At 41.6% G+C, this 57671-nt stretch carries 47 protein-coding genes, 1 tRNA gene and 2 pseudogenes; 30 read left to right on the plus strand and 20 right to left on the minus strand.

Translation table 11 applies throughout. The features are described from left to right. Positions 1–5 precede the first annotated feature (5 nt). Positions 6–980, plus strand: a complete 975-nt coding sequence (locus ACM0OX_RS03730) for a tetratricopeptide repeat protein (protein WP_414513324.1) — start codon at positions 6–8, stop codon at positions 978–980. Between the two features lie 194 nt (positions 981–1174). Here ACM0OX_RS03730 and ACM0OX_RS03735 read toward each other — a convergent pair whose 3' ends face one another. Together ACM0OX_RS03735 and ACM0OX_RS03740 are read right to left on the minus strand one after the other, a co-directional pair. Next, positions 1175–1843 carry a (2Fe-2S) ferredoxin domain-containing protein gene (locus ACM0OX_RS03735; protein ID WP_414513184.1) on the minus strand — a complete coding sequence of 223 codons (669 nt, stop codon included), beginning with the start codon at positions 1841–1843 and terminating at the stop codon, positions 1175–1177. 69 nt (positions 1844–1912) lie between these two features. Further along, complete coding sequence (locus ACM0OX_RS03740) at positions 1913–2164, minus strand: Asr1405/Asl0597 family protein (RefSeq protein WP_414513186.1); 252 nt, start codon at positions 2162–2164, stop codon at positions 1913–1915. 431 nt (positions 2165–2595) lie between these two features. Between ACM0OX_RS03740 and ACM0OX_RS03745 the strand changes: the two genes are divergently transcribed. The 7 genes from ACM0OX_RS03745 (at position 2596) to nblB (ending at position 11581) form a co-directional block, all read left to right on the plus strand. Beyond that, on the plus strand, positions 2596–3150 hold the full coding sequence (locus ACM0OX_RS03745) for a Dps family protein (RefSeq protein WP_322669776.1): 555 nt from the start codon (positions 2596–2598) through the stop codon (positions 3148–3150). A 568-nt stretch (positions 3151–3718) separates the two neighbouring features. Next, positions 3719–6985 carry a carbamoyl-phosphate synthase large subunit gene (gene carB, locus ACM0OX_RS03750; RefSeq protein ID WP_414513187.1) on the plus strand — a complete coding sequence of 1089 codons (3267 nt, stop codon included), beginning with the start codon at positions 3719–3721 and terminating at the stop codon, positions 6983–6985. Between the two features lie 562 nt (positions 6986–7547). Then, complete coding sequence (locus ACM0OX_RS03755) at positions 7548–8504, plus strand: RNA polymerase sigma factor, RpoD/SigA family (protein WP_094348517.1); 957 nt, start codon at positions 7548–7550, stop codon at positions 8502–8504. 222 nt (positions 8505–8726) lie between these two features. Then, a complete protein-coding gene (locus ACM0OX_RS03760; protein WP_099102117.1) occupies positions 8727–9071 on the plus strand; it encodes a DUF760 domain-containing protein in 345 nt (114 codons plus the stop codon). A gap of 659 nt (positions 9072–9730) precedes the next feature. After that, the gene (mutT, locus tag ACM0OX_RS03765) at positions 9731–10147 is read left to right on the plus strand and encodes an 8-oxo-dGTP diphosphatase MutT (RefSeq protein ID WP_414513189.1); all 417 of its coding nucleotides are present in this window, start codon (positions 9731–9733) and stop codon (positions 10145–10147) included. 198 nt (positions 10148–10345) lie between these two features. Continuing rightward, positions 10346–10810: a CBS domain-containing protein gene (locus ACM0OX_RS03770; protein ID WP_334898032.1), complete on the plus strand. Its 465-nt coding sequence runs from the start codon at positions 10346–10348 to the stop codon at positions 10808–10810. Between the two features lie 105 nt (positions 10811–10915). Next, positions 10916–11581: a phycobilisome degradation protein NblB gene (gene nblB, locus ACM0OX_RS03775; RefSeq protein ID WP_334836864.1), complete on the plus strand. Its 666-nt coding sequence runs from the start codon at positions 10916–10918 to the stop codon at positions 11579–11581. A 159-nt stretch (positions 11582–11740) separates the two neighbouring features. Here nblB and ACM0OX_RS03780 read toward each other — a convergent pair whose 3' ends face one another. Together ACM0OX_RS03780 and ACM0OX_RS03785 are read right to left on the minus strand one after the other, a co-directional pair. Beyond that, entirely contained in the window at positions 11741–12406 is a 666-nt protein-coding gene (locus tag ACM0OX_RS03780) for a PEP-CTERM sorting domain-containing protein (protein WP_414513191.1), read from the minus strand. 553 nt (positions 12407–12959) lie between these two features. Beyond that, positions 12960–13478, minus strand: coding sequence for a DUF456 domain-containing protein (locus ACM0OX_RS03785; RefSeq protein WP_414513193.1), 519 nt, complete (start codon positions 13476–13478; stop codon positions 12960–12962). 346 nt (positions 13479–13824) lie between these two features. Between ACM0OX_RS03785 and ACM0OX_RS03790 the strand changes: the two genes are divergently transcribed. Further along, entirely contained in the window at positions 13825–14739 is a 915-nt protein-coding gene (locus tag ACM0OX_RS03790; protein WP_414513195.1) for a M48 family metallopeptidase, read from the plus strand. 163 nt (positions 14740–14902) lie between these two features. Here ACM0OX_RS03790 and ACM0OX_RS03795 read toward each other — a convergent pair whose 3' ends face one another. Together ACM0OX_RS03795 and rpaB are read right to left on the minus strand one after the other, a co-directional pair. Further along, positions 14903–15541 carry a cofactor assembly of complex C subunit B gene (locus tag ACM0OX_RS03795; RefSeq protein WP_414513197.1) on the minus strand — a complete coding sequence of 213 codons (639 nt, stop codon included), beginning with the start codon at positions 15539–15541 and terminating at the stop codon, positions 14903–14905. A gap of 91 nt (positions 15542–15632) precedes the next feature. Next, the gene (gene rpaB / locus ACM0OX_RS03800) at positions 15633–16361 is read right to left on the minus strand and encodes a response regulator transcription factor RpaB (RefSeq protein WP_012412029.1); all 729 of its coding nucleotides are present in this window, start codon (positions 16359–16361) and stop codon (positions 15633–15635) included. 170 nt (positions 16362–16531) lie between these two features. Between rpaB and radA the strand changes: the two genes are divergently transcribed. The 4 genes and pseudogenes from radA to ACM0OX_RS03820 all read left to right on the plus strand — a co-directional run bounded on the left by radA (position 16532) and on the right by ACM0OX_RS03820 (position 20539). Beyond that, on the plus strand, positions 16532–18058 hold the full coding sequence (gene radA / locus ACM0OX_RS03805; RefSeq protein WP_179073453.1) for a DNA repair protein RadA: 1527 nt from the start codon (positions 16532–16534) through the stop codon (positions 18056–18058). A 77-nt stretch (positions 18059–18135) separates the two neighbouring features. After that, positions 18136–18861: a Uma2 family endonuclease gene (locus ACM0OX_RS03810; protein ID WP_414513199.1), complete on the plus strand. Its 726-nt coding sequence runs from the start codon at positions 18136–18138 to the stop codon at positions 18859–18861. Positions 18862–19186: 325 nt separating this feature from the next. Continuing rightward, complete coding sequence (locus ACM0OX_RS03815; protein WP_414513201.1) at positions 19187–19465, plus strand: hypothetical protein; 279 nt, start codon at positions 19187–19189, stop codon at positions 19463–19465. Positions 19466–19706: 241 nt separating this feature from the next. Continuing rightward, a pseudogene (locus ACM0OX_RS03820) lies at positions 19707–20539 on the plus strand (Uma2 family endonuclease). Here ACM0OX_RS03820 and ACM0OX_RS03825 read toward each other — a convergent pair. Next, the gene (locus ACM0OX_RS03825; RefSeq protein ID WP_414513330.1) at positions 20522–20764 is read right to left on the minus strand and encodes a hypothetical protein; all 243 of its coding nucleotides are present in this window, start codon (positions 20762–20764) and stop codon (positions 20522–20524) included. The pseudogene ACM0OX_RS03820 and the gene ACM0OX_RS03825 overlap by 18 nt on opposite strands. Positions 20765–21122: 358 nt before the next feature. Here ACM0OX_RS03825 and ACM0OX_RS03830 point away from each other — a divergent pair, with 358 nt between their 5' ends. Next, positions 21123–22373 carry a protein kinase domain-containing protein gene (locus ACM0OX_RS03830; RefSeq protein ID WP_414513326.1) on the plus strand — a complete coding sequence of 417 codons (1251 nt, stop codon included), beginning with the start codon at positions 21123–21125 and terminating at the stop codon, positions 22371–22373. A 212-nt stretch (positions 22374–22585) separates the two neighbouring features. On the opposite strand, the gene ACM0OX_RS03835 is transcribed toward ACM0OX_RS03830, so the two are convergent. Next, positions 22586–23506, minus strand: coding sequence for a DUF3365 domain-containing protein (locus ACM0OX_RS03835; RefSeq protein ID WP_334900662.1), 921 nt, complete (start codon positions 23504–23506; stop codon positions 22586–22588). A gap of 296 nt (positions 23507–23802) precedes the next feature. On the opposite strand from ACM0OX_RS03835, the gene ACM0OX_RS03840 reads away from it, so the two are divergent. Together ACM0OX_RS03840 and ACM0OX_RS03845 are read left to right on the plus strand one after the other, a co-directional pair. Next, positions 23803–25704, plus strand: a complete 1902-nt coding sequence (locus ACM0OX_RS03840) for a protein kinase domain-containing protein (RefSeq protein ID WP_414513203.1) — start codon at positions 23803–23805, stop codon at positions 25702–25704. 105 nt (positions 25705–25809) lie between these two features. Next, the gene (locus ACM0OX_RS03845; RefSeq protein ID WP_414513205.1) at positions 25810–26703 is read left to right on the plus strand and encodes an SDH family Clp fold serine proteinase; all 894 of its coding nucleotides are present in this window, start codon (positions 25810–25812) and stop codon (positions 26701–26703) included. 35 nt (positions 26704–26738) lie between these two features. Here the strand turns inward: ACM0OX_RS03845 and ACM0OX_RS03850 are convergent, their stop codons facing one another. After that, entirely contained in the window at positions 26739–27416 is a 678-nt protein-coding gene (locus ACM0OX_RS03850; protein WP_414513207.1) for a peptidoglycan-binding protein, read from the minus strand. 529 nt (positions 27417–27945) lie between these two features. On the opposite strand from ACM0OX_RS03850, the gene ACM0OX_RS03855 reads away from it, so the two are divergent. The 7 genes from ACM0OX_RS03855 to ACM0OX_RS03885 all read left to right on the plus strand — a co-directional run bounded on the left by ACM0OX_RS03855 (position 27946) and on the right by ACM0OX_RS03885 (position 36759). Further along, entirely contained in the window at positions 27946–29394 is a 1449-nt protein-coding gene (locus ACM0OX_RS03855) for a hypothetical protein (protein WP_414513209.1), read from the plus strand. 237 nt (positions 29395–29631) lie between these two features. Further along, positions 29632–30093, plus strand: a complete 462-nt coding sequence (rimP, locus tag ACM0OX_RS03860) for a ribosome maturation factor RimP (RefSeq protein WP_414513211.1) — start codon at positions 29632–29634, stop codon at positions 30091–30093. A 241-nt stretch (positions 30094–30334) separates the two neighbouring features. Then, complete coding sequence (nusA, locus tag ACM0OX_RS03865) at positions 30335–31621, plus strand: transcription termination factor NusA (RefSeq protein ID WP_414513213.1); 1287 nt, start codon at positions 30335–30337, stop codon at positions 31619–31621. 134 nt (positions 31622–31755) lie between these two features. Further along, positions 31756–32025 carry a YlxR family protein gene (locus ACM0OX_RS03870; protein WP_194042652.1) on the plus strand — a complete coding sequence of 90 codons (270 nt, stop codon included), beginning with the start codon at positions 31756–31758 and terminating at the stop codon, positions 32023–32025. Between the two features lie 479 nt (positions 32026–32504). Then, positions 32505–35666 carry a translation initiation factor IF-2 gene (infB, locus tag ACM0OX_RS03875; RefSeq protein WP_414513216.1) on the plus strand — a complete coding sequence of 1054 codons (3162 nt, stop codon included), beginning with the start codon at positions 32505–32507 and terminating at the stop codon, positions 35664–35666. Between the two features lie 105 nt (positions 35667–35771). After that, on the plus strand, positions 35772–36392 hold the full coding sequence (locus tag ACM0OX_RS03880) for a low-complexity tail membrane protein (RefSeq protein WP_414513217.1): 621 nt from the start codon (positions 35772–35774) through the stop codon (positions 36390–36392). 169 nt (positions 36393–36561) lie between these two features. Beyond that, a complete protein-coding gene (locus ACM0OX_RS03885) occupies positions 36562–36759 on the plus strand; it encodes a hypothetical protein (protein WP_012412012.1) in 198 nt (65 codons plus the stop codon). Here the strand turns inward: ACM0OX_RS03885 and ACM0OX_RS03890 are convergent. Next, entirely contained in the window at positions 36756–37292 is a 537-nt protein-coding gene (locus tag ACM0OX_RS03890) for an alpha/beta hydrolase (protein ID WP_414513219.1), read from the minus strand. The genes ACM0OX_RS03885 and ACM0OX_RS03890 overlap by 4 nt on opposite strands. Positions 37293–37674: 382 nt before the next feature. On the opposite strand from ACM0OX_RS03890, the gene ACM0OX_RS03895 reads away from it, so the two are divergent. Then, complete coding sequence (locus ACM0OX_RS03895; RefSeq protein WP_414513221.1) at positions 37675–39369, plus strand: DUF1565 domain-containing protein; 1695 nt, start codon at positions 37675–37677, stop codon at positions 39367–39369. 353 nt (positions 39370–39722) lie between these two features. On the opposite strand, the gene ACM0OX_RS03900 is transcribed toward ACM0OX_RS03895, so the two are convergent. Continuing rightward, positions 39723–40016 carry a DUF3493 domain-containing protein gene (locus tag ACM0OX_RS03900; RefSeq protein ID WP_414513223.1) on the minus strand — a complete coding sequence of 98 codons (294 nt, stop codon included), beginning with the start codon at positions 40014–40016 and terminating at the stop codon, positions 39723–39725. A gap of 33 nt (positions 40017–40049) precedes the next feature. Here ACM0OX_RS03900 and ACM0OX_RS03905 point away from each other — a divergent pair. Then, positions 40050–40121 (plus strand) — tRNA-Thr (locus ACM0OX_RS03905). Between the two features lie 232 nt (positions 40122–40353). Here ACM0OX_RS03905 and ACM0OX_RS03910 read toward each other — a convergent pair. Next, on the minus strand, positions 40354–41382 hold the full coding sequence (locus ACM0OX_RS03910; protein ID WP_414513224.1) for an SGNH/GDSL hydrolase family protein: 1029 nt from the start codon (positions 41380–41382) through the stop codon (positions 40354–40356). Between the two features lie 319 nt (positions 41383–41701). Then, entirely contained in the window at positions 41702–43096 is a 1395-nt protein-coding gene (locus ACM0OX_RS03915; protein ID WP_414513226.1) for an S-layer homology domain-containing protein, read from the minus strand. A 1551-nt stretch (positions 43097–44647) separates the two neighbouring features. Here ACM0OX_RS03915 and ACM0OX_RS03920 point away from each other — a divergent pair. Further along, the gene (locus ACM0OX_RS03920) at positions 44648–45853 is read left to right on the plus strand and encodes a histidine kinase (RefSeq protein ID WP_414513228.1); all 1206 of its coding nucleotides are present in this window, start codon (positions 44648–44650) and stop codon (positions 45851–45853) included. Positions 45854–45877: 24 nt separating this feature from the next. Here ACM0OX_RS03920 and ACM0OX_RS03925 read toward each other — a convergent pair whose 3' ends face one another. Beyond that, entirely contained in the window at positions 45878–46903 is a 1026-nt protein-coding gene (locus tag ACM0OX_RS03925; RefSeq protein WP_334836965.1) for a PleD family two-component system response regulator, read from the minus strand. After that, on the minus strand, positions 46891–47091 hold the full coding sequence (locus tag ACM0OX_RS03930; RefSeq protein ID WP_414513230.1) for a hypothetical protein: 201 nt from the start codon (positions 47089–47091) through the stop codon (positions 46891–46893). Before ACM0OX_RS03930 ends, ACM0OX_RS03925 begins: the two co-directional genes overlap by 13 nt. Positions 47092–47547: 456 nt before the next feature. Between ACM0OX_RS03930 and ACM0OX_RS03935 the strand changes: the two genes are divergently transcribed. Then, complete coding sequence (locus tag ACM0OX_RS03935) at positions 47548–47808, plus strand: chlororespiratory reduction protein 7 (protein WP_094348554.1); 261 nt, start codon at positions 47548–47550, stop codon at positions 47806–47808. A gap of 33 nt (positions 47809–47841) precedes the next feature. Here ACM0OX_RS03935 and ACM0OX_RS03940 read toward each other — a convergent pair whose 3' ends face one another. Then, on the minus strand, positions 47842–48411 hold the full coding sequence (locus ACM0OX_RS03940; RefSeq protein ID WP_414513232.1) for a DUF2854 domain-containing protein: 570 nt from the start codon (positions 48409–48411) through the stop codon (positions 47842–47844). 402 nt (positions 48412–48813) lie between these two features. Between ACM0OX_RS03940 and ACM0OX_RS03945 the strand changes: the two genes are divergently transcribed. Then, positions 48814–48987: a hypothetical protein gene (locus ACM0OX_RS03945; RefSeq protein WP_094348556.1), complete on the plus strand. Its 174-nt coding sequence runs from the start codon at positions 48814–48816 to the stop codon at positions 48985–48987. Between the two features lie 127 nt (positions 48988–49114). On the opposite strand, the gene ACM0OX_RS03950 is transcribed toward ACM0OX_RS03945, so the two are convergent. Both ACM0OX_RS03950 and ppk1 read right to left on the minus strand, forming a co-directional pair. Then, positions 49115–49531 (minus strand): response regulator transcription factor, encoded by a 417-nt coding sequence (locus ACM0OX_RS03950; protein WP_094348557.1) that lies wholly within the window; start codon positions 49529–49531, stop codon positions 49115–49117. A 162-nt stretch (positions 49532–49693) separates the two neighbouring features. Then, positions 49694–51903: pseudogene (gene ppk1, locus ACM0OX_RS03955) on the minus strand (polyphosphate kinase 1). 837 nt (positions 51904–52740) lie between these two features. Between ppk1 and ACM0OX_RS03960 the strand changes: the two are divergent. Further along, on the plus strand, positions 52741–53157 hold the full coding sequence (locus ACM0OX_RS03960) for a hypothetical protein (protein ID WP_094348559.1): 417 nt from the start codon (positions 52741–52743) through the stop codon (positions 53155–53157). A 56-nt stretch (positions 53158–53213) separates the two neighbouring features. Here ACM0OX_RS03960 and ACM0OX_RS03965 read toward each other — a convergent pair whose 3' ends face one another. After that, positions 53214–53390 carry a hypothetical protein gene (locus tag ACM0OX_RS03965; RefSeq protein ID WP_414513234.1) on the minus strand — a complete coding sequence of 59 codons (177 nt, stop codon included), beginning with the start codon at positions 53388–53390 and terminating at the stop codon, positions 53214–53216. 411 nt (positions 53391–53801) lie between these two features. Between ACM0OX_RS03965 and ACM0OX_RS03970 the strand changes: the two genes are divergently transcribed. Beyond that, positions 53802–54245, plus strand: a complete 444-nt coding sequence (locus ACM0OX_RS03970) for a hypothetical protein (protein WP_414513236.1) — start codon at positions 53802–53804, stop codon at positions 54243–54245. 241 nt (positions 54246–54486) lie between these two features. Here ACM0OX_RS03970 and ACM0OX_RS03975 read toward each other — a convergent pair whose 3' ends face one another. Further along, a complete protein-coding gene (locus ACM0OX_RS03975) occupies positions 54487–57426 on the minus strand; it encodes a hypothetical protein (RefSeq protein ID WP_414513238.1) in 2940 nt (979 codons plus the stop codon). Positions 57427–57671 lie beyond the last annotated feature (245 nt).

The raw sequence follows: 57671 nt of genomic DNA on the forward strand, positions 1-57671 counted from the left end.
GCGCCATTGAACTTAACCCCAAATATGATTGGGCGATCGCACATCGCGGTTTTACCTATAGTTTAATGGAGCGTTATCCAGAAGCCCTACAAGACTTTGACCGTGCTATTGAACTTAACCCCAAATATGACTGGGCGATCGCACATCGCGGTTTTACCTACCGCTTAATGGAGCGTTATCCAGAAGCCCTACAAGACTTTGACCGCGCCATTGAACTTAACCCCAAATATGATTGGGCGATCGCACATCGCGGTTTTACCTATAGTTTAATGGAGCGTTATCCAGAAGCCCTACAAGACTTTGACCGTGCTATTGAACTTAACCCCAAATATGACTGGGCGATCGCAAATCGCGGTTTTACTTACCGCTCAATGAAGCGTTACCCAGAAGCTTTACAAGACTTTGACCGCGCCATTGAACTTAACCCCAAATATCACTTGGCGATCGCAAGTCGCGGTGAAACTTATCGCTTAATGAAGCGTTACCCAGAAGCCCTACAAGACTTTGACCGTGCCATTGAACTTGACCCCAATTATCAATGGGCGATCGCACTTCGCGGTCAAACTTACCTGATGCTTAAGCTATATAATGAGGCTCTTGCAGATTTCAACCGCGCTATTAACTTAAATTCTGACAGTAATTGGTATTTATATAATCGCGCTTTAACCTCCCAAGCCCTTAACCAACCAGATAAAGCATGGGCTGACTTAGCACTTGCCATCAAGCTTGCTAAACAGGATTATGAAAAAGATCCTAAAGACTGGAATAATGCCTTTAACTTAGCCCTTTACTATTTAGCTGCTCAATATAATCAACCAGCAGAGCAGTTATATCGCTATGTTTTATCTCAAGGTGCTTCCTTAGAGCCTATCCATGCAGCTATCCAAGACCTAAATGACTTTTTAACCGTGTTCCCTGACCATGTGCAGGCTACATCCATACGACAGTTGTTGCAGTCTTCTCTAACTGAGATGATGTAATTTCCAGTAGAAATAGGAGCGATGCCTGCGAAGCGATGCCTGCGGTGGGCTACACCTCTTCATTCAAAAAACTGGCCTTAATTAAAGCCAGTTTTTTGATTTTATTGCAAACTTCTAGCGGACTTTACGGCCGAGTATTAACGGAACACACTTGAGAAGATATTATTAAGCTTTCTCATTCAAATGTCAAGATTTTATGAACTACTTCCCCAAAGTTTGCCATTAGATGTCGCTACTTCCCTTAAATTCTCAGGCTGTGCTGACAAATTTTTGTCGCCAAAATGCTGATTCATCAAGGCTGGAACCTGTGCTGCTTGAATTCGGCTATGGCGTGTTTTATCTGGCATTACTAAATTCGGCCCAGCTTTACAGTTCTTCATACAACCAGTGCCCTTGATTGTAACTTGGTCTTCTAAACCGCGATCGCTTAAAGCCGCCTCCAACGCCTGACAAACTGCTTTACCGCCACGTTTCATACAATCAGACTTTTGACATACCAAGATTGTGGCCTTAGCCTTAGCTGGTTTTACCTTGACATTATCAATAGATGGGGGTTCTTGTGGTGCTGCGATCGTTTGAATTGTTGCTGTTTCAGAACGCGCCGCCATCACACGTTCAGCTTTCAGTGTAACTTTGTCTTTTTTTATATCGTATTCTTTATAACCAACAACTTGTAGCCAAGTACCTGCTGGTAGCCGCAAATCAAAAGCAGCCCGTAAGTGTTTAGCAAGTTTAACGTAGCATTCACCATCATGAGTACTTAGCAGTAAACCTTTCAGCTTATAGCCGTCTTTAATCACAAAATCTATAAATCTGCCCTCAAGGCAAAATTCTGATACTTCCATATTGTGAGATGCACCCATTTTTTAACCTCCTTTTAACTAATACAAGCTGTCAAGCGAGATATTCTCAGCAGTAGCTAAAAATTAGAACTATTGATAGCGACTTTTCCAGCAACACTCAAGAGTCCAAATCTGGTCTTGACGAGAGGCTGTAAATCGCTGTACTACACTCCAAAGTTGAACAGCCGCAGTCGGATTGCTAATTTCAACTTTTAATGGCTGGTTAGCCGCACAACTACAGGGAATGTCTAACTCCTCTAAGCGTTGATAGACTTGCCAGCGGTCTACCCAATTCACCTCTACAAGGTGGTTTATTTCTATTTCTGAACTATACGATTTCAAGAGAATTGCCCTCAAAGTGCAACAAACTTGTAGTAACTACCGCCATTTAACTCCCTGCTTTTTGAAAATTTTAGTAGTCTAGCCTCTTAAAACCAGCATACCTTAAGTGCAAACAATTCTCATTAATTTTGCAAAAAAAATAAAATTCTTGCGATCGTCCCATGAGAGAGATCCGGGGGATGACAAGGAGGCATTATCTCCCCTCACTCTCTTCAAGAGGTATACACACTTAACTGTTCATGTCAATCGTAATGAGAAAGATACACAACTTGATGAGTGTGCCATAATTCACCAGACAATAAACTTAAGAATTTTAGTAAACAAAAATACAAAATATTGTGATGGCAAATTGGCTTGCTCTTATTGTGAAAATGTTAATATGTAAGGAATAAGCAGTTAAAATCTATAATTGCCAAATAGCGAGGAGAACAATGTCTGAAACGCAAACTTTGTTACGGAATTTTGGTCATGTATATGACAATCCTGTGTTGTTGGATCGCAGTGTAACTGCTCCAGTTACAGAAGGATTTAACGTTGTATTAGCTAGTTTCCAGGCACTGTACTTGCAGTACCAAAAGCATCATTTTGTAGTTGAAGGCTCAGAATTTTACTCTCTGCATGAGTTTTTTAATGAAAGCTACAACCAAGTACAAGACCACGTTCATGAAATTGGAGAACGTTTGGATGGACTGGGTGGTGTACCAGTAGCTACCTTCAGCAAATTAGCAGAATTAACCTGTTTTGAGCAAGAATCTGAAGGCGTATATTCTTCTCGCCAAATGGTGGAAAATGACCTAGCTGCCGAACAAGCAATCATTGGCGTAATTCGTCGTCAAGCCGCTCAGGCAGAGAGTTTAGGCGATCGGGGCACACGCTATCTGTACGAAAAGATTTTGTTGAAAACTGAGGAACGTGCGTATCATTTATCTCACTTCCTCGCCAAAGACAGCTTAACTTTAGGGTTTGTCCAAGCTGCTCAAAGTTAAAATTCTCATAATCTAGATTTGTCTAATTAGACTGAAAGGAAAAGTTGGCAGTACCAACTATTAAAATATTATAAAAAATGGCAGAGAATGATATCCTATTTCTCTGCCATTTTTAATCCAAGTAAACATATTTATATAATATTTAACCTTGAGAATATTTAGCAATTAGCTAGTTAAAATAAATTTTTATCTAAGTAATCTATTTATACATAAATAGGCAGACAGATAAATACCAAAATAAATCATCATTGATCGCAAGAGTTATCAGATTAAATAATAAAGATTCGCAAAAACTTTAGAAATTTGAGTTTCATAATTAAATAAAATTAAAAATACAAAATAATCATTAGGCATCAAGCATAGAGAAAGAGCAAGGTAGACAAGGAAGAGAGGGGAGGCAAGGGAGAGACTTAGTTCAATATTCCCCCTTCTCCCCTTGTCCCTGCTACCCGTTCCCCACTCCCCTTCTGTCATCAAACTTAGAAAACTTAATAATAAAAAGCACCAGAGGGGGTAAAGACCCTTAAAATGATCAGGATTTCTATTCTCGTATTCCAAGGCAACGACTATGCCCCGCCGTGACGACCTCCAGAAGATTCTACTGTTAGGTTCTGGTCCAATTGTGATCGGACAAGCCTGTGAGTTTGACTACTCTGGCACTCAAGCCTGCAAAGCGCTCCGAGAAGAAGGCTATGAAGTGGTTTTGGTCAACTCTAACCCTGCAACGATTATGACCGACCCGGAAACGGCCGATCGCACTTACATTGAGCCGCTAACGCCGGAATTGGTCGAAAAAGTCATCGAAAAAGAACGCCCCGATGCTCTACTACCAACGATGGGAGGACAAACCGCCCTCAATCTCGCCGTTGCTTTAGCCAAAAATGGAGTGTTGGAAAAGTATGGCGTTGAGTTAATCGGCGCTAAACTCCCAGCGATCGAAAAAGCTGAAGATCGAAAGCTGTTTGGTGAAGCAATGGCAAGGATTGGGGTAGCTGTTTGTCCTAGCGACACAGCCGAAACTTTGGAAGAAGCCAAAGCTGTTGCCCGCCAAATTGGTACTTATCCCCTAATTATTCGTCCAGCTTTCACAATGGGTGGAAGTGGCGGTGGTATTGCCTACAACCAAGAAGAATTTGAAGAAATGGCACAGGTGGGTATAGATGCCAGCCCCGTTTCGCAAATTCTCATTGACCAGTCTTTACTCGGCTGGAAAGAATATGAACTCGAAGTGATGCGTGACTTGGCAGATAACGTGGTGATTATCTGTTCCATCGAAAACCTTGACCCTATGGGCATCCACACCGGGGACTCTATTACCGTCGCTCCCGCGCAAACCCTCACTGATAAAGAATATCAAAGGCTGCGGGATATGGCAATTAAAATCATCCGCGAGATCGGGGTAGAAACTGGCGGTTCTAATATCCAATTTGCCGTCAATCCGCTGAATGGTGATGTGGTTGTAATTGAGATGAACCCCCGCGTTTCCCGTAGTTCGGCTTTATCTTCCAAAGCCACGGGTTTCCCCATCGCCAAAATGGCCGCAAAGCTGGCTGTGGGCTACACCTTGGATGAAATTAAAAATGACATCACTAAGAAAACTCCCGCGTCTTTTGAGCCGACAATTGACTATGTGGTGACAAAAATCCCCCGCTTCGCCTTTGAGAAATTCCCCGGTTCTGACCCAGTGCTGACAACCCAAATGAAATCAGTCGGGGAAGCAATGGCAATTGGGCGGACGTTCAACGAATCCTTTCAAAAGGCGCTGCGATCGCTCGAAACCGGACGCGCTGGTTGGGGTTGCGATCGAGCCGAAAAATTACCCAGTGGCGAACAAATTCGCGCCCAACTGCGGACACCTAACCCCGATCGCATTTTCTCCGTGCGCCATGCCTTGCAACTAGGAATTAGTGCTGAGGAAATCTACGAACTGACTGGTATTGACCCCTGGTTCCTAGATAAATTTCAGCAACTCTTAGATGTCGAGAAATTCCTCAAGCGGACACCTTTGCAGCAATTGACAAAAGAGCAACTTTATGAAGTGAAGCGGGACGGATATAGCGATCGCCAAATTGCCTATGCCACCAAAACCACCGAAGATGAAGTTCGCGCCTACCGCAAGTCACTAGGAATCATCCCAGTTTACAAAACCGTAGATACCTGCGCCGCTGAGTTTGAAGCCTTTACTCCCTACTACTATTCTACCTACGAAGAAGAAACAGAGGTAATGCCTGCAACCAAGCCCAAAGTGTTGATTTTGGGTGGTGGCCCCAACCGCATTGGACAGGGAATTGAGTTTGATTATTGTTGTTGTCACGCCGCTTATGCTTTGAAAAAAGCAGGGTATGAGACGATCATGGTCAACTCTAACCCAGAGACAGTTTCGACAGACTACGATACTAGCGATCGCCTTTACTTTGAGCCTTTAACAAAAGAAGATGTTCTCAACATCATCGAAACTGAAAATCCAGTTGGGGTAATTATCCAGTTTGGCGGGCAAACACCGCTGAAGTTGGCTATTCCTTTACAAGAGTTTCTTAACAATGACACATCAGGACTGCTGACTAAAATTTGGGGTACATCACCCGATTCCATCGATATGGCAGAAAACCGGGAACGGTTTGAAAAGATTTTGCAACAGTTGAATATTTCCCAACCGCCCAATGGTATTGCCCGGAGTTACGAAGATGCGCTGATTGTTGCTAAACGCATTGGCTATCCAGTGGTGGTACGTCCCAGCTATGTGTTGGGGGGACGGGCGATGGAAATCGTTTATTCCGATGCTGAGTTGGAACGCTACATGACCTTTGCGGTACTAGTGGAACCAGAACATCCGATTTTGATTGATAAGTTTTTGGAAAACGCCATTGAAGTCGATGTCGATGCGATCGCCGATCGTACCGGACGGGTGGTAATTGGTGGCATCATGGAACACATCGAGCAAGCAGGGATTCACTCAGGAGATTCCGCTTGTTCCTTACCTTCCATTTCCTTATCACCAGCAGTTCTCAATCAAATTCGCACTTGGACGGTACAGCTAGCGCAAGCGCTGTCAGTTGTGGGATTGATGAATATTCAATTTGCTGTTGTGGGCGCAAGCAGCTATTCTCCCCAAGTTTACATTCTAGAAGCTAACCCCCGCGCTTCCCGCACAGTGCCTTTTGTATCTAAAGCAACAGGCGTACAGTTAGCGAAACTAGCATCCTTAATTATGTCGGGGAAAACCTTAGAGGAGCTACATTTCACCGAAGAAGTCATCCCAACTCACATTGCTGTAAAAGAAGCTGTATTGCCCTTTAATAAATTCCCAGGAACTGATACAATATTGGGCCCAGAAATGAGATCCACTGGTGAGGTGATGGGGATTGACAGCGACTTTGGCCGTGCTTTTGCCAAAGCGGAAATGGGTGCTGGGGAGCGTTTACCGTTAACGGGAACTGTATTTGTATCAATGAGCGATCGCGATAAAGCTGCTGCAAGTGGTGTGGTGAAGGAATTTATCGATTTGGGCTTTACAGTGATGGCTACCCTTGGTACACGCCGAGTTCTTCTGGAACAGGGGCTAAAGATTGAATTAGTCTTAAAACTCCATGAAGGTCGTCCCCACGTCCTAGATGCGATCAAAAACCAGAAAATCCAACTTATTATCAACACACCTTCAGGGGAAGAAGCCCAGACTGATGCTAGGTTAATCCGCCGCACAGCCTTAGCTTACAAAATTCCCATCATTACTACCATCGCCGGTGCAAAAGCTACCGTCGCCGCCATCCGTTCCTTACAAAATACGACTTTGGATGTAAAAACTATCCAAGAGTACTGCCCGATTGCGAGGGTGTAAGGGGGCAGGGGGGCAGGGGAGCAGGGGAGCAGGGGAGAATAATTAATAACTAATGCCCAATGCCCCACGGCCCATGTCCCATGCCCAATTCCCAGGAAAATTAAACAATTGTTAGAAGAGAATGAATATAGTTCTCATTGAGATACTTTAAGAAATATGAGGAAAATTATTTGAACCAGATAATTTCTTAAATTGACTTTTAGTCAGCCTTAAGATAGAGGGCAACGTTGCATTAACTGGAAAAACCAGGAAATTCCATATTGCCATCTAGCCAAAATCTTCTCATAAATGTTACAATTGTTAATAGGACTTCCATAAAAAATGTTTAAAAAGCAACCTTTTATCTAACTGTAGATACTTGTGAAAAGTAGGAAATAACTGTAGTTTTAGCAGTTAAGAAGCCTAAATTTGATGATTATGAGCAGCCGAGTTTCTCAGGCGCGTAAGTTGCAAACCATAGCATGGGTTCCCAGTCTGACTGTGTAGCACCCAAATAAATAAAGAAAGCATCTATCCCTTAATGACCCTACCGCCAACCCCATCATTACCAAAGAGTAGCGCCATGAAGACCGCTCAGACAGCCACAGACCTCGTGCGGACTTACCTGCGTGAGATTGGCCGTGTGCCACTCTTAACACACGAGGAAGAGATTTTCTATGGTAAACAGGTGCAACGTTCCTGTGCTTTGCACGAATCAAGGGAATCTCTTGCCACCCAGCTAGATCGTCAACCGACTCTAGAAGAGTGGGCCACAGCAACAAACCTAGAACCAGCAGAGTTGAACGAAGCGATCGCAGATGGTGAAATTGCCAAGCGCAAGATGGTAGAAGCCAATTTGCGGCTGGTAGTGTCCGTTGCCAAAAAATACATCAAGCGCAATGTCGATTTACTGGACTTGATCCAAGAAGGTAGCATTGGTATGCAACGGGGCGTAGAAAAGTTTGACCCCACCAAAGGGTACAGATTTTCTACTTATGCCTATTGGTGGATTCGGCAAGCGATTACTCGTGCTATAGCCGAAAAAGCTCGCACCATTCGGTTGCCTATTCATATCACCGAAAAATTAAATAAGATAAAAAAGGCACAGCGCCAACTGTCTCAAAAATTGGGACGCGCTCCTACGGCTGGGGAGCTAGCTGAAGAATTAGAATTGACCCCCAAACAAGTACGAGAGTATTTAGAAAAGGCGCGTTTGCCTCTTTCCTTGGATTTGCGGCTGGGTGATAACTACGACACCGAACTCGGAGAAATGCTGGAAGATCCAGGAGCTTCTCCCGAAGAGTTTGTTATGCAATCTTCCCTATCTTATGACTTAGATCGTCTGATGGGCGATCTCACGCCACAACAGAGGGAAGTAATCACACTGCGCTTTGGCTTAACTGATGGGCAAGCTCTGACTCTGGCTAGAATTGGTGAAATATTGAACATCAGTCGAGAACGAGTCCGCCAAATTGAACGGGAAGCCTTAAGCAAACTTCGCAAGTCTAAAGCCAACATGGATGAATATTTGGCAAGTTAGAAGTTAGGAGTGATGAGTTTGTAATTAACTCCCCACTCCTCACCTATTTATTGGGGTGAGAAAATACGCTGACTTTGGTACGGTTACACCTACTTCCACTCTTACGCTAGGCTGTTACATTAGTTGACAGGAAGACAAAATAACTAAGTCAAATCCAAAACAGACATTTAATATTCAAATCACAAGCACCGCAGCCAATAGTGGTAGTTAAGGAGCTAAAAAATGAGTAACCCATCCAATCGTGTCTCAGAATTTTTTAATAGCGAATCAGAAACTAACGATTTACTCTGGCAGTACGTTAAATCCTTGAGTCCAGAGACAGTTACCCAGCTATCCAAACCCACATCTGCCGAAGTGTTTCAGGTGATGGAAAGAAATATTACAGGACTATTAGGTAATCTACCTTCAGAACACTTTGGTGTTACTGTAACCACAAATCGCGAAAATCTAGGTAGGCTTCTTGCTTCTGCGATGATTAGTGGTTATTTCTTACGTAACGCTGAACAGAGAATGAATTTTGAAATGGCCCTACAAGGATCTGAAACCGACAACAGCGAAATTGACTAGAAATGTAAAATTTGGGAAATTCAATCAATATTGTTGGGCTGAGAGCTAATTATAGTTACAGCGATACGAATTGAAAATAAGTCTCTGCAAAATTTTTGCTGCTAATTCCCGATTATACATCAGCTAAGTTTTTTAAAATATCCAAAATAGTGACGAATTCAGGTTGAAATTTCAATGCAGACGAACGCGGAGTCTTTGATTTCGCTTCTCTGCAAACTCTTGTGATTTTGTGATTAATTCAATCAATTAGATGATGTCAGGCTAGTTAGTTATAACTCCCAAACCTATGCAGAAAGCATAAAAATTCCTCTCCTGTAAGGAACTTCCAAGAAATAAATTATCCAATCTTGTGGGGTGGGCATCTTGCCCGCCTTTGACTATGGGCGGGCGAGACGCCCACCTCACAATAAATAGTTGTATATTTTTTTATTTGGGAGTCCCTAAGCCTTTTTACGGTCTGAATAATAAGTCTTTAACCGAATATGATATTAGAGGCTTATTCATAAATAAATGATGAATGCACATTTGTGGATAAACGAACAGTGCTAAATGACCTTTGCAATAAATCAAAACTCGGCAGAGTTACAACTAATCTGCCGAGTTTTATTATTAGTCAAGAATCAAAATTCAAAAATTATTTCCCTACTCCCTATTAAACCATGAGTGAAACCAGTTCTTTCCCACCCCATAAAATCATTGGTGTTGCAGTAATTTGGAATGACCAAAAGCAAATTTTAATTGACCGCCGTCGTCCAGAAGGAGCAATGGGTGGTTTGTGGGAATTTCCTGGTGGTAAAATTGAGCCTGGTGAAACCATCCAAGAATGTATTCAACGGGAAATTTCCGAAGAACTGGGAATAGTGATTGAAGTGGGAGAGCATCTGATTACTATTGACCACAGCTATACAAACTTGCGCGTTACCCTTACAGTACATCACTGCCGCCATCTTACAGGTGTCCCCCAACCTTTGGAATCCGATGAAATTCGCTGGGTAACTTTGGAAGAACTGGAGCATTTTACTTTTCCGAAAGCAAATACTCAAATTATTGCTGCATTAAAAGTGACTGAGGACTAGTAAAGAAGCAGAGCGAGCAGGGGAGCAGGGAGCAGGGAGCAGGGGAGCAGGGGAGCAGAGGAGCAGAGGAAAATAATTAATAACCAATGCTCAATGACAAATGACTAATCCCGTAACAATCTATTAATTGCATCAGGTTGAGTCCCGCAATTTTCTACAATAGGCGCAGGGACTTTGATTTAAGGTGTCAGCAAATAAATGCCTAAAACCGTTGCCGATGTGATGAGCCGCGATCCTATTGTTGTCCGGGAGGAAACTCCACTCAAGGAAGCTATCCAAATTCTCGCAGAACGCCATATCAGCGGACTACCTGTTGTGGACGATCTCGGTAAATTGGTGGGCATTATCTCGGAAACCGATTTGATGTGGCAAGAAACTGGTGTTACTCCACCTGCGTACATTATGTTTCTTGATAGTGTTATCTATTTAAAAAATCCTGCTACGTATGACCGTGATTTACACAAAGCTTTAGGGCAAACTGTCGGGGAGGTGATGAGTAAAAACCCGATCGCTATTTCCCCTGATAAAACTTTAAAAGAAGCAGCTACAATCATGCACGATCGCAGCGTTCACCGCTTGCCAGTACTTGATAGTGCAGGTCAAGTAATTGGTATCCTGACTCGTGGTGATATTATTCGGGCTATGGCTGCTAGTCAAGATTAGTCAAAAATCGAGACGCGATTAATCGCGTCTGTACAAAAGCCAAAAGTAGAGACGCGATCGATCGCGTCTGTCTTTTTTATACATTTGAAAATCAAGGATAACTAAATGAGTATTACTCCGGAGTCTGTTAAGCAATTGCTCAGTTCTGAGGATTTAGGCGATCGCTTACGTGCAGTAAATCAAATCCGCGAATTGGAACCTGCGATTGGCTTTGAATTAATTCAAAGTGCTATTGGCGATCGCAATTCCCGTGTCCGTTACTCAGCAGTTAGTCAAATGGATACACTTGGAACCCAAGATTTACAGTTATCCTTGGATATTTTGCGCGATCGCTTACTTCATGACTCCGAAGTAGATGTACAAGCAGCAGCAGCAGACTGCTTGGGCGCTCTAAAGTTACGTGAAGCTTTTGAAGATTTACAGCAGCTTTATCATACAACTGGGGAATGGCTAATACAATTCAGTATTATTGCTACATTAGGAGAGTTGGGCGATCCACGAGCCTTTGAACTACTCAAAGAGGCACTTTCATCAGAAAATGAATTAGTCCAAACTGCTGCTATTAGTTCTTTGGGTGACTTGGGAGATGTACAAGCAGTTCCTCTGTTGGCTCCCTATGCTACCAACCCAGATTGGCAAATTCGTTACAGACTTGTACAAGCGTTGGCTCGTTTGGGTAATCCAGAAGCCAAATCTATATTAGAAATTTTGGCTAATGATGAAGTAGATGCGATCGCAAGCGAAGCCAAAAATTCTTTGCAGTCAGTTTAAGTCTATCTAAGGTTAAGAAAATTCACCTTTAATATAGATTTTTCTGACGGGATAAAAAAATCGACCTGGTTGGTAAATTTTGCATTCCAGCCAGATCGAATAGAGAAATTAGAGTTACTTTTAGTTGCTAAAAGTAACTTGTTTGTATTTAGGATAGGACTACTGAAGGATACTTTTGCGACGGCGAGACATAACCATACCAGCACCAACTAAACCTAAGCCTAGCATTGTGGTTGGCTCAGGAACGCTAACTGCTTCGAGAGTTAAGTGGTACTCGCTTGTTTTTCCATTAAGAGAAGCACCCAAATTGCCAATCCCAATAGTTTTTCCATTAAAATTAAATTTCCCTGTAATCCCATCCAATATTACGTCATTAATATTGGTAGCTGATTTCCGAGTTCTGGTAACTACAGAATCATCTAGATCAAAGGTGAGAAGCGCAGTAGTACTACCCAAGGTTTGCGATCCGAAATTAATGAACGGAGTGTAAACGCCTGTAGAATATGTAGCTGTTGTGCTTGATATATTAGCTATCTTGGTTAAATTTAGAGTGTTAATGGTAATACCTGCACCTGATAAGCTTGGTGAGAAGGCTGCAAAATCACCATCAGTATCAATACCATCAACATCAACAAATTTAATACTGGTAGTAGCTGGATTGATTCCATCACTAGGAACAATAGATGTACCAGTAAGACCAATACTTCCGTTCAAGGTTACAGCTTGAGCCGAACCAGCAGAGGTAAACATCCCAGCAGTAGCCAAGGGGATTGCAAAAGTAGCAGCCAGAGTCGCGTTTACTAATTTAGATTTAAAATTAATCATGAGCCTTTGAGAGTCCTAATAATAAACTGGAACAGAGAAATTGATTGCTTGACTTTTACTATCAGTAATCTATTTAAAATACTGTCAGTGAAAGCGAAACTTGCATGATGTATTTCTTATCTCCATAAAATCACATAGACTTAGAACCTGCAATATTTACTGAGTGGTCTTCATCACATCTTCAACTAACAAATAGTCTTCATAAAATTTTAATTTCTTACATATCTGCGCTTCGTATATCTATTACTCTCTAGGGTTTAAATTATTGGCAATAGCTCTGACTTTAATAAAAACTATTTACGTATTAGCAAGTAAGAGTATTTTTTTATACTAAATATTGCTCAACCATATTTTTATATCAATGGAGTATGCAGTGTACCTAATCTTTCTAGTTGCCAATATTTAGTAAAACGGTTCCTCCCATTTCTTCTATGAGAGGAACCACTGTATTTGTTTACTATGGATAGTCTTTGCGATCAAATTGAATGTTTGTAACAAATAGCTAATTGCTAGCTATTAACGCTGTCCTCAAATCTGTAAGATTTTTCAAATGCTAAGAGCCAAATACCTGTGGCCAGGTTGTTACAACAAAAACTACAACTGCGGCGATCGCTAACAACCCTTGAATCAAATTTCCAACCAAAGATCCGACTACAATTCCTATACCTGCTTTAACTGCTAACCCAAATTCACGTCGGTACAGGTACTCACCAATAATTGCTCCCAAAAGCGGGCCTAGTAAAATTCCTAACAGTGGGCCCCCAAAAGGTAAAGTTGGCAATAATCCCAAAAATCCTACTACCAAACCAACAATTGCGCCAATTTGCCCCCACTTACTAGCTCCAGCTTGTTTTGCTCCCACATAGCTAGCTAAAAAATCTACTCCGACACTGAGCAGTAAAACTATAACTGTCACAATTAGTGGAATCTTGATAGCTGTAAAGGAACTACTAACTATTCCCCAGATAATAATTGCAATTAAAATTAAGCTGCTACCGGGAATAGCTGGAACTACAGCACCGATAATACCCACAACCATTACGGCAATTAATAGCCAATAAATAATTTGCATAGATTAATTGTAAATTTCCAAATTTTCTCATAGGGCGGACAGCTGTCATTGGTGTCAACTTAAGTCGAAAACTATATCGGACAGGCGTTTTGTAAATCCCTCACGCCCTCATCCCCTAACCCCTTCTGCCAAAGGAGAAGGGGAATTGAATGTCTAGCTCCCCTCTCACGGATGGGAGTGAGGGCAAAACGTTGTCACCAAGCGGGTTTAGCGTTAAGTTGACACGTATGCACATCTGCGCGCTCCTACTGTTTATTCTATCTGGGTAAGATAGCGAGAAATGCTTAGTACACTGTGGTGCAAGTTTGCTAATGCTTCTAAACTGCTATTTAAAAGCTCAAAACCCATGACGAGAAAAATATTAACTGGACTAAGTTCGGAAGCATACGAACACCCCTTCGATCGCAAAGCCTTGGCTTCCTTGCAAAATATGCCCGGTGTCTCCTTGCTACTCAAAAAAGTTAACGAATACGGCATCGATCGCTTACTCAGACTGCAAAGCCTTGGTAGTGAAATCAGAATTTCGCCCCGTAATTTCCCCCAATTACATCAAGCATTTGTAGAAACCTGCCAAATTCTTGATGTTGCTCCACTTCCTGAATTGTATCTATTTCGAGGCACAGGTCACATTGAAACTTACATTGTTGGCGTCGAAAAACCCCTTGTCAGTATCAATTTAGATGCAATGGAGTGGCTTGGCGCAGATGAGTTGCTTTATGTTTTCGGACACGAAATCGCTCGTATCAAAAGTCAGCACATGGTTTATCACCAAATGGCAATTGTTATGCCAACGTTGAAAAATTTATTGAGTAGTACCACACTGGGAGTCGGTGGCTTGGTAGCTGGTGGAATGGAACTAGGTTTGTATAATTGGCGGATGATGGCTAGGTTTACTGCCGATCGGGCTGCTTTACTGGCTTGTCAGGATATTGACGTAGCAACTACTACACTAATGAAACTCGCAGGTTTACCAGATGAGTACTTGACTACTGCTGTAATTGAAGATTTTCTCATCCAAGCCCGTGAGTTTGCATCCAATAACTTTGATAGTGTGGATAAAGTCACCAAAATATTAAGCTATACAGAATCTGGGCTTTCTTGGGTAGTTATGCGGGCTGGCGAGTTATTGAAATGGGTTGATTCAGGAGCTTATGATAATTTAATTCAACAGACAAATTTAAAGATCCCAGAAGAACTAGAAGAAAAAGAAGAAAAGACACCGCAAGAAAAGGAAGGTTGGAATTTTTTGACTTCTTGGTGATTGAATTTTAAGTTTTAGATTTTAGATTTAATTTTTAAATTTAAAATACGCTTGTGACACTAAATGACTTGCTAATACCGATTAGCTGCGAGCTTGCTCCCAAACAAGGGGCTTAAGCCCCTTGTCTCACTAAAATTGGCTGGCTTTTAAACTAGCTGACAATCTAAGTACTAAGAGTAACGGCTAATTTATCAGCAATTCCCGCAATCCAGTTTTCATCTTGTTTGGTGTAACTGCGAGGAGCATTTGCTCCCAAAATTAATGCACCTTGGTTGCCAATAGGTTGACAAATTACACCTTGAGTATTTTCTGGTAAATAATCAAATTCAAGCCTACCTGGATATATTTTGAGAGCAACTAGATAAATCGGTTTTTGTTTTTCGAGTACCTGTTTTAAGATTACTCCTGGTACAACCTCAGATTTAGTACCCAGAATCCCGCGACGCAACAAAACTTTACCTTGATAAAAAACCACAAGCGATCGCGTTACTGTATTAGTCAACAATAAATGAGATGCCCAGGCTAGCTCTGTTTTCACGGCTTCGGGTAAATCTGCTGCAAGTACAAAACCTTCTTCTCCAATTAGTTCTACAGTATCAGGCGATCGCGGCTGAACTTGCTGCCAAATTAAACCCGTCAAAATTAACACCGCACTCAAAATCACACCCACTACATCACCACGCGATTGAGACTGAGTTAATTCCGGTGTCAATAAACGGTTAATCAATAAAAGTACAGCGCCTAGCCCACCCACGACAATGGGTAGACGCCGCAAAATTCGATTAGGATCGGGTTTAGTCATCCTTAGGAAAAGTTATGAGTTATGAGTTATGAGTTATGAGTTGAAGAAAGTTTTTAACTCCTCACTTCTAACTCCTCACTGTTAACTATTTTCACTCCTCCCCTGGTTCAATAATCCGCTGGAAAAGATAACCAGTACCCCGCGCGGTGAGAATTAATTCTGGGTTGCTAGGATCGTCTTCTAATTTTGCCCGCAAACGTGATATATGCACATCTACTACGCGGGTATCTACATGACGTTCTGGTGTATAACCCCATACTTCCTGCAAAATTTCCGAACGAGAAAAAGCTTCTCCAGAGCGACTGACTAACAACTCTAACAAGCTGAACTCCATACCTGTCAATCGAATGCGCTCATCACCTTTGTAGACTTGTCGCTTATTCGTATCGATTTTAATATTAGCGACATGGATTACCCCAGAACTTGGAATTCCAGAAGCACCGTTTTTATCTACCCGCCGTAGCACCGAGCGAATCCGGGCTTCTAACTCCTTGGGGGAAAATGGTTTAACTACATAATCATCAGCACCCAATTCTAATCCGGTGATGCGATCGGCGACATCACCCAAGGCTGTTAGCATAATAATGGGGACATCTGATTCTTTTCGTAATTCTTGACATACACCATAGCCGTCTAGCTTTGGCATCATTACATCTAAAACTACCAGGTCAGGCTCGGTTTTGCGAAAAGTTTCCAAAGCTTCTTCCCCGTCGCCAGCCGTCACTACATCGTAGCCAATCATGGAAAGGCGTGTTTCCAAAATCCGGCGAATGCTGGCTTCGTCGTCTACCACCAAGATTTTTTCTTTATGGCTTTCCAAGTTTCTCTAGGCTCCTTGACTAAAAATTTACATGATTAATTTTTAATACCATAATATTAAGATATCATTCCATGAATTGATTTGGAAAAAGCTCTAAATACCACTATTATTAGTTTCTAGTTTTTTTCAAGAATTAAGTAAATATTAAGATTATTTAATAAGATTTAAGAATGGCAAAGCCAAAAACATTTTTCACTTGTAACGAATGTGGAGCAGAATCGCCCCAGTGGTTTGGTAAGTGTCCAGCTTGCGGTACTTACAACTCTCTAGAAGAACAAATTTCTATTCAATCCTCAGTAGATGTACCCAGTCGAGGGGGGGTGAGTAGTTGGCAATCCGCTCAAGGCAATGGCAAATCTCACAATAAACCAGCCAAAGCGCGAGCCTCTTTAACATTCGATCAAATTACCGATCGCCAAATTGCTCGCTGGGAGTCTGGTTATGGAGAACTAGATCGAGTGCTTGGAGGTGGGGTTGTCCCTGGCTCTATGGTGCTGATTGGTGGCGATCCAGGTATTGGTAAATCGACTTTATTGTTGCAAGTATCTAATCAATTAGCACAGAAATACCGCATCCTTTACGTAACTGGTGAAGAATCGGGACAGCAGGTAAAATTACGAGCTTCCCGCTTGGGAGTATCAAAACCCCTAAGTGTGGTTAATGAGGAGAAGGTTGAAGTAGTAGTAGATCCTACATTACCCATAGATCCTGACAGTATTGGTGCAGATTTATATGTACTGCCAGAAACAGATTTAGAAGAAATTTTACGGGAAATAGATTCTCTCAAACCAAATGTGGCAGTGATTGATAGTATCCAAACGGTGTTTTTTCCAGCGTTGACTTCTGCACCCGGTTCAGTAGCTCAGGTACGGGAGTGTACAGCAGCATTGATGAAGGTGGCAAAGCACGAAGATGTCACCATGCTGATTGTGGGACACGTCACCAAAGAAGGAGCGATCGCGGGGCCAAAAGTTTTAGAACATTTAGTCGATACAGTGTTGTATTTTGAAGGCGATCGCTTTGCCTCCCATCGATTATTACGGACAGTCAAAAATCGCTTCGGCGCAACCCACGAAATCGGCATCTTTGAAATGGTAGCCGAGGGACTGCGAGAAGTCTCCAATCCCTCAGAGCTATTTTTGGGCAACCGTGACGATCCCGCACCAGGTACGGCTATTGTGGTTGCTTGCGAAGGCACTCGCCCCATTGTTGTAGAATTGCAAGCTTTGGTGAGTCCCACCAGCTACCCTTCACCTCGGCGTGCGGGAACTGGCGTAGACTACAACCGCCTAGTACAAATTCTCGCCGTCTTAGAAAAACGAGTGGGAATTCCCATGTCCAAGTTAGATTCTTACGTTGCTTCTGCGGGTGGGTTGAATGTGGAAGAACCGGCAGTAGATTTAGGAATAGCGATCGCGATCGTTGCCAGTTTCCGCGATCGCATCGTCGATCCCGGTACAGTATTAATCGGTGAAGTTGGCCTAGGTGGACAAGTGCGATCGGTTTCCCAAATGGAACTGCGGTTAAAAGAAGCAGCTAAGTTGGGATTTAAAAGAGCGATCGTGCCAAAAGGAACAAAATTTCCCGACTTAAATATTGAGATATTGCCAGTATCCAAAGTCATAGATGCGATTATCGCCGCCATCCCCCATCAAGAATTGACAGCCGACGATTTAGAACCTGATGAAGATGAGTAACTACTGGGTACTGGGTACTGGGTATTAAGAAAACAGTCCCCAATCACCAATCCCTTTTACACACCAAAGGAAAACCCATGACAGCCCTCACCCAAGACTACCAAATCACTTGGGAAAAATTACCCGATGATTACAAACTCCCCGACGATCCAGTGGACAACATCAACCAACCAGCCTTAGCCGCTGCACTCACAGAAAGCCTACAATTAGCCGGAAAAATTTCAGCTAACGCCCTAACAACAACTAATTACGGCATTTGTGCCACTCTAAACAACAAAATGGTCATTAAAGCTCCTGATTGGGCTTTCATTGCCAAAATTAATGTTAGTAGAGAAGAAGTAATACGCAGTTACACACCTCAATTACAAGGTGACATTCCCGTAATTGTGATGGAATTTGTTTCCGATACACAGGAAACAGAATATTCTATTAAAGCGACATATCCCCCAGGAAAATGGTTTTTCTACGAGCGCATCTTAAAAGTACCAAACTACATCATTTTTGAGCCAGACAGTGGTAGTTTCGAGATGTATCGCTTACAAAACGAACAGTATATTTTGCAAGAGCCTGATGAAAATCAACGTTACTGGATAGCGGAAATGAATCTTTACCTTGGGGTGTGGCAAGGTACTCGTGAAAATCGTGTAGGAAAGTGGTTACGGTGGTGGGATGAACAAGGAAACCTTCTACCTTGGGGTTCTGAGTTAGCCGAACAGGAACGCGATCGCGCTGAACAAGAACGACAACGTGCTGAACGACTAGCAGCACAATTGCGGGGGGCGGGCATTGAGCCAGAAGATTAGACTTCCTGTAAATAATTTAGGTTTGCTAGATTAGCGAAAAATTTGCTAAATCTAGCATTTTTTTTAGAAAGATGAAGTTTTAAATAATACCAATTACAGCCAAAAGTTGAGAGTGTTTTTGTTAATTAGTATTGTTAATATTACCAAAGCTAAGGCTAATTTATACCCGTTAAAACTTGAAAATTATGATTAATAATTTTCAAGTTTGTAGTTAACAAGTATAATTTTATACCTTAACACAAAGACATGATAAAGGCGATCGCCTAATCCCGGAAAGAAGAATGCGATCGCCTTTATGTAACCCCTTTATCAGGAGACAAATACAATGATGGCACAATTACAAAAGTCTGCCCAATCACAGTTAAAGCAATACCTGGGTGAAAATTTAGATACACCCATCTGCAAGGAATCAACTGCACAGCCATTTCCCAACAGAGAACCGATTAAGCATCTACTGATTGGTTCTCCCAAAGCCGTTAGCAGTACAATTCACTACTTGCAAGTAATTGGCTATGCCAGTGTAGGAGATTGGAGTCCACTGCTACCAACCGCCAACCCAGGTGAAGTAATGAGTATTTTAAGCCGTCAAATTTTAACGCAATAACCCCTATCTAACTTAGAACCCCGACTTTTTTGAAAAGTTGGGGTTCTGAACAGCGCAAGGTTTCTATTTTTCCTGTCGTGGATCTTCAGAGGGAGGATGAAAACCTCCTTTTATCCAAAATTGCCGGGATTTTTGAATGAAGCGATCGCTATATTCCCTTTTGGAAGCTGTAAATTTAGCATAATCATTACAGTAGAGCCATAAAAGTAATAGCCGAAAAATATCAAACCCAATTTTTACTATGACTTCTTCTCCTCATTACATCCCTCAATCCGATCCACCGCTTCCTCCTTGGGAAACTCTACCAACGATGTATGATTTACCAAGCGACAACCCAGAGGAGCCAGGATTGCCAGACGATTTTCACTTTTTACAACCCTTACTTTTATATTTAACTTTTCAGCCTATTAACTGGAATCCAGAACTAGTTTATAGTGCGGCTGACCTTAATCTCTACTATGATTTACAGCATCCTTTGTGTTATAAGCGCCCAGATTGGTTTGGTGTGGTAGGCGTAGGAAAATTATATAAAGGGCAAGACTTACGCTTAAGTTATGTAACTTGGCAAGAACCAGCAAACCCCTTTGTAGTTGTTGAGTTATTATCCCCAGGTACGGAAGACGAAGATTTAGGCACAAGAAGAGAAAATTCAACAGATAAACCTCCTAGCAAATGGGAAGTTTATGAGCGTATTTTGCGGATTCCCTACTATGTTGTATTTAGTCGCTATACTAATGAACTTAGGGCTTTTCAGTTAGTCGGCGGTCACTATGAACCGATGAATTTGACTAATGGATACCTACTAATGCCAGAGATAGATTTAAGTTTAGGCTTATGGCAAGGTTCATTTCGAGATATTGAAAGATTGTGGTTAAGGTGGTTCACTTTGACAGGAGAATTAATTCCCGCACCCACAGAGGAAGCTGCTGCTGCAAATGAACGAGCTATGATTGCGGAACAAGAAGCTACAGAAGCGAAACAAGAAGTCGCTCAAACCAAACGAAAAGTAGAACAATTAACAGAACTTTGCGTCAGTTAGGTGTGAATCCTGATGAGCTAGATGAATTGTTGTAGCTTTACAAGTCTTTTATGATACGCAGTATAATTTTCTGCTTTTGAGAAATTATCTGCACTAAAAACTTTGATAGCCAATGCCGAAGCAGCTATCTGATAATGATATTGGCTCTCAGAAAGATTAATTTTTGAGAGCGATCGCATATTTAGCACTTGAAATACATATAATATTCCTTTCGGCAAGTCTATAGCAACCTCAGTTTTTATGAAAAACCATGATGTCACGCTATATCCTTACTGTTCCTCAACTCAGTTTCAATTGGGTTATTAAGGGGAAAATAAGGTTCAGCAGCAAATCTCAAAGGCGATGCCCTGAACATTTGCAGATATTACCGCAGACACTGATTATGTTGCGGCGGCTAAAATACTTAAGTATGAGTAGTACGATCAAACTACTCAGGTTAAAATTGTCTATTTGGTAACACAAGACCATCAGAAAATTGTAGAAAAGTGTATTTCCTTGACTCAATAGTGGTGCTAACCTCAATTTAAAGGATGTTATCAGCCTTTATCTGCTAGAGTTTCTGACTTTCAGCAAATTAGATAATTTATCAATAACAAAATCGCTAGGAGTGCGATGATGATGTCACAGTCCCCTATGACAAGACCAGAAATAGCTGCTGGAACTCTAATCGATAACCGCTATATTATCCAAAAACTTCTAGGACAGGGAGGATTGGGACGAACTTACTTAGCATTTGACACTCGTCGGTTTAATGAAGCCTGTGTTCTCAAAGAATTTGCACCCATTGGCACAGGTGAAAGTGGACTGGAACAATATCGTAACTTATTTAAAAGAGAGGCAAAAATTCTTCATCAATTGCAACATCCTCAAATTCCCAAGTTTTTGGCTTGCTTTGAAGGAGATGGTCGGCTATTCCTAGTACAAGAGTATGTTGACGGTAAAACATATTCAAGACTGCTAGGAGAACTTCAACGTCAAGGAAGAAATTTTTCTGAAGACGAAGTTATACAGTGGCTAAAGAATCTGCTGCCTGTTTTGGAATATGTTCATCAGCACAACATCATCCACCGAGATATTTCTCCTGACAACATCATGTTACCTGATGGCAAGGATCTGCCCGTGCTGATTGATTTCGGGGTAGGCAAGCAAATTGCTGACATCAACGAGGTGAGAAGTTCCAACCAACAGGTAACGTTTGTTGGCAAAATGTCCCTTGTAGGCAAAGTGGGATATGCTCCCCGCGAACAGATTAGTTTGGGTTTATGTTCACCCTCTAGTGACCTTTATGCTTTGGGTGTAACTGCTATTGTATTACTCACAGCGAGAGATCCATCTTTACTAATGGATCAATACTCACTTGAATGGAACTGGCGTGATTATACCTATGTTACTGATGGGTTTGCTCAAGTACTTGATTGTATGTTGGAAGATAGACCTAACAAGCGATACCAAACAGCCAGCGAAGTTCTTAGAGATTTAGAGCGTATTGGAGAACCAGAAGTAGAAATGTCTTCTGCAATCATGGTTGATGATTTGCCAGCCACGGTATTTAACCCTGAATTTCAGGCTATGTCAGCCATATCGCAGTCATATAACCAATCTGAAGAAACAATTTTTAGTTCACCGACTAGTCCACAAACTGGGCGACGAATTGAACAACAGCAACAACAATCCTCACTCCAACCAGCATTTATCAAACATTGCCAGCAAGAATTAGCCTACCACATCGGCCCAATGGCAAATCTGATTATAGAAGAAATACTAGCTCACAATCCTTATATTTCAGCAGACCAATTTATTGAACTTGTAACTAAGGAAATTCCTAACTTTCAAGCAGCTTTTGAATTCAAAAAAAGCTTATTTTCATAGAGATTTAGACATCATGAAAATGAGGAATAATTTTTCATCTCTTAACTAATTTTGTAAGTTTAAGTCAAGAGAGCTAATAAAAGCAACAAGGCTTTTTGGCAAAGCTAAACGCAACATCTTTTACAGAACGTTCTGACGTTAGCGTAGTGGTGGCTAGTCCACGTACCCCTGCGGGGAAGCAAACTAAATGCAGTGTCTCGTAGAGAGCATTATTACGAATTATTGTAATCGCTTGTACCTCCTTGAGTACGTTTGATTCTTTTCATTGCCATTTCTAAACTTAACTGCATCCGTTTAAAGGCTTTAGCTAAATTACCGATTTCATCATTAGACATCTGCTCAAATTCAACTTCCATATGTCCCGTACTAACTTCTTCGGCTATGCGAGTCATGCGTTTGAGAGGAATCACAACTTGTCGATTTAAGAACAAGTTGACTAACAGGATAGTCGCTATAAATATAGCTGATACAATCAAGATAATTAGTAAGGAAGACTGATTTGCTTTGCTGATGACATTCTTGGCAGGTACTGATATAATCTGAGCGCCAACAATTTCATTAAGCTTCCACCCAAATCCATTAGCAGCACCATAAAGACTAATCATACTTTGAGGTGCAGCTTCAGGTACACTATGACAGACCAGACAGCTTTGTTCAGAAACTGCTAAGGGACGAGCAATATAAAAGATATCCCCTCCAGGAATTGAGCGAAATCCACTAACTTCTTTAAGGTCTGATTTATTTCTGAACTGTTCTACAATTTCCGTCTCAAAACCGTCAGCCTTATCCCGAAGATTTGTGGGATTAAGAGTTGCTTCTTTATAAAAGAAATCACGGTAGTCTGTTGTTTTCCGTAAAATTTCAAACACTTCTCGTGCGGAATATCCAGGAACGGTTTGCGGCAAAAATTCAGTAGCTAATTTATCAACTAGCTCTGGATTCACTTGAGTACTGGTGTATTTACGAACAGAACTCATTGTTTGGATGAGCATAAGACCAGTGGAGCTAATATCTTGTTTAGCATTCTCCCTCAGTAGAGAAGAAAGAGTAAATCCACTCAAGCTCAGACCAAATGTCAAAATTACCAGTAGCAGAATTGTAAATTTTTGTTTCAAATTGAGATTCTTTAGCATAATTTTAGATTACCTACAAGTCAAATTATTATGAACAAATATGTCTAAAGTCACTGTTTACTCTAGCATGAGCAATTAACTTTCATATTTTCATGTAAAGGCATGGTTTAGCCAAAACTATGAGGGTATATCCAAACTTTATACTATTAGTAATTATTGAGGTTAATGAAAATGTTCTCTAAGTAACCTATGTGCAAAAAAGCTACGACAGCGATTCAAATGGAATTCCCAAAAATTCGTGTTGGCTGTTCTGATACCTTGCCAAAATAAATACCAGCAATTGTCAAATATTACTAATGGTGTGGAATGCAGGAAAGTCTTTATTCGGGGGACGCTACATTATTGAAGGCCAATTAGGTGAAGGCGGAATTGGCATTACTTATCTTGCCAGAAATCAACGAAATCAACAGCGAGTGATTAAAACCCTCAAAGAAGAAATCCTGAATCACCCCGCCTGGATACTCCACCGAAACAAGTTACGGCAAGACTTTCGTGATGAAGCAGTTCGGCTGGCTGTGTGCCACCATCCTCATATAGTACAGATAGAAACCATCTTTGATGAGGGGAATTTGCCCTGCATGGTGATGGATTACATCGAAGGGGAAGACTTAGCACAGCGCTTGAGGCGAATAGGGGTGCTATCAGAGGCAGAAGCACTACTGTACATCCGGCAAATTGGCGATGCTTTGACCCTAATCCATTCTAAAGGACTGTTGCATCGGGATCTCAAACCACGCAACATCATGATCCGCATTGATAAATTAGAAGCAGTGCTGATAGACTTTGGCATCGCTAGAGAATTTGTTCCTAATATGATCCAAAGGCATACAGTGTATCGTACTCCTGGTTTTGCCCCACCTGAACAGTATGAATCAGAAGCGCCGCGAGGAGAATACATTGATATTTACGCCCTAGCCGCTACTTTGTATAACTTGCTTACCGCAGTTGTACCAACTAGTGCAGATGATAGACGTCACAATATCAATTTAGAACCACCACAATATTTTAATCCCAAGATCAGCAACAGGGTAAATCAAGCTATTATGTGCGGCATGGATCTGGAGTCAACGTATCGTCCCCAGTCTGTGCAAGAGTGGTTGGATTTATTGAACCCTGATACTGGGGAAGATATAACTAAAATATCATCTACTTTAGTGATAACGCCTAGACTGAAACTACCTGTACCTATACCTATACCTGTTGTATTAGATCGGCAGAACTGGCAATGTGTACAGACCCTCAAAGGTCATTCTAGTATGGTTCATGCGATCGCCATTAGCCCAGACGGGCAATTTATTGCTAGTGGCAGTAATGACAAGACCATCAAACTTTGGCAAGTCGGTACTGGCAAGTTAGTGCGCCAACTAGGTCGTTGGTCTTCTAGTCATTCCAGTATGGTTCATTCCGTCGCCTTTAGCCCAATCTCTTCAAACCTTTCTTATCAAGGCGAGTCCGGCAAATCTGCGGGAGTTGCAGACCTGAACCGGGGAATCTTAGCTAGCGGCAGTTGGGATAATACAATCAAATTGTGGGATGTCAATACAGGTAAAGAAATTCGTACTCTTACTGGTCATGCTAATTGGGTGAATTCCGTCACTTTTAGTCCAGATAGCAAGTTTCTAGCTAGCGGTAGCGCTGACTGCACAATCAAACTGTGGCAGGTAAACACAGGCATAGAAATCCAAACTTTCACAGGTCATTCCGACCCAGTTTCGTCAGTTGCTTACTCTCCAAGAACGCCTGCAACCAATAGCCAGGATAGACAACTAGTGGCTAGTGGCAGTAATGATTACACTATTAAACTGTGGCAAGTATACACAGGCAGAAACATTTACACACTTACAGGCCATTCTTTCTTTGTCAACTGTATCGCCTTCAGCAAAAATGGGGAAATAATCGCCAGTGGCAGTGGTGACAACACAATTAAACTCTGGCATGTAAATACAGGCAGAGAAATTCGTACTCTCACAGGTCATTCTGATTCAGTTTGGTCAGTCGCTTTTAGCCAGGATGGACAATTTCTCGCTAGTGGCAGTTGGGACAACACTATCAAACTGTGGCATATACACACTGGTAGAGAAATCAGCACACTTACAGGGCATTCCAACTATGTTAGATGTGTTGCTTTCAGTCCCGATGGCCAAACCCTAGTTAGCGGTAGTGATGACGACACTATTAAAATTTGGCGAAGGGGGTAGTAAATAATTCGTAATTTTTCTATAAATCTACAGATAGAACTGCGATCGCCTCAAATTTGTAACAATAATGACGGCAACCGTTATTTTTGAACAAAAATAAATTATATGGGCTTTGGTATTGGTGATTTATTCTGGATTTTCCTCCTTCTGACTTCTTTGCAACCCCTTTGGCAAAAACGTCAAATAGAATATCGGCGCTTGCGTGCTTTACAACAGTTCCAGCAGGAACGTAAAAGTCGGGTGATTTTACTGATTCACCGCCAAGAGTCCATTAGCTTTTTGGGAATTCCCCTATCTCGCTACATTACTATTGAAGACTCAGAACAAATATTGCGAGCAATTCGCCTCACACCGCCAGATGTAGCAATTGACTTAATTTTGCACACCCCTGGCGGTTTGGTTTTAGCTACCGAACAAATCGCCAGAGCATTAATTCGCCACCAAGCAAAAGTCACAGTTTTTGTACCCCACTATGCTATGAGTGGCGGTACAATGCTTGCCCTCGCCTCTGATGAAATTATTATGGATGCTAACGCTGTCTTAGGGCCAGTTGATCCCCAACTGGGTAATTACCCCGCAGCCAGTATCCTAAAAGTAGTTGAAGATAAACCCATGAGTGAGATTGATGACCAAACCCTAATTATGGCTGACCTCTCACGCAAAGCAATTCAGCAGGTACAGCGGTTTGTACGAACTTTGCTAAAAGACAGTATACCTAAACAAAAAGTTCTGCCAGAAAATATCGAACCGATTATCGAAGCCTTGACAACTGGGCGCGTCACCCACGACTATCCCATCACTATTGAAGAAGCAACAGAAATGGGGCTGCCCGTAACCGTCGGACTGCCCCATTCTATTTACGATCTCATGGATCTGTACCCACAGCCACAAGGAGGACGACCCAGCGTGCAGTACATTCCTATGCCTTACAACGATCTTCGTCCAATTCTACCTACACCCAAGGGCAGACCCTTAGAGGAACCAAATCAGATGACCTGAGAGGCTAGTTTTGGGGTAGGAGTTTTTTGTGGGGACTAGGGTGTAGCTGTTGGTGTAGCTGTTGGTGTAGCTGTTGGTGTAGCTGTCGGTGTAGCTGTCGGTGTAGCTGTTGGTGTAGCTGTCGGTGTAGCTGTTGGTGTAGCTGTCGGTGTAGCTGTTGGTGTAGCTGTTGGTTTAGCTGTTGGTTTAGTTGTCGGCTTAGTTGTCGGCTTAGTTGTTGGTTTAGTTGTCGGCTGGCTGAAGAGTGTCTTTGCTTCTTCATTCAGCTTTTGGCGGAGTGCTAAGTTAGCAATTCCAGTTTCTTGCAACTGATATTTCTTCTGATACTCCTTCACCACTTCTTCCGTGCGGGAACCATAAAAATGATCGCGCGGCAGGGGAGGATTTGGCTTCACCACTGCATTCAAATTTCTGTGCAGAATTTGAACGATGTTAGCAGCAAAATCTTGGGTTTTTGGCCCTGCTATGCCATCAACAGGTTTTAGCTTATAACCAGTCTGAAATTCTCGAATTGCCTTTTTAGTTTCCTCGTCTGTCAAAGCAGTATTTGTTACCTTGACGTTATAGCCTAATCCCCGTAACACCTCACGGAATTGCTGGGGCGTATAACTTTTTTGAGGAGCTGCAAAACCTGTGTCTGCAATTACTAAACTAGCAGTCATCAGGCAAGTAACAGCAAAGGTTGCGCTTGATTTTCCAAACCCACACCACATACTTAAAAACTCCTTTGGGTTAAATCAGCAGGATCATAAACGTTAACAGCTGCATTTTAAGTTTGTTTAATAACTTTTTTCACGATTATTTAATGAATTTTGAACAAGTTGTGATTTTTTTTTGTTAAATTTAGGTAAAAATTTAGAAAATAATTTGTGTCATCTATCAAAAGAATGATCTTATGTTGGCAGAGATATAGCGGTTATTTTATCATTTGAATCGAATACACCCTTTTAACACTAAATTGCCGTGTAACGCACATCTGTGCATTGGTGTCAGCTTAAGGTGAAAGGCAGTCTCTCGACCTGTGGCTGTGCTGCAATGTGGAGTATTTCTAACCTATGGTTGGAAAAGAGGTTTTAAAGGGGTTTTGTTTTGGGCTGAAGTTGACACCCATCGACAAATGCGCCCTTCTACTGGGTCTACTCGACTGGAAATTGCTGTAATTGGTTAGAAAGGGCTGAAAATTAATAAAAATGAAAAAGTTTATGTTTTAAACACCCAAACAAGTATCATATATTACAAAAAATGAGAAATATAAAATCTTCTAAGCAGCGTAATCTTTGGTTTGAAAGATTTATGGCAATTACTGCCACCGTAAATTTAAGTTTAGTTTTGTTTGATTTAAGTTACGTACCTTGGCGAGATTTCTACTTGCGAAAAGTTCCTCAAATTACTAAGATTTATGACCCAATCAAAGGTATTGAAAGTCATCGAGATACAAAAAGTTATCTAGAAACAGTAGACGCATTAGAGGAACAAGTTAGGCAAACAGGGTTACAGTCGCCTCAGGTAAATAGCAGGCTAATACAAATAAGTCGTCTTAGCAGCGAGATGATTGACAGTAACCCGTTTGCGGGAGCTAATAAGAGTGGGACTCTGGAGAAAATCAAACAAAGGATGCGATCGCACATTCGCAAAGAATCTGCAAAACAGTCCTTCGCTACTTTTTGGAGTCAGCCGCACTTATCACAAAATAGCTGGCTTGAAGAAATTAATTTTTTTAACAAAAGCATCCGCCCTTTGATCGCCAGTAACTACTACCGCCAAATCGGGGAAAATGGCGATTTTATTGATAAATTCTGGATTATTGACTTACTTTTTGTGATTTTATTTGGCGTAGAATTGCTGGGGCGCACCTTCTTGCTCAAACGCCAACATCCTGGTTTTAGCTGGTTAGAAGCACTATTGTGGCGTTGGTACGATTTATTTTTACTACTGCCATTTTGGCGAGGGTTGCGAATCATAGCTGTATTAATTCGCCTCGATCAAGCGCAGTTATTGAATCTGCATCCAGTACGAAAGCAACTTAATCAGGGGATTGTCGCTAATTTTGCCGAAGAACTCACAGAAATTGTCGTGGTGAGGGTGATTAATCAGGTTCAGGGTTCAATTCAGCGGGGTGAATTGACAAGCTGGCTCTCGCAACAAGAAAATTTACGTCCCTACATAGATATTAATAATGTGAATGAAGTGGAAGCGATCGCAGGTCTTCTAATAAAAACAATTGTCTACCAAGTGCTACCTGATATCCAACCTGCGATCGTTGCCATTCTGCGCCACAACATTGAAACCGTCTTCCATCAAGTCCCCGTCTACCGCAACCTCCAGAATCTCCCTGGCGTGGGACAGGCTCAAACCCAGTTAAGCGAACAACTAGCAACCCAAATCACAACTAATCTTTACAAAACTTTAGTTAGCGCTGTTGAAGACCCTGTAGGAGCAAAACTTACCAGTCAATTAGTAGAAAGCTTCACCAAGGTATTGGGATCTCAAATCAAGGAAAAACATGTACTCTCAGAAATTCAGAGTTTACTTTTTGACTTCTTAGAGGAAATCAAACTCAACTACGTCCAGCGTTTATCCCAAGAAGATATAGACCAAATTATCGAGCAAACCCGGCAGCTAAGAACACAAGTATCAGTTCCCGTAGTAGTAGATAAAGGCGCTACTCTCCCAAAAATACGGGAAGGGTAGGGAGAGCAGAGGGGCAGGCGAGCAGGGGAGATGAAGGGACAAGAAGAATAACCAATACTTCGGCTTCGCTCAGTACAAGTGCCCCATGCCCAATGCTCAATGCCAATGCACGACTATAAAAGAAATGCGCTAAACTCGAATTAGGCGAATCATCATTTGGTTCGTCACAAGACTTCTTGGAAGATATACCTATCGCAGGAAGTGGGTCGATGCCCACTTTTTTTATTGAATTCTCTCATGGCTCATCCTTTAGTTCTACAAATTATTGACTTGGCGACACCAGTGGCAGAAGAACTGGGATTGGAAGTGGTTGGCGTGGTTTTTCATACCAACCAAAGTCCACCAGTGTTGCGGGTAGACATTCGCAATCCTGAGCAAGACACTGGGTTGAACGATTGTGAGAGGATGAGCCGTGCTTTAGAAGCCTCCTTAGATGCTGCGGAAATCGTTCCAGATAAATACGTCTTGGAAGTGTCTAGTCCTGGTATTTCGCGGCAACTGGTAACAGACAGGGAGTTTATTTCCTTTAAAGGATTTCCTGTCATTATCTCCACAACGCCCCCTTACGACGGACAACAAGAGTGGATTGGTCTGTTGATTCGTCGGGATGAGACAGCACTTTACTTAAACCAAAAAGGTCGTGTAGTCGAAATTCCCCGCTCCCTAATTACTAAGGTGCAGTTAGAAGAGCGCCGATAAACAAGTTACTAAGGCTAGAGGCTAGGGACTAGGTATTGGAGGGGCAGAGGAGCAGAGGAGCAGAGGAGCAAGGGTGACAAGGTGACAAGGTGAGAAGGTGACAAGAGGTGAGAACTTGCAACAAGTTTTTCCCCTTGTCCCCAATTCTCCTTGTCACCTTGTCCTCTTCCCAATGCCCAATGCCCAATGCCCAACGCCCAACGCCCAGTCTCTAGTTCCTAATTTTTAAAGGAGATTGCTTATGTCAATGGTTACTTTACCTGGATTAAAAGAATTAATTGAAAGTATAAGTCGCGATCGCAATTTACCCCGGCTTGCAGTTCAATCAGCGATTAGAGAAGCCCTACTCAAAGGCTATGAACGTTATCGCCGCGCCCAAAATTTAGAGCGCAGACAGTTTGACGAAGATTATTTTGAAAATTTTGAAGTAGAACTCGATATTGAAGGAGAAGGATTTCGCGTTCTTTCCACCAAAACTATTGTCGAAGAAGTAGATAACACAGACCACCAAATTTCCCTAGACGAAGTTCAACAAGTCGCTCCCGAAGCACAGTTAGGGGACTCTGTGGTGCTGGATGTTACCCCCGACCAAGGAGAATTTGGTCGGATGGCGGCGATGCAAACCAAGCAAGTATTGGCGCAAAAATTACGGGATCAACAGCGCCAGATGGTGCAAGAAGAGTTCCAAGATTTAGAAGGAACAGTCCTGCAAGCAAGAGTCCTGCGGTTTGAGCGGCAATCAGTGGTTTTGGCAGTCACCAGTAATTTTGGTCAGCCAGAAGTAGAAGCCGAATTACCGAAGCGGGAACAGCTACCCAACGATAATTATCGGGCAAATGCCACCTTCAAGGTATATCTGAAAAAAGTCTCCCAAGGTCAGCAACGAGGGCCACAGTTGCTTGTGTCTCGTGCTGATGCTGGTTTGGTAGTTTATCTTTTCGCCAACGAAGTCCCAGAAATTGAAGATGAAGTGGTACGGATTGTTGCCGTAGCGAGGGAGGCTAACCCCCCTTCCCGTTATGTCGGCCCCCGGACTAAAATAGCAGTAGATACTCTCGATCGCGATGTAGACCCAGTAGGCGCTTGTATTGGAGCCAGGGGATCGCGAATTCAAGTGGTAGTCAACGAATTACGCGGTGAAAAAATAGATGTAATTCGCTGGTCGCCAGACCCAGCAACATACATTGCTAATGCCTTAAGTCCAGCACGGGTAGATGAAGTACGCTTAATGGACCCAGAATCGCGTCAAACTCACGTACTTGTAGCTGAAGATCAATTGAGTTTGGCCATTGGTAAGGAAGGGCAAAACGTCCGTTTGGCAGCCCGTCTGACTGGCTGGAAAATAGACATCAAAGACAAAGCTAAGTATGACTATGCAGCAGAGGATACCAAATTTGCAGCAGTCAGAACAAAATATCAATCAGAGGAATCAGAAGAAGACGAGCTTGAATATGAAGAAGAATTCGAGGATGAAAATCAGAACGAATTAGAAGAGGAAGATAGTTTTGATAATAACGATGATGAATAATTGATTAATTTTGTAAAGTTTTGATACTGTAAGATTGTAGTCTCAGTCTCAAAAGCTACTTGGTATAAGTAAAAAATAGTAATAATAAACTTCTTTTTACTTCCATTATCCTGGACTGAGATCGCAAAGAACCGATGAAACCAAATTATCGGCGCTGTATTAGCTGTCGTAAAGTAGGCTCAAAAGATGAGTTTTGGCGGATTGTCCGCGTCTTTCCCGATGGAAAGGTACAATTGGATCAGGGCATGGGGCGTTCTGCCTATATTTGTCCAGAAACGAGTTGCTTACAAGCGGCTCAAAAAAAAAATCGACTAGGGCGATCGCTACATGCATCAGTGCCAGAAGCACTGTACCAAAGCTTGTCGCAACGTCTAGCCCGCAGTAATACCCAAAACCAAATTTAGTTGGAACAACTTTGTGACGTAATCATTAGAGGAATTGTGTCGAAAGCCGAAGTCGCGCTTTCATCACACTCCCCGTCGATCGTTAAGGTTAGTGGCAAAATAGTAAATGGGTGTAAAAGGCATTCGGCTCTCCAATAACGAGGGGCGAGGCAACATTCCCAGAACAAGATGTAATCGATTGTGTTGTGGAAGACTCAGAATCAACAAAACAAGAAACTCCAAAATGGCAACCTGGTAGCGCTCAGGCGCAGTTCGGCGTCAAGGGTTCCTATAAAAATCTTTTATTTAAGAAATTTTTATGGGTATCCCTCAACCATCATTCCTGGTGGGGATGCCATTATTAAACCGAAACATCTCTCTTTCCTGATTGGAGGCACCGGCAAAAACTGAACGGCAGTCTAAAAACAGTAATCCAAGGATGGAGATGTCGCAAACCAGGCAACCATCCGCTAAAACTGTAAATTAAAGGGGAAGAGTGGATGACCAACGGCAAAGTTAGAATTTATGAATTATCAAAGGAATTGAATTTGGATAACAAAGAGCTACTAGCAATTTGCGACCAGCTCGATATTGCGGTCAAAAGCCATAGCAGCACAATTTCAGAATCCGAGGCAGAAAACATCCGGGCGGCAGCAGAAAAGCTTGCAGCTACGAGTGTGTCTGCCAAAAAGGAACTAGGTACAACCAGCCATAAGCCAAATTCACCACCCAACGGCGGACGTAACCGACCTGCTGCACCCCACAAACAGCAAATTTTGGAAATACGCAAACCCAAAATATTGAGAAATACTACTCCCAACGCCCCAGAGGCGTCACTTGCTAACAATACCCAAGCTGCCTTGTCTGAAGCTAATCCTCCCTCTCCTCCACGGCCTTTCGCTACACCAGTCTCACCTCTGAAACCGGCAGCACCATCTCGACCTGTGCCCCGGACTCAATCTGAGACTCAAGAGCAACCTCCGATCGCTGACTTGGAACAAACGCCTAATCCAAATCCGGCACCGGAGAAAATAGCATCCCAAAAACCGGAAAAAACAGTTCCGCCGAGACCGAAATCGGAAAAACCGATCAAACCACAACTAGTTGCTCCTCCAGCCAGACCCGAGGCAGAAGTTGCCCAGGTGGTAGATGAGCAGCCAGTATCTCAGGCAGATAAACCGATCCTCAAACGCGACCAACGGCTACGTCCCGCAGAAGGCGATCGCGAGCAAATTAAGCCAAGAGTCGCTAAACTGCCAACAGACCAGTCTGCACCAGGTGCGCCACAAAGGACAAGTCGTCCTACCCCTGCACCCAGCAGACCAGAGCAGAGAGGCAATAGACCATCTGCACCATCACAACTGGGAGAGGGACAAAGACCCAGACCGGCACGTCCAGGTGAAGCAGTAGCAGCCGCAATGCCAATCGCTACTCCACCAAGACAGATGTCAGGCATAGCGGGCAAATCTCAAGGATTGGGTGATGAACCAGTCACACCGGATCTCCTGGATTTGAAACGCCCAAGTCCGCCTCGACCAACCAAAGGCGGCAAAAAGTGGGTAGAAGAGGAAATAATTGACGAAGTTAAAGAGAAGGCAAAAGCTGGCGTCAAAGGCAAGCGGATCAAACCCATACTTGATGATGAGTTTGAAGAAGATTTGCTGGATGATGACGATATAGATTCACCAGCCACAGTCCAAGTCAGCCTTTCTATCGCTCGTCCTCCCAAACCGAAAGCGACTCGACCGGTACAGATGCCAGGTGCAACCCTTGCTAGCGCCCCAACTGCAAGAGCCAGAAAGTCTGGTTCTAGGTCTGGTTCCAAATCTGGTGGGCGCGACCATCACCAAAACCGTCGCCAAGAAGCCGAGACAAAACGCGATCGCCCCGAAAAAGTGACGATCACAGGGCCATTGACAGTGCAAGAACTGTCTGACGTATTAGGTGTTGCCGATACAGAGATTGTCAAAATCCTGTTCCTGAAAGGTATGGCGGTGAGTATCACTCAAAATCTAGATATTCCCACAATTACCCTGGTAGGAAAAGAACTAGAAATAGAAGTTGAAACCGTCGAACGAGAAGCAGAAGCTCGGAAAATCACGGAAATGGTCGGTGCAGAAGACCAAGAATATCTCCACCGCCGTCCGCCAGTCGTGACAATTATGGGTCACGTAGACCACGGTAAAACAACTCTGCTCGACTCAATTCGCAAAACCAAAGTGGCTGCTGGCGAAGCTGGCGGTATTACTCAACACATTGGTGCATACCATGTAGATTTGGAACATGAGGGCAAACCTCAGCAGATAGTCTTCCTCGATACTCCTGGTCACGAAGCCTTTACGGCTATGCGGGCACGAGGAGCGCGAGTAACAGACATTGCCGTCTTAGTAGTGGCTGCTGATGATGGTGTCCGTCCCCAAACCATTGAAGCCATTAGCCACGCCCAAGCAGCGGGAGTACCAATTGTAGTTGCAATCAACAAAATTGATAAAGAAGGGGCACAGCCAGAGCGGGTTAAACAAGAACTTACCCAGTATGGTCTGACATCAGAAGACTGGGGCGGTGAGACAATCATGGTTCCCGTGAGCGCCATCAGAGGTGAAAATCTGGATACGCTCTTAGAGATGATTCTGTTGGTAGCAGAGGTTGCAGAACTATCTGCCAACCCAGATCGTAACGCCAAAGGAACTGTCATTGAAGCACATCTAGATAAAGCTAAGGGAGCAGTTGCTACCCTGCTAATTCAGAATGGCACCCTGCATGTGGGAGATATATTGGTAGCTGGCTCGGCCTTTGGTAAAGTTCGGGCGATGGTGGATGACAGAAGTAAGAGAGTAGACATTGCTTCTCCTTCCTTTGCTGTCGAGGTACTAGGTTTAAGTGATGTGCCAGCAGCCGGCGACGAGTTCGAGGTCTTCCAGAACGAAAAAGAAGCCAGAGCACTCGCTAGCGATCGCGCAGACAGACAACGCCTATCCCGCCTGTTACAGGGACGTGTTACCCTCACAACCCTGTCGGCTCAAGCACAAGAAGGCGAGTTGAAAGAACTCAACTTGATCTTGAAAGGAGACGTACAAGGTTCGGTAGAAGCCATTGTGGGAGCGCTCAAGCAAATCCCGCAAAACGAAGTCCAAATTCGGATGTTGTTGGCTACTGCTGGGGAAATCACCGAGACAGATATTGATTTGGCCGCTGCCAGTAACGCTGTAATTATCGGCTTCAACACCACCTTTGCCAGTGGCGCTAGACAAGCCGCCGATGAAGCAGGTGTCGATGTCCGGGAATATAACGTCATCTACAAACTCCTAGAAGATATCCAAGATGCCTTGGAAGGTCTTTTGGAACCAGAGTTGGTGGAAGAACCCTTGGGTCAAACCGAAGTCCGTGCCGTCTTCCCAGTCGGTCGTGGTGCGGTTGCCGGTTGCTACGTTCAATCTGGCAAGCTAGTTCGCAACTGCAAAGTCAGAGTACGACGCAACGGTAAGGTGATCTTTGAAGGCGTCCTTGATTCCCTAAAACGGATGAAAGAAGATGCCCGTGAGGTCAACGCCGGTTATGAATGCGGTGTCGGCATAGATAAATTCAATGATTGGGTTGAAGGTGACATCATCGAATCCTATCAGATGGTTACGAAGCGCCGCACTCTCACCTTAACAAGGTAGTGTTAAGGGTAAAATGGTTAGAAGTTAGGAGTGATAAATTAGGAGCTGGGAGTTAAAGGCTGCTAATTCCTAACTCCTAACTCTTAACTCACAACTTTTTATAATATGCATTCATTTCGCTCTGAACCTATTTTGTGGATTCACGTCGCTGGATTAGCGACGTTGCCTGTTTTTTTAGTACTCTGCTTATTGTTCTTGTCTGTAGGCGAGCCATTTTTACCAGTTTGGATGGAGCTATTGTTAGTTGCCGCCATTGGTGTTCTGCCCCTGCTATGGATGCAGTTGCGTCGCCCTTTTTATATATTTGCTCTTTTAGGAATAGCCCAAAAACCAGAAAATCTGACTGAGCGGCAGCGAAAAATTCTCTGTTTAATTAATACAAAATTAAATCGTATCCTGGCATTGGTGGCAGCAGTATTGTCGGTTGGGATACTGTGGTATCTTTACCAAATTGCCCCATTAGTAGCAAATTCAGCGAAATTTCTCCCACAATGGCGCAGCCTTGCACTAGTGCTGGCGGGATTAGCATTTTTGGGTGGCAATCTATTTTTACAAATACCTGTGAGTGTAATGCGAGTTTTGGTGACTAATGACACAGAATTTGCTGGCATAGAACCATTATCTTTAGAAAAGATTAAGCAAGATTTCACAATTTTAGGGGTGCGAGTTAATCAAATCGTGCCTCGATTATTACAATCCTTGTTTAAGATCAATACAGATTCGTAGCAGCCCGTGAAGTATATTATTTAACTTTAAAGGGCTACAAATAAGTAGCAGAGGAGCAGGGGGAGCAGGGGAGGCAGGGGGAGATGAATTAATAATCAATGCCCAATGCCCAATGCCCAATGCCCAATGCCCAATTACCCTTGAACTTAAAACAAAGGAATTAGGAACTATGGCTCAAATTCCAGCTTCTAGCGATCGCCAATTTTCTGCCGATACTGAAATTTGGTATAGCCTCAAATGTGCGATCTCCACTAGTTCAGGTTTTCAACGTTGGCAACTAGAACGCGATGCTCAATTGCATGGAATTCGCTTGGAACAGCAGGTACAGCGATATTTACGAGAAACTTTAGAAACTTTAGCTTACTAAAGACCAAATAAATCTTGTAGGTTTGTTTGCAAGCGGCGGAGTTGAAGGTATGCACCCTGCAAGCGACCGCCATCAACTTCCACTTCATTTTTGGGATAATTTTTAATAATTTCAATCAGCGACACTTGCCCGTCTTGATTCGCAGAAAGTACCAAAGCAGCTCGTAAAGCTTGCCAATTTGCTCTTTGAGACGGTGTAGAAATAACTTGACTAATTTGATCCAAAATAATATTACCAATCTGGCTATTCAGCACTCTATCTAAAAATACAGGGTTTACCTTCACTGGCCTGGTTAAATACTGGCGAATCGCTTTGGGGTCTTGTCGCGCCAAAGCTAAATTCACTCTTAGTGAACGTGAGAGTTCACCTGTTTGGGCAAAGGTGGATATTTCCTCTACAGAAAGTGATTCACGGAAGATACCATACTTCAGCACTACTCGTTCCGCAGCAAAGGCAGGAGTGGACAAAAATAGAAGGCAGATACTACCCACTAAAAGTAAGAGGCGACGTAGCCCCAAAAAATTAAAACGCATTTCTTCCCATTTCCAATAGGTTTGCTTTTTGTGCGATCGTATTTCAGCAGAATTAGTTGTGGCATCTAGCTTTAGGAAATACTAAAAATCGCCTCATCCCCTTAGTGCCTATAAGAAAATTTTCTGAATCACACAAGATTAGGACTTAAGCAAAAAACCTCTCTAACTCTTATTCCCCTAAGTCGTCTGTGGTTTTCTTTTCCGTGACCTGTGCGTAAGTCCTAAATATAACTAATGTATAAGTTCTGTGATCTATCTAAGGAATTTAGCTGAATCAGTGCTAATCATCCAGTATAGTTTGCATGGGTTTTACAGCAGCTACAAAGCTGCACCTTTAACCTTGTTCGACATACTGTAATTCAGCACATCACAGACTCAAAAAATGAAATATCGGGGTTATCACATTTCTCTAGCGAAAAATTTTCGCCTTCTTTCTAGCAGTCATCTCAAATATACTTTGCGCGTAGGAGCCGGACTAACGGCAATGCTTGTTATTTCTGGTGGGTCAATACTACTACAGGGTAAGGTTAATGCTGGTGCGACTTACCCAGAAAGTATCGCCCCAACTCGTATAGCGCAAGCTCCTGCAACTGCCGCAGCGATTTATGTTAATCCAGCAACTGGTGCAGATAGGGCTGGTGCTGGTACAACATCAGCTGCACCCTACAAAAGTATCAGTTTTGCTCTCAGTCAAGCCCAAGCAGGCGCTGTTATTCAATTAGCACCTGGTAACTATAACCAAGAAAGTGGTGAAACCTTCCCGCTTTTACTTAAACCAGGGGTGACATTGCGGGGTGATGAAGCTACAAAAGGTCAGGCGATATTGATTACAGGTGGAGGTTTCTACACTAGCCGCACCTTTGCCCAACAGAACATTACAATCCTTGCTGGACAAGATACCACTATTACTGGTGTCACCGTCACCAACCCAAATAGCCGGGGTACGGCTGTGTGGGTGGAATCAACTAATCCCATCATCAAAAACAGTACTTTTACTAACAGTGCCAGAGAGGGTGTTTTTGTCACGGGTACAGGCAATCCCAAAGTCGAAGGCAATCTCTTTGTGCAAAACAAAGGCAATGGCATTTCAATTGCTAAAACTGCCCAAGGAGAAATTCGGAATAACTTATTTCAGGATACTGGTTTTGGTCTAGCGATCGGTGGGACTTCCACACCCCTAATTGTGGAAAACCAAATTATCGAAAATCAAGACGGTCTTTTTATCTCAGAGTCAGCGAAGCCGGTATTGCGTAAGAATGTCATTCAAAACAATAAGCGGGATGGAGTTGTAGCAACAGTTAGTGCTTTACCCGATCTTGGCACTAACGAAAATCCTGGTGGCAATCTTATTCGCAATAACACTCGTTATGATGTGAACAACGCGACTAAAACAGGTCAAATTCTCGCTATTGGCAACGATATTGATCAGAAAAAGATTTTCGGCTCAGTAAACTTCGTTGCCGGATCTGTTGATGTACCGCCTGGTGGGCCTGTCGCCTTTAAAGATGTGCCAGCAAATTACTGGGCAAAAACCTACATCGAAGCTTTAGCCTCCCAAAATATTATTGCGGGCTTTCCTGATGGCAGCTTTAAACCAAATGATCCTGTAACCCGCGCTCAATTCGCCACTATTGTCACTAAAGCCCTAACACCACCAACCAAACGCGCAGCAATTAAATTTAAGGATGTAGCAAGCAATTTTTGGGCTTATGCTGCAATTCAATCTGCTTACCAGAGTGAATTTGTTTCTGGTTATCCTGATGGCACTTTTAAGCCACAGCAGCAAATTCCTAGAGTACAGGCGTTAGTCGCTTTAGCTAATGGTTTGGGCTTAACTGCGAGTAATCAGAATGTCCTTTCCTTTTACACCGATGCTGCCCAGATTCCTAATTATGCGATCGCTCCTGTTGCTGCGGCAACTGCACGGCAACTAGTAATCAACTATCCCACAGTGAAGCAACTCAATCCTAATCGTCAGGCAACCAGAGCCGAGGTTGCTGCCTTTGTTTACCAGGCACTCGTCAATGCTGGACGTGCTCAACCAATTCCTTCATCCTATTTGGTAACAGCCCAGTAAATGCCTAGTTAACAAATTAGAAGCGCCAAACTAATAATTTGTTAGTCTGGCGCTTCCAATTAATATGAGTTTTGTTAAATTTGGGAGTTTTTAAACATAAAATTTGGGGTCTTTAAATATAGCTGACCCCATTTGAATGTTCTTGGGTTTATGGTCAGGGTCTTTATATTGGCTGACCCCGTTTCAATGATTTCTATTTTCTCAGAAATTTTTGCTTTTTAGGATTTCCTAATAATTTTTTTATTTTTTCTTTCTTGATATTTTAATCTTCATAAAAGCATTAATAAATTTGAAGAATATAAAGATAGATCAAAAGAAAGTAGTCAAAAATTAACTAGCTAAAATTTCTTCCTTCAGGAATTAGGATTTTTACCTGATTGGGGGCGTTGTTGCCGACGCTGTTCCCAGCGCCAGAGGAAAACCATTAAGGCAACTATTCCTACTTGGAGAGCTAAACTAGGCAAAGCACTCTCAACATTTCGTCCGGCAAGCACTTGGAAGAAAAATACGAATGCACCGAGCGAACCAGAAGCAGCGAAAGCGATGTAGAAAAATTGTCGTAAGCCCCGATAAGGAGCGGCTATTTCTGCTTTGAGGCTGGCATACAGTTCAGGATTAAGGCGATTTTTAGGATTTTGATCTACCATGATTAAATCATGTTATACTCTTAGATTGTGTACGCCGATGTGGCTCAGTGGTAGAGCAGCTGATTCGTAATCAGCAGGCCGTGGGTTCAAATCCCATCATCGGCTTTGATGAAAGTATTGCTCAATAATTAGAGTTTGACATAAATCAAGCATCTAGCCAAATGGGTGTGAAAACGATGTCTACGACGGCAAGTTACGCATCAGACTTCTACATCCAGCGCCGCAAGTCCTTACATCAACAAATGCTTAATCTCAGCTTCTGCACCACTCGGAGAATGGTGCATGGCTCATTTTTCAATTATTTCTAATAAGCGATCGCAATCTCACATCAATTAGTTTAGTTTTTAACTGTTATATGAGAAAATTGTGCATCGATAACCCGGCCTGCTGACCTTTTTTGTTGACGCTTCAACACTCCTACCGCACCAAAAACACTAAGGGCTAAAATCCCCAAGTTTATCGAAGGTTCAGGAACAGACTTAGCCTCAATCGCCGCCAGTGCAGCGTCTGCTACTAACTTATGAGCAGCAGTCGTTGGGTGGAAATCGTCCCAGAAGAGAAACTTGTTGTTAGCTGGGTTACATATATCTAGCCTAGATAGACAAGACTCGGTTACATTCGTAAAATCTAATGCACTGGCCTGATTAAATAAAGAAAAAGTATCAATAGGAATGATGTTGAGATTTGGGTTTTGACTCAAAGCGTTCACAGTTTGTGCTAAACTCAAGTTAAACTCACTAGTCGATTTACTAAGGGTTGTAGGGTTGCGAGCGTCAATTGTAGCTGCTGGGATCTTTCCCAAATCTGACAAGTTAAACACCAAAATATTTTTCGCGCCGACTCCAACCAGAGTATTCAACGCTAGGGATATATTACTGATTGGCGTGGTAGAGTCTTCGGGGTTAAGAAAAAGGAAATCATTCCCACCTCCCCACAATGTATAAAGTGCATTTGGGTCAGCAGTTTGATTATTTGCTTGCAGAGTTCCAGCAAAACCAAGGACTTGTTGGAGTACTCCCGGTAAATTTGCATTAGGAACGACAGCGTTACCTGAACCAGAGCTAGCACCACCGAAAGCGAAGTTTATCCCTTGGGTAGCAGGTGTGGAAGGAAGAGTAGTGTATAAAGTAGGCTTTAACCCTAGCTGATCTCCGAGATAATCCACCCAGAGCGGCCCATTGGAAAAACGTCCTTCAAAGTAAGGTGGGCTTAGAGGGAATGTTTTCCCGGTGGCATTATATATATTGCCTGTATCAGAAAGACTATCGCCAAATACATAAAGCCGATCAAAACTCACAGCCGAAGCTTTGGTTGGCAACATGAAAGAAAATAGAACAAATCCTGCTGCTACAGCTTGTTTTTTCATATTTGTTTTACCTGTGGTCTTTTTAACTTGTTTAAAAGCAATGAAAGGGCGATAGTCTCACAACTTACTCTTTTGAGATACTTCAAAATTAAGTACGTCTGTTGAGTTAATTTACGTTGTTTCACTTAAACTATGCCTCAAAAATTTATGAAACACAGGTAAAAACGCTTAAAACACTGAGATTTACATTTTCTTGATGAAAAATAGGTGTATTACAAAGAAATAGCAAAATTTATATCTTAAAGGACGGAATTGCCTATTTTTATGCTGATGCTGGACTAACCGCAACTAAATTAGGTAAACCGTCGTAGGCATAGCTTTAACTTTGCTTTAATTTCAAAGCCTCAGTAGCCGAAACACCCTCACCCTGACTACCGAAATACCACAAAGCCGTAGCAGCCTCAGCACGAGTTACTGGTTTTTTGGGTTGAAACAGAGTCGTATAACCAAACACCCGCCGAATATTCGATTGTTCGCCATTCTGGTAATCAGCCAACACTGCTCTTAAAGCCTTCGGGTCAATTCGCGCTGCGTCTTGGAAACCCCAGGTTTGTTTGACCGCATCTAAGTTAGCAGAGGGTAAAGCTTGGCGACTATCTAAAGGTAATTTCCACAGCAGCAACTGTTCCCGCGTTAGAGGTGCATCAGGACGAAATAAAACTACTGTAGAATCTCCAGACAAAGGACTGGGAATTAAGCCAGCTTCAGCTAATCCCTGAATTGCGAGGAAATCAGGGTCTTTTGCTGACACATCACTAAAAGCTGGTTGAGTACTTTCTGATGCCAAGCGAATCTGCTTAGCTGGATTGTTGGCATATACAGCATTGTTAGCAGCGATTAGCCAACGGGCATATTCCCGATGTGTAACGGTTTTACTGGGTTCAAACTGATTAGTTGTGGTAGTGGAGTTGCTCTTAGTTGTCTTTGCTTCTATAGATAAAACACCTAATGCAGCCAAGTCTTGGATATGTTGCCGCCATTCCTGTGGTGCCTTATTCAGATCGTTGAATACCTGAGATTTAGGGATGGCTGTAGGGATTGTTTGGTTATTAGCTGTGCTTGGTGGCTGTGCTGCCAAGTTGGTGGGTGGTATTGGGCCAATGAACTGTGAATTTCCTGGTTGAGGAACGGCGTTAGCAGTTTCGTTAGGATTTGTAGTTGAAGTAGGTTGTGCTGTTGTAGTACTATTCGGTACGTAATCAATCAGTAATTCAGTGGCTGTTTGGGGTTGATTAGGTATGGCGTTAGTAACTGATTTGGGCTGAATGGAAACCTTCAACAGCAAATCGTTGCGACGTGCCTCAAAAGCTCCTCCTGTATCATCTGTCGGCTGTTGTAAAATCTGCCAGTTATTTGTTTGAAACTGGCTGCGATAAAAACTAGCAATAAAATTACTGGGGTCAGAACTTAACCAACGAGTTGAGATTTTATTTTCTGAGCCGCTAGCAGGTGTAACTTCCTGTAGCTTGGCATTGGAATATAAGGGGATATCTTTAGGAAAATCGGATGGTAACTGAACTGCTGATTCATTTTGCTGTGCTTGCGGTTGATTACCTTGAGATTCTCCAAAGACAACTTCATCGCTTTGCAGTTTCGGATCTGCCGCCAAAGATTGCTCAAGGTTTTTGGCGACTGGACTATTAGCACAGGCTGTTAACGAAGTGAGTATAACAGCCCAAATTAGAAATACAGCTGGACGTTTACAGGGAAGCACAGGAAATCACAAATTGAGTTCAATTCCTACCCTAGCGCAGACTGTCCATTAAATGGGAATGAGGCACGGAACATGGTTATTCTCCTTTATTGCCCTGCTCTCCTCTGACTCTTCATATCACCAAAAGACACTACCGACTTACTACGTCTTCTTCCTAAATGTCTATTTTGGTGATGATATCTTCAAAAATGAGTAAACGGTAGCAAAAGCTACCGTATTGTCTTCGTTTTACAGCCATTAGGTTTTGATAATTCCTATGCTTATTTATAGAGTTCCCTAAAATTCTGAAAAACTAACATCTTTGAGAAAAAACATAAATAAATCTGAAATGCTTGCTAGATGAGAGTTTTATGAGTTTGGAGTTTGTAGTAAGGACTTTAGTCTTTAGATGAAGATTAGAGGCACCAACTACAAACCGATCGATACTTGATTGTAAACCAATTTTTCAGATAGTTATCTAAACATCCAAGTTGTAGAGCAGATAACCGATTGATAAATGGTCAAAAAACAGTTTAGCTAGCAAAAGCTGGAATCTACTTCCAGATGGACTAGTTGTAATGCGATGTCTACGGCCGGCAAAGCCTACGCCAATCAACTAGAAGTGATAGACTAGGAATAAAGCCCCCTTTAGCCTCACTCAAAGAGGGGAATAGATCGAGTTAACTAACACTGGCTGACAATCGATTCTGGAAATTATTCATCTGACGATGGCAAGGTGAGTAAGGCAAGCTCTGGAAAATGCCAGTGTTAAACAATTCCAGGAAATTAGCGTAAGTTCTTTATTCTTGGCGACTGGGGCAAATAAGTAAAGCAGTCAAGAGTCGCAGCAGTTTCCCTAGTATTTCTAAATTGATTTTCTGGAGAAAGTGCTGCTTGTGCTGTAGTCAAGGGTTTCTTGACAGCCTCAAAAGCAGTGAGTGCTTCCTCTAAAAGTGCGCGATCGCCTCTATGTTATCCAAAACTTTCCCTCAATCAACCCATCCCCTGTTATTCTGGGATAGGGCTGTGGTTCTTTTAGGAAAGCTGGAAGGTGCGCTTCGCAAGTTATAGAAGTAGTACATAGTTAGCTATGGCTGTTTTTCCCAATCCTAGTTAATGATTGGCTTGAGGCAAAAAAGACACTTCATCAAATGCACTGGCGGTTGAAAAAAAACCTCTACAAACTTGGTCTGAACAGTTAACAGCTTCCTGATAGATTAGATACAATTAGCATCTGTGTTTTCTTGGGCGATCGCTTGCTTAAAGCGAGTACTTAAATTGACATAGTGCTGCACTAGCCGATTTGACATAGCATTAAACCTTTCACCTCCCAGCTCTGGCGAAAATTTTTGATTCAGGGCAAATTAAGACTTCTATTTAAGGGGCCTGGTGTTTCTTGAAAATAAAGTTAACCAAACGGGAGCAAAAGGCTGAATAAGATATGTCTGATGTCAAAAACGCAGATCGGATAGGAGTATGAAAATCTAAAATAGATATTAAGAAGAAAAACAACGACCATCGACAACCGTCAGTCCTTTTTACTTTCTGTAAAGCGTCACCGGGTTGTTACCAGTGCTGAAACACGATTACATGCAAGTTTCCCAGGATCAGCCTATTTATTCTGAAGCTCCACTCCAGCTGTTACTGTTTGTCGATGGACGCCCCAAGTCCCGCCAACAGGTGCAGCGAATACGTGCTTACTTAAAAGAATTGCAGGCTGAGTATAGTTTTGAACTTCAAACTATTGATGTTGGTCAACAACCTTACTTAGCAGAACACTTTAAATTGGTGGCAACGCCAGCTTTAATCAAAATTCACCCGGAACCACGACAGGTTTTAGCTGGGAGTAATATCATAGCGCAATTGAAAAACTGGTGGCCTCGCTGGCAAACCGCTGTAGACGCCTATTTGAAATTACAGGAAGACTTACAAGAACGGATAGACGATACTGCTAGGGTAACATCACCCAAATCCACTATCCGTTCAGTTGCTGTTTCTGCCGAACTCATCCGACTCTCAGACGAAATTTTTCGCTTAAAACAAGAAAAAGATAACCTCCAAGAGCAGCTACAGTTTAAAGATCGGGTAATTTCGATGCTGGCACACGATCTCCGCAATCCCCTAACAGCCGCCGCGATCGCCATCGAAACTCTGCAATCTAACTACAATTTAGAGACAGGCCAATTTCAGCGCCTCAAACCATCCTTGACGGCGCATCTATTAAAACAAGCCCGGAATCAAACTAAGATCATCGATCGGATGATTACCGACCTTTTGCAGGTAGGTCGTGGCAAAGATACTGAGTTTCCAATTTTGCCACAAAAGGTGCAGCTAGGTAAACTGTGCTTAGATGTACTAGAAGAATTGTGCGATCGCTACACCGCCAAATCCCAAGAGGTCGAAACAGATATTCCCAACGACTTACCTTATGTATATGCCGATCCAGAACGCATCCGGCAAGTACTAGTGAATCTGTTGGATAATGCCATCAAATACACCCCAGAAGGTGGCAAGATTAGCATCGCCGGATTGCACCGCACTACCCAAAAAGTTCAGTTTAGTATTGGCGATACTGGGCCTGGTATTCCTGTAGAGAATCGCGATCGCATTTTTGAAAACCACTTCCGCCTGCAACGGGATGAAGGTACAGAAGGTTACGGCATTGGCCTTTGTCTATGCCAACGCATCGTTCTAGCACATTATGGCCAAATTTGGGTGGATTCCGCCCCCAATAACGGAGCATGGTTTCACTTCACACTGCCGGTTTATCCTTCTTAGGTAATGGGTATTGACAAATGACAATTAAGAACTTGAGACAAAGCGATCGCGTCCCCCGGCCTTTGCTTGGTAGAGTGCTTTATCTGCCAGCACGATCAACTCTGAAGGTGAAGATTCCCAAGTCGGGACAACAGTTGCCACACCCATACTGAGAGTGACGTGCTGACTCACCGCCGAACCGTCATGAACAATTTGCAAATCTTTGATTCCCGCTTGAATTGCGGCGGCAACGTGAAGTGCGCCCGATGCAGGAGTGTATGGCATAATCACAGCAAATTCTTCGCCACCATAACGCGCTACTAAATCTTGATGTTTTTGTGCCTTAAGGCTTAAGACAGCACCCACCTTTTGTAGACAGACATCCCCTGCCGGATGGCCATATTTATCATTATAAAATTTAAAAAAGTCGATATCACACAAAATCATTGACAAAGGAAATCCCTCTTGTGCGAGATTAATCCATTGAGTATTGAGATAATCGTCAAAGCGGCGACGATTAGCCAACTCAGTTAAGCCATCTACATTGGCAAGGTGATGCAAAGCTTCGTTTGCCGCCTCTAACTGTTTGTATACTTGTGCTTGCTGTAGCAGTCGACGCAACCGCTGGCGCAATACAGGCCAGTGAATTGGCTTAGTGACATAATCAGTCGCTCCCGCTTCAAAAGCACGGTTTACAGATTCCTCATCGTCCAAGCATGTGATCATCAAGATGGGAGTGCGCTCCCATATCTTGGAGATGACTGTATTGTTAAGAGTCGAGTCAGTATCAAAGGTGGCAAGGGCTGAGATTAAATTATTCCTAGCAATCTGGAGCAAGTTCTTACAGCAGGTAAAGCCATCCATCACAGGCATTACAGCATCTAGCAAAACTATATCCGGTTTGATAGTCTCGTAAGCATCTAAACATTGCTTACCATCATTGACCTCGACTACTCGATAACCTTCTTGTTCCATTGCTTTACGCAACAATACCCGGATGGTCTTGTCATCATCAGCCACTAGAATCAGTGGTGGTTGCTTAGAAACAGTAAATGGGCTTATGCCTGACATGAGTTGCCTTCCACTTGCGGAACTATCCTGAAAAAGGCTGTGCAACTCAATCGCATGGGGGCGATCGCTATTTTCATCAATGCCAGGATTTGCGGCAAATGCGTGTCTGGCTTCACAATCAACTGTTTTTTGACAATGGACTGCCCAATGTTGTTGGGCCAAGCAAGCGGTAGATAAATAAGTTGCATAGACAATCTGTAATTGGAACACGAAGGCAATTGCTGCCTTTTTGTTCAGCGATGGTTATGGGAGAAAATGTTACTTTTATATTTCCCTATTGTTAAAGTCAAATTACGATTTTTTTGAGAATTACAAATACACACCCTAATTATTTAGTTATGTAGTTAGTTTGTAAACCTAGTGAGACAAGGAAAAGCAATTGCCAAAGTACCTCAGAAGATAGCTAATACTAAATACTAATATCACCTGACTGAAAATTATTTAGTATATCCGACAAGGCTTGCTGAAGTTTAGTATAATTACATAAGATTGAGATAAAACTTAGTGCAAAACTTTATTTTCAAGTGACTTCATAACCATTGATTTCTATTCATAAACCACTCAAAACTCAAGTTGATTACACAAACAAGCAAAAGTTGTTACAAAAACCATCCAAACCTATTGACATTCGCTAAATCTTTAAAATGCCAGACTCATTAATGTACCAGCAGGATCATTTTGTTGTCCTAGAAACAAATCAACCAGAACAATTTATGACACCATCAGAGCTATTAGAAAAGCTCAAAATAACTCTTCAACAACTCATAATTCAAGATTTACCACCTGACTTGCAAAAGTTTGATACTGTGGAAACTCAAGCCCAATATTTAATTGACACTAGTTGCGAATTAGATATTGGGCCTGGGAAATATTTACAGTGGTACGCAGTTCGTTTAGAAAAGTAACTTTTTGGTAAATGCTTAAGATTTTACTCTTGACTATTGACTAGTGACTAGTGATTCTTTTTGAATATTGATTAGCGCTAGCTCAATTGTATTTTCAGATGGCTGTGTTATTTGAATTTCCAATCCAGGACCAAAATAATTGGTCATTTTTTCATGCTTTTTTTGCCACACATCGATTGGTATTAACGGTGAATCAAATTCTAAAATTAGGGCATAGCTCCCATCAACTTCTGTTTCTCGTAACCCTGTGACTGTTGGCCGTTCCTGGTCATTGGGACTCAAACCCAGAAAAGAAAGTGTTGTATCTAGATGAGCATCTTGACCGTAGCAATATCGGGTGATGTCTTTGCGAATTTTATTTTGAGTCTCAGTTGCTTGCTGCTGGCGCAGTATCAATGCTGACGGTGACGTAGTTTGGCTAAATGGTACTGGCTTAAGTTCATTAGCTTTTAGTGCCAGCCCTCCCAATAATAGAGGAATCCCGTAAAAAAATCCGACAAGATTGAGTGTGGCATTATTATCAGCATAGGCGACGAAGCCAATGATGGTTAATATGCCACCGATAGTTAGACCGAGTGTTCCTAAAGAGATTTGGCGTAGCATGAGCTTAAATTAGTATAAAGTCTGAATACCTTAGTTTTATTATCATCGGCTATAAGCAACAAATTAGGAAAGAATATCGTCTCTAGGCGCTAGTATTCAACATTGCCATATTAAGGCGGTTAAACCGCACGGCAGTTACTAAAGAGCCGGAAGGTAACACACCAAGAGCCAACAAGTCAGGCATTTCCGCCCAAAGCACTAGCTTCGTTTAAACGAGACTTTACCCACTTTTGTTTTTGTGATTTTCAAACACTCAATTTTTCCTTAGTCTACATATTTGCGCAGCATCTCGTAGGGAAAGCAGGTAGCTCTAAGTTGACTACTAACGGCGTATAGTGTGCCAAAATATTAGATTTTGAGTTAACTTTAAATTTAAAGGTAGTTAAAGATAGGAAAAAAATAATGGATTTACAGACTATAAAAGAACGAATTGTCGCAGTTCAAAGTAAACGCGATTACCTATTAAGCTTACTGGAGCAACCAAACCTGGGAACTTTGAGAATTGACGTAAATCAGGCTTTGGAAGAACTGGATGAACTAATTGATGAATTTACACGCACTATTCCGGTAGAGTAGAAGTTATCAAAAATACGTCGGTTCAACCTCAACTTCAGGCTAGACCGACGTTCTTCAGTAGTATCATGTCTTCAATCCCCAGAATTGAACTAAGCCTGAGTTGGCGAAGCAATAATCACTGCATCATTTATCCTGCCACTGAACCATCTCCTGCACGCTGACCCAGCTGCCTAACTAAGGCAATAAGTTCGCTTGTAGGCACATCTTTTTTGCAAACGTCATCAAAGCTAGACATTGCCTTTGTCCCGTGAAAATTCACATCTTCCACTGAGGAGTAAGCAAGTATTTGGGTGTTCGGAGATATAGCTTTGATGTGACTGGACGCGCTCCAGCCATCCATGACAGGCATCTGTAAATCTAGAACAATTACGTCAGGATGGCAACGTTTAACCATTTCTATAGCTTCTTCACCATTACTGGCTAAACCTACTACTTGAATATTTTCCTGGCAAGAAAAAACCAATTGTAAGGTTAAGCGAGTCAGTTCGTGGTCATCAACTACTAAAACACGCAAGGTAGAAAGCTCGCAGGATAACATTAACATTGAGGGGAAAGACAAATTTATTCAGAATAACCTTTCCAGTTTATGAGAACAAGTGCCAGCACTGACTCTATCCTATGGTTGAATAACTTGTGTGAAACTTATGATAAACAACTTAGACAACTGCTCAAAAAATTCCATTTTTGCAAAAAGAACTAAGTTGAGCTAGTTGTCAAGGTATAAGTAACTTATTTTTTTATCAATCAGGTTGCGACTACACCAGTTGAGCGTAATGCCATGTTCATGAGAATTTTTTGTGAATTAGCTTCTGGAGAATCATCATAAGGACGCCGTTGAATGTAAGTGCCATCAGCTTGTAATTCCCAAGCTTGGCGATTATCTGCGAGCATAATTCCCATAATTTCTTGCAAATCTTTAGCAATATCTGGGTCTTTTACTGGGGTAATTACTTCGACTCGGCGATCTAGGTTGCGACGCATCCAGTCAGCACTGCCGATATATATTTCCTCCTGTGTATTGTTATGAAAATAATAAATTCGAGAGTGTTCTAAAAAGCGACCGACAATGCTAATGATACGAATGTTTTCACTAATATCTTTGATTCCTGGGCGTAAACAACAAACACCCCTGATAATTAAGTCGATTTGCACTCCGGCGCGGGAAGCTTCATATAAAGTAGCGATAATTTGCGGATCGACTAGGGAATTCATTTTGGCAACAATCCGTCCAGAAAATCCATTTTGAACATTTTCGATTTCGCGGTGAATTAGTGCCAAAAAGCGATCGCGCATATTCACAGGTGCAACCAGCAACTCTCGATAAGATTTTTGTAGAGAGTACCCGGTTAAGAAATTAAATAAATCTGTAATGTCAGCGCCCAATTCTTCACGGCAACTAAACAATCCCAAATCTGTATACAGTCGTGCTGTTTTAGGGTTATAGTTACCAGTCCCAATATGCACGTAGCGACGTATCCGGTCTTTTTCGCGCCGTACAACCATAACGGTTTTACTATGGGTTTTTAGCCCGACTAAACCATAGACGACATGAACTCCAACTCTTTCTAGTCGTTTTGCCCAGTAAATATTATTCTCCTCATCAAATCGCGCCTTTAATTCCACCAGCACAGATACCTGCTTGCCATTTTCAGCAGCAGCAATTAGGGCGTTGACGATGGGTGAGTCACCAGAAGTCCGGTAAAGGGTCATCTTGATGGCTAACACATTTGAATCGTAGGCAGCATGGGTAATAAAACGGACTACTGTAGCCGAAAAGGATTGATAGGGATGGTGTACTAGTAAATCCTTTTCTCGAATTACAGCAAAAAAGTCTTTTCCTTCGTCCGTCTCCAGCGCATCTGGGTCTAAACTCGGTTCTCTCAGCCTTTGCAGGCGTAACGGTACAACAGATTGGCGTGGTGGATCTTTAAGTTCCGGCAATGGCAAGGACATAAAGTACATTAAATCCCGCAGTCCCAAAAGACCATCTACCTCGTAAACATCACTTTCTGTTAATTCCAAATCTTGCAATAATCGCGATCGCACTATTTCTGGAGTCTGGGATTGAATTTCTAGCCGGACTGGACTACCACCCAGCCGCCGTTTTCGCAATTCCTGTTCGATCGCTAACAACAAATCATCTGCTTCATCTTCTTCTAAGACCAAATCGGCATCACGGGTAATGCGGAACGGATGATATTCTTGAATGTTCATCCCCGGAAATAGAGATTCCAAGTTATGAGCGATCGCCTGTTCTAAGGGTACTCCAGTCCAATGGGCAGGTTTTTCGCTGTTTTGATCTCCCAACTCAGGCGGTATCGGTAAAAATCGTGGGAGAACGCTAGGGACTTTGATTCTGGCAAAGAATTCTTCTTCGGTGTCTGGATTCTTGACGACAACAGCCAGATTTAAACTGAGATTAGAAATAAACGGAAAGGGATGACTAGGATCGACAGCCAGGGGAGTCAAAACTGGAAAGATTTGTTCCTCAAAATAGCTGTTGAGATGAGTCCGCTGCTTTTGATTTAAATCTATGTAATTCAGAATATGAATGCCATGATTTACTAAAAGAGGACGAAGTATTTCCTCAAAATGTTGGTGCTGTTTATTGACATGGGGAGTCAGGGTAGACCTAATATCGTCTAGCTGTTGTTGTGGTGTGCGACCATCAGGAGTTAACAGGCTAACTTTTGCCTCTACTTGTTGCTTTAAGCCAGCAACGCGCACCATAAAAAACTCATCTAAATTAGAGTTAAATATTCCCAAAAATTTAAGACGTTCCAGAAGTGGGGTGCGATCGTCACAGGCTTCATGTAATACCCTGGCATTAAATTCTAACCAGCTTAACTCTCGGTTAAGATAATATTGTGGATCGCTGAGATTGATGGGGGTAGCGCTTTTCTTAGATTTTGCCATAATGACCTAAAGGCAGGCAGATGTAGCCCATTCAACTGGGGGACAATAAATATAGTAAGTTAAATGGTGCTTTAGGGTAACGCTGAGGCAATTTTTGGCTGTGCTGATTCTCTACCTCGCTACTGGTAAAGGACAGACATCATACTTAAATCAAAAATCTATTTGTATTCAAATAATTTTAGTCAAAGACTCAAAAATCAACTTGTGTAGGCACGAAAGCCAACATTACTAAAAAATTTTTGGGTGCTTTGTGCGATGCCTTGGGTATTTTCCAGATAATTACCCTATCCACCCAACCTATAACTAGATTTTATAACCGTTTTCAACTTTGTGGAATATGGTATGGGCGTATAGTTATCTGCCCTTTCAAAATATTGTATCCATACAATAACTGCGATCGGCCTGAGGATTTAAATCGTTGCCCACAGCATATTAACCATAAAGAAACACTTAAGATTTAGCAAAGATATGACGTAGCCATATCTGATAAGTTTTAACGAATTATTAAGCAGTGTTTACATAGATCGTGGTATTGAAAGCAGTCTCAAGCCTTACCTCCAGTACTTTCTGGATTTGATTTTCTAAAGTACGAAGCTTGGTGATTATTGCCACAAATTTTATACAGGCACTGGTTATACATAAGCCTTGCTGCGACTCTATTTATATGATGGTTTTGAAGCTTTTATTCAGATCCACGCCATTACTTCCATCTATTAGTTTTTTTAATTTCTGACCTCTGTCATTTATCTAAAATTCAGTATTGTTACTGGGATTTTTTTTGTAGTCAATGGTTATATTGAGAACGTAAAGAAAAACAACACGGGGAGTTTGTTAATCATGAAAATTTCTGCAATTCTCAAAGGCAGCGTTTGTGTATTAGGTTTGGTTGGTGTTGGTAATTTCTTTGCAGCACCTGCAAATGCAGGAGACGCTGCTGCTCGTGGTGCGGTTACAATTGTTAGACCATCAGGTTCTTCTGTCAGCGTCAGTGCTGAGTTAACTGCACCTACTTCTGCATATTTTACTGGCCCAATGTTACTTGTTACACCTGCATATAGCGGTACCGCAGGTGGAAATGACGAACTTGTAACTAGTTTAACAATAGATCCAGGTGCAGTTGTAAACCTAGTATCACCACCCAGTTCTACAATCGAAGCAGCTATTGCAGCCAAGATTGATGCCGGTACTGCTACATCAATTGAAGACCTAGCAGCCCTTGTAAGAGCAGCTAGTGTTAATGGCGGTCTAGAATAGACTGATTGTTAACTGACAGAAAATCACTATAGTGTTAAAAGCTATTGGCTTTTAGTCTATATGCTTTCACTTCTTGAATTGATTTTCAACCTCTGTTTGGGTATTGTTTGAGAAAATTTTGCCATCAGTTGAGACGAAACGTCTACAACTATCCCCATGCTGGGCATTTGCATCAAAGTATTTGGTAATACGCGAATCAATTCTTTGACTAACTCTACTTTACTTGTATCCATAGTTTTGACAGGGGATAAAGTAGAGAGTGACTGAGACGTAAAAGATTGAAGAAAAAAATACAGCCCCTTGAATGTAGTTGAGGGGCGGTATTTCCAAACTTATCTACTATATTACCATATAAACCCGGTTTCTTGAAGAAATCGGGCTTTTGATGTTGTTTAAATAGATACTTTACGAAATCTTTTAAATTAGCCAATAGGTAAAATACAAAAGCCAAAAGACAGAAGCTGGAAGGCAATAGGCGCAAGACAATCACACAATAATTACTATTGTTGTTTGCCTATTGGGCTTTGCCTTTATTTACTAAGTGTCAATTCTTATACCAAATTTTAGTAGTCTAGGAATCAAATTTTCTGAAAAGTTACCGCTATATTGCTCATGCCAATCAAAAAAAGCATGAGGAATAAATTATGTATAGCGTGTTTCGTCAATTGCCTGGAACTATCAAAAGAACCATTTGTTTGCTGGGTTTTATAAGTATAGGCAATTTTATTGCAGTGCCAGTATATGCACAAGAAGCTGTGGCACGTGGGGCTATTTCTATAGTTTCGCCTTCCGGCGCTTATCAAAGTGTTAGCGGTGAACTCTCTTTACCTGTTAGTAATAATTTTTTAAACCCCGGCACAAATACGACTCTAACAATAACGCCTACTTTTACAAATATTGGAGCAACTAATCAAAGAATAACTTCTTTATCTCTGACAGTAGGCACAGCTAGTGAAATAATCACAAATAATAACAATTCGTTTTTGAATCAAACTTTAAAAACAGTCAATAATCAAACATTAATTCCTGATACAGCCTCTCTCATTCAGACAGTCAACACTACTAATGGCTCAGGGGCTTTAGAATAGTTGCAAAAATTATATTAAATTTATTGCTGCATCTACGATATGTGATAATTCTTAGGCAAAAGGAAAAGGTTAAAAGGGGATAGGAAAAATCCAATAGATAAAGAAAAAAAGAAGAAGCCTCCTTGGATTGTACTGATTGTTTTTACATACTAAAATAGTACTCTCCTATATTGTTATATTGTTTAATTAAATAATCTAAAGTAAATCTTTCTAATTTTAGCTTGCTTATTTACTTTTTTATTTAAAATCGATAACCACCTTGAATTTGCATATCAAGTCCATTTTCTCCTGTACCAATTTTAGATTCTATAAAAATATTATTATCTGTAAAATTATATCTAAAAATAGCTCCGTAGTTTAGACCAGACAATCGGGTATTTAAACCCACATTCTTGGTAGAATAATTTTTAATATAAGCACCAGCAGAGAAATTTCTACCAACTTTTTGTAAACCTTGTAACTCATAAAAAAGGCTTTTACCTAACTCTAGGTTCGTATTAATATTTAAACCTGTACTAGTGCTAATATCGCCACTAAACAGTGTTAAAAACTCACCATTGCTATTATCTTGAATAAAAGCTATTGCCGGTGCTAAGGAAAAACTTATATTTTTTTCTTGATGATTAAAATAATAGCTGAATACAGTTGAAAAAGGATTATTGCTATTTGATGCACTATTCCAGTCAATTTTTAATGATGGTATGTGAGTGTTGACGGCTACAGGTTTTTTATTTGAGTTTAATTGGACATGAGTTTTAATATAGTTAGCCAGAATACTGGCATATATACCCACAGATGGTTCTGCTAACCCTAAATTATTATTAGAAACTCCAGGCGCTGAGTTGGCATTTATATTAAACCAAGTTCCTAAGCTAGCGCTATAGTTTAAATCCCCAGCAGTACCCGCAGCTAATAATTCAACTGAAGGCAAAGAGAGATAACCATCAAATTTTTTAAAACTCACACCTATGCGATCGACTCTGGTGAGTTCAAAATAATCGAATGCTAAATCAAATGTGCGGACTGGAATTGGTACTATAGTGTTATCTTCCGAATTAAATCGTTGTACAAATTGTCGTCCTTGGGAGTTAGTCAAAATAACTTCAGCACCGCTAGATTCGTTAATAGGATTAATGTCAGTATTAGTCAAAGGCATCTGATTTCCTATGAAAGTCAGAGGGCCAAATCTTTCATTAGAAAGTCTGAGGGTTGAAAAGAATGTATCCCCTGGATCTAAAAGTTCAACATCTCTTTGTAAAAATTGAACTGTGCGTTTGTGATTTCCTGTTCTCAGTTCTAAAATCCTAGAATTATTGGGAGTGATTTTACTCTGAAGTGTGAGACTTCCAGAGACTTGTTCTAGATCGCTGGTTGCATTAGAATAAGCTAAAGTACGATTTAGTCTGTTGTTAATTTGTCTTCTTTGATTTGGTGTAGACTTTGTATTTAATTCAACAAAACCTTCTCCGTTTTTAAAGCTTTCTCGTGCTTCTGCTAAACTTTCATTAATATTATCTATTTTAATGTATTCAAAGATTCCGCCTAATGCCAATCCTAAAGTAGAATTAGCTGTTTGTATACTATCAATACTAAAGTCACTTAAATTAGCTGTAATAGACAATCCTGGACTAGAAAAAATATTAGAATAACTAGCACTAATTTTTTCTTTATCATATTGAACAATAGTACGATTATGAGGATAGTTAACATATAATCTGTGCCAATTAGAAGTTGTTTGTGTCTCAGATAAAGTTTTAAATATGGGATCTCTTTTGCCGAAAGATACCCAAGATAAAGAATTTAAATAAGACAAGTCTCTCTCAAGTGGCGTCAAGTAAGGATTAACTGCTATATTTAATAAATCAAAATTATCAAATTCACCTATCTGGGCAATCTTAACACCTGGTAATGAAGAGACAGGAGCAGTAAAACCAAAACCTTCACCCGTCAAGATATTTCCCCATAAAATACCAGTCGCCTCTAGAACACGATCGGGAATAATTTCGCCTAGTTTGAGTTGAACGCTTCCGCCATTTAGTAAAGGCTTTAAATTAGTAGTAGGAAAAGCTTGTAGAATTTTAGGTGTATTAGTAGCATCTAAGAAATCAAATAAAGAGCCGCCACCATCATTACTAAAAGTGGAACCGCTTCCAATAATTGGTGTAGTATTTGCTAAAACTGTGACATTAGGATCGTTAAGATTAATTCCACTATTAATTATTACTTTACCAGCAGGTATCCCTTCAGGATTAATTAGTTCTCCTGCTAGAGAAAGTATAGAAAAATCTTGAGTTTTAGCTCCACCGACTAATTCATCAAAATTCACAGGTAAAGTACTAATATTTTGCAATCCCCAAAATCCTTGGGTTGATGTCATATTTTGGGTAATGTAAGTTTCAGAAGCTCTACCTTGAGCAAGAATACCTGCTTGTGTACCTTTAGTCTCAATTACTAATCTATTGTTATCGAGAACCCAGTAAAACTGGTCATCTTTGGGAAATTTAGCATAAGTAAATTTATCAATAAACTGATTATCTCCAGAAAATCTGATATTTAAATCTGTATCTATATAATTTTCGTCTTCATTTGGTTTAAATAATTGAGGTTTAAAAGTCAGATTATCTGTTGGATTAACAATCCAAGAATACCGATTGGAACTTGCAGTCAGAGCGTCAATAATTATTTTCTTTTGGATTACTTGTTGTTGTTTTTTTGTTCGACGTAGTTTTTCTATTAGTATTTGTTGCTGGGGTGTATATGGCTTTGATGGATTTGAATTTGATGGTTGAATTGTATTTAATTGAGGCTTTTCTTCATCTTCTTCAGGTAGCTTGGGAGGTTTGTCTTTGTATTCTTCAATTGGTATAACGTCAGCAATAGTGAATTTGCGTAACTGTTTTGGTTTCTCTAGGTTAGAGTTAGACTTTCTTAAAGCCTGTTTTAACAGTTCTTGGCTTTGGAAGTTATTTATTTTTTGATTGGAATTGATTAATGACCTTTTCTGGTTAGCGATTAAATCAATATTGTTTTGTCTATTTATGCCTAGAGCGATCGCAGGTAATTTAATAAATACAATTTTGTATAAAATTGTTGAATACAATAAACAAATTCCCAGAATTTTTACATTTTTTTTGAATCTCATTAGGGAGATATTGATACCTTTTCGATTTGGATTTTTCAATGTTTTCAGAATTAAATTTTTGGCGATTCAAACTATTGAGCATTGGCTAATGTCGAAAATTAACCATTATTTAATACTTAGTCTTTGAATTTATTATTGATTTATTTGATTCGATGGATTTAACAGTGTTTCAGTAAATATAGGTAGTCAAAAAAGCTTGATTTTTTATCCTGGCGCAAAGAATAAAATAGGATTAAGCAGATTTACTGCAACAAGAGTGTAATTCTTGAGCAAAAATTCAACCT

This window comes from Nostoc sp. PCC 9305 (assembly GCF_963920915.1).
Taxonomy (GTDB): Bacteria; Cyanobacteriota; Cyanobacteriia; order Cyanobacteriales; family Nostocaceae; genus Nostoc.

Excerpts from the sequence above, each read along its gene's own strand:
- ACM0OX_RS03735 (WP_414513184.1), bottom strand. The coding sequence starts at position 1,843 with ATGGGTGCATCTCACAATATGGAAGTATCAGAATTTTGCCTTGAGGGC.
- ACM0OX_RS03745 (WP_322669776.1), top strand. The coding sequence starts at position 2,596 with ATGTCTGAAACGCAAACTTTGTTACGGAATTTTGGTCATGTATATGAC.
- carB (WP_414513187.1), top strand. The coding sequence starts at position 3,719 with ATGCCCCGCCGTGACGACCTCCAGAAGATTCTACTGTTAGGTTCTGGT.
- ACM0OX_RS03755 (WP_094348517.1), top strand. The coding sequence starts at position 7,548 with ATGAAGACCGCTCAGACAGCCACAGACCTCGTGCGGACTTACCTGCGT.
- ACM0OX_RS03760 (WP_099102117.1), top strand. The coding sequence starts at position 8,727 with ATGAGTAACCCATCCAATCGTGTCTCAGAATTTTTTAATAGCGAATCA.
- mutT (WP_414513189.1), top strand. The coding sequence starts at position 9,731 with ATGAGTGAAACCAGTTCTTTCCCACCCCATAAAATCATTGGTGTTGCA.
- ACM0OX_RS03770 (WP_334898032.1), top strand. The coding sequence starts at position 10,346 with ATGCCTAAAACCGTTGCCGATGTGATGAGCCGCGATCCTATTGTTGTC.
- nblB (WP_334836864.1), top strand. The coding sequence starts at position 10,916 with ATGAGTATTACTCCGGAGTCTGTTAAGCAATTGCTCAGTTCTGAGGAT.
- ACM0OX_RS03780 (WP_414513191.1), bottom strand. The coding sequence starts at position 12,406 with ATGATTAATTTTAAATCTAAATTAGTAAACGCGACTCTGGCTGCTACT.
- ACM0OX_RS03785 (WP_414513193.1), bottom strand. The coding sequence starts at position 13,478 with ATGCAAATTATTTATTGGCTATTAATTGCCGTAATGGTTGTGGGTATT.
- ACM0OX_RS03790 (WP_414513195.1), top strand. The coding sequence starts at position 13,825 with ATGACGAGAAAAATATTAACTGGACTAAGTTCGGAAGCATACGAACAC.
- ACM0OX_RS03795 (WP_414513197.1), bottom strand. The coding sequence starts at position 15,541 with ATGACTAAACCCGATCCTAATCGAATTTTGCGGCGTCTACCCATTGTC.
- radA (WP_179073453.1), top strand. The coding sequence starts at position 16,532 with ATGGCAAAGCCAAAAACATTTTTCACTTGTAACGAATGTGGAGCAGAA.
- ACM0OX_RS03810 (WP_414513199.1), top strand. The coding sequence starts at position 18,136 with ATGACAGCCCTCACCCAAGACTACCAAATCACTTGGGAAAAATTACCC.
- ACM0OX_RS03815 (WP_414513201.1), top strand. The coding sequence starts at position 19,187 with ATGATGGCACAATTACAAAAGTCTGCCCAATCACAGTTAAAGCAATAC.
- ACM0OX_RS03830 (WP_414513326.1), top strand. The coding sequence starts at position 21,123 with ATGTCACAGTCCCCTATGACAAGACCAGAAATAGCTGCTGGAACTCTA.
- ACM0OX_RS03835 (WP_334900662.1), bottom strand. The coding sequence starts at position 23,506 with ATGCTAAAGAATCTCAATTTGAAACAAAAATTTACAATTCTGCTACTG.
- ACM0OX_RS03840 (WP_414513203.1), top strand. The coding sequence starts at position 23,803 with ATGGTGTGGAATGCAGGAAAGTCTTTATTCGGGGGACGCTACATTATT.
- ACM0OX_RS03845 (WP_414513205.1), top strand. The coding sequence starts at position 25,810 with ATGGGCTTTGGTATTGGTGATTTATTCTGGATTTTCCTCCTTCTGACT.
- ACM0OX_RS03850 (WP_414513207.1), bottom strand. The coding sequence starts at position 27,416 with ATGTGGTGTGGGTTTGGAAAATCAAGCGCAACCTTTGCTGTTACTTGC.
- ACM0OX_RS03855 (WP_414513209.1), top strand. The coding sequence starts at position 27,946 with ATGAGAAATATAAAATCTTCTAAGCAGCGTAATCTTTGGTTTGAAAGA.
- rimP (WP_414513211.1), top strand. The coding sequence starts at position 29,632 with ATGGCTCATCCTTTAGTTCTACAAATTATTGACTTGGCGACACCAGTG.
- nusA (WP_414513213.1), top strand. The coding sequence starts at position 30,335 with ATGTCAATGGTTACTTTACCTGGATTAAAAGAATTAATTGAAAGTATA.
- ACM0OX_RS03870 (WP_194042652.1), top strand. The coding sequence starts at position 31,756 with ATGAAACCAAATTATCGGCGCTGTATTAGCTGTCGTAAAGTAGGCTCA.
- infB (WP_414513216.1), top strand. The coding sequence starts at position 32,505 with ATGACCAACGGCAAAGTTAGAATTTATGAATTATCAAAGGAATTGAAT.
- ACM0OX_RS03880 (WP_414513217.1), top strand. The coding sequence starts at position 35,772 with ATGCATTCATTTCGCTCTGAACCTATTTTGTGGATTCACGTCGCTGGA.
- ACM0OX_RS03885 (WP_012412012.1), top strand. The coding sequence starts at position 36,562 with ATGGCTCAAATTCCAGCTTCTAGCGATCGCCAATTTTCTGCCGATACT.
- ACM0OX_RS03890 (WP_414513219.1), bottom strand. The coding sequence starts at position 37,292 with ATGCGTTTTAATTTTTTGGGGCTACGTCGCCTCTTACTTTTAGTGGGT.
- ACM0OX_RS03895 (WP_414513221.1), top strand. The coding sequence starts at position 37,675 with ATGAAATATCGGGGTTATCACATTTCTCTAGCGAAAAATTTTCGCCTT.
- ACM0OX_RS03900 (WP_414513223.1), bottom strand. The coding sequence starts at position 40,016 with ATGGTAGATCAAAATCCTAAAAATCGCCTTAATCCTGAACTGTATGCC.
- ACM0OX_RS03910 (WP_414513224.1), bottom strand. The coding sequence starts at position 41,382 with ATGAAAAAACAAGCTGTAGCAGCAGGATTTGTTCTATTTTCTTTCATG.
- ACM0OX_RS03925 (WP_334836965.1), bottom strand. The coding sequence starts at position 46,903 with ATGTCAGGCATAAGCCCATTTACTGTTTCTAAGCAACCACCACTGATT.
- ACM0OX_RS03930 (WP_414513230.1), bottom strand. The coding sequence starts at position 47,091 with ATGCAACTTATTTATCTACCGCTTGCTTGGCCCAACAACATTGGGCAG.
- ACM0OX_RS03935 (WP_094348554.1), top strand. The coding sequence starts at position 47,548 with ATGCCAGACTCATTAATGTACCAGCAGGATCATTTTGTTGTCCTAGAA.
- ACM0OX_RS03940 (WP_414513232.1), bottom strand. The coding sequence starts at position 48,411 with ATGCTACGCCAAATCTCTTTAGGAACACTCGGTCTAACTATCGGTGGC.
- ACM0OX_RS03945 (WP_094348556.1), top strand. The coding sequence starts at position 48,814 with ATGGATTTACAGACTATAAAAGAACGAATTGTCGCAGTTCAAAGTAAA.
- ACM0OX_RS03950 (WP_094348557.1), bottom strand. The coding sequence starts at position 49,531 with ATGTTAATGTTATCCTGCGAGCTTTCTACCTTGCGTGTTTTAGTAGTT.
- ACM0OX_RS03960 (WP_094348559.1), top strand. The coding sequence starts at position 52,741 with ATGAAAATTTCTGCAATTCTCAAAGGCAGCGTTTGTGTATTAGGTTTG.
- ACM0OX_RS03965 (WP_414513234.1), bottom strand. The coding sequence starts at position 53,390 with ATGGATACAAGTAAAGTAGAGTTAGTCAAAGAATTGATTCGCGTATTA.
- ACM0OX_RS03970 (WP_414513236.1), top strand. The coding sequence starts at position 53,802 with ATGTATAGCGTGTTTCGTCAATTGCCTGGAACTATCAAAAGAACCATT.